Here is a 55642-nt window from a genome sequence, read left to right as displayed (position 1 = left end):
GTACCTTTTTCTTTTCAAGAAAGCTTTTTGTCTCGATTGTCATTAAATTCCTCTTAATCAAAGACAAGTAAAGGACAGGCAGGACTGCTCAGGCAATGGCTTTTTCTTGCCTGCCACTCCAAACGTTTCGTTAAAATTGCATACAAAAAAACCGCTGCTCTCCTGGCAGCGGCGCTTTGCCGTTCAGTGCGATTTGGGCGAGGTGCTGGCGGCCTGTTCCTTGACGTAGTCGATCAGGCCCAGTTGAAAGCCCTCCTGTGTCAAAAGGCGCTGGGCTTCGTAAGTGCTGGCATAATAGGCTTGGACGTGCGGATCGTTCTCCAGCACACGGCAGCAAGCCTCGTCGCTGGCAAGCTCTCTGTACCAATCAGTTGTTTTGATTTGGGCGACCAGCTCGTCATAGGCCGGCTCGGGCTTTTTCCAAGGGTTTAATCTGTGAAAGAGTTCACCGAAAATCGCAACGACGACTAAAATTCCAATGAGAAACATGTGGGTCACCTCTGACGTTGGTTCCTTTCCATGGTAACATTCCCGGGTTGCTTTTCGCTATGGCGAAGTCGTCTCTCGCTTGCAAAAGCGCAAGAAAGCAGGCATGCTAGATACGAAGAGCTGTTCGAGGATATATCAATCAAGTCAGGAAAAGGAAAGGAGGATGCTTCGTGTTTCATCCACTCATCTTTGACAACATCCGGGTGGTGCTGGAAGGAGCGGTGTACGACCGCGATTTTGACGGAGCGATCACCATTACCGGACGATCAGATGTCATGGATATGGCTACTTTCCAGCGGCTGTTCCAGATTGAGTTCAAGCTGGCCGAACAGGCGGCAGGCGAAAAAGCCGTGCGGGCGCAAATGCAGCTGCGCACGAGCCTCGGCGACATCGCCTCGGAACAGCTGGAACAGCCGCTCGTGGAGCATGTCGGCTGCACGATCTGCATTCATTTTCATTTGCAGCTGCCAAATCCGGACGACATCCCGAGCGAAGCGAACAAAATCACCACGCTGCTCAATGAAATCTGGGGTCAGCGCCCCTACATTACGCAAACACTGTCCGCCAAACTGCCGGAGCATCGGATCGAATGGCCGCCAACGGTAGTAACGAACCGCATCACCCTGGATTTTCACCGCAAGATCGACGAAGGCAACATTGACGACCTGCGCGAGCTGATCGAGCACACGATTCAATCGCTTGCGGGTCTGCAACGACATGTCGATCAAACATAGGGGATTTACATTTCTCTTCGTGCGTATTATCATTTTGTTAACCTTATTATACTTTTAGTTAACATTGGAGGATACTACGCATGAGAAACGAACGTTTGAGATGGCTCCTGTTGTCCGCCATTTTTGCTGCTGTCACAGCGGTGCTGTCGCAGGTGACGATTCCTTTGCCGCTCATTCCGATCACGGCACAGACGCTGGCTGTCGGTTTGACGGCGACGATTCTGGGCAGCCGCTACGGCACACTTGCGCTTTTGATTTACGTACTGCTCGGAGCAGTCGGCCTGCCTGTCTTTACGGAAGCGAGCGGTGGCGTGCAAGTATTGGTCGGCAAGACTGGCGGATACATTTTCGGATTCATCGCGACTGCTTTTGTGACGGGATGGTATTTGGAAAAGATGGGCTTCACTCTGAAAAGCGCCGTTATTGCCAACGTCATCGGCATGTTCGTGACACTCGCTTTTGGAACCGTCCAGCTCAAATTCGTTCTGGATATCCCTTGGGACAAAGCGGTTGCGTTCGGCGCTACGCCGTTTTTGGTTGTAGGCGTGATCAAAGCTGTACTCGCCGCCGTGATCGGGATCAAGGTGCGGGAGCGGCTGATCGCTTTTCGTCTGCTGCGTACGGAGCAGCCTGTTACACGCTAATAGCTATACCTGATTTGCCACCTGATTGCTTCGGGTGGCTTTTTTTCGCATAAACTCCTTTTCGTGCCGGATACTATCCATAACCTAGCCAAAGCACATGAGGGGGATTCAGATGGGTGTGACAATCACAGGACCAAGAGGTTTGCCGATTTCCGGGAACTTGCTCGCTTTTCGCAAAAACCCGCTCCAGTTTATCCGTGAAGCAGTCGCCGAGCATGGCGAGGTCGTTCATTTTCGCTTTGGTCCGAAGCGCCATGTTTACTTGCTGACCAATCCCGATCAGATCAAAGAAGTGCTCGTTACCAAGCAAGATCACTTCAAGAAGGGCAAAGGCTTGCAGATCGCCAAAGCTGTAGTGGGCGACGGGATTTTGACCAGTGAAGGCAAAAAGCATTTGCGGCAAAGACGCCTGATGCAGCCGGCTTTTCATCGGGAGCGCATCGCCGGATACGGTCAGGTGATGGTGAGACATGCGGTCGAGCTGATGGACGATTGGAAGATGGGAGAAGTCCGCGACATTCACAACGACATGATGAAAGTAACGTTGGCGATCATTACGGAGACGATGTTTGGCAAAAGCATCAAGGAGGGCGCTGACAAAATTGGCCATGCTATCGACGTCGGACTGAAATATGTGGCGAATAAAGCCGCTTCCTTTATCGACATTCCGCTGTCGGTTCCGACAAGAAGCAATCGACAATTTTTGGAATCGAATGAGACGCTTGACGAAGCGATCTATTCTTTGATCGAATCAAGGCGAAAAAATCCGGAAGCTCAGCAAGACGATTTGTTGGGAATGCTGCTCGCTGCGAGGGACGAGGACGACGGTCAAGGCATGACGGACGAGCAAGTAAGAGACGAGGTCATGACGATTTTCGTGGCAGGTCACGAGACGACTGCCAACACGATGTCGTGGGTGTTTTATTTGCTCGCTACGCATCCGCACGTCGAGCAGAAGCTGCATGAAGAACTGGCAACGGTGCTGGAAGGCAGACTGCCTACGGTGGAGGATTTGCCCAAACTGACCTATACGAGCCTTATCGTTTCGGAAACATTGAGGCTGTATCCAGCCGCCTGGACGATCAATCGGGAAGTTGTCGAAGAAGTGAAGATCGGGGAACACACCTATCAGCCGGGGGAGACGCTGATGATGAGCCAGTTTGTCATGCACCGTCTGGAACGGTATTACGACAAGCCGGATGAGTTTATCCCGGAGCGGTTCGCCAGCGACTTGCTGAAACGCAACCCTGCGTATGCCTACTTTCCGTTTGGGGGCGGGCCAAGGGTTTGTATCGGAAACAACTTCGCCCTGATGGAAGCGGCATTGTTGCTTGCGACGATTGCGCAGCGATATCGCTTGCGGCTTGCGGAGCCTGGACAGGTAGTGGAGCCAGAGCCGCTGGTTACGCTGCGTCCGAAAAACGGACTGCCCATGCGCCTGGAAAAACGGGATTAAGGCAAAAAAAAGAGGCATCTTTTCACTACGGTTTCGCCGTGATGTGTCAGATACCGAACTGGGGGTTATTTATCACTGAAAGCAACATGCTTACAAGAAATACTTTAACAGAGAAATATAAAGAATAAATTAACTGACAATAAATCTAAATAAACTATCCGTGGAAAAAGGGAATGGTGAAGGAGAAGCTGCTTCCTATTCCCTGTTCGCTGTTTACCGTGAGTTCTCCGCCATGGCGGCGCACGATGCTCTGGCAGATCGTCAGTCCGAGCCCTGTGCCGCCGTTGTTGCGGTTGCGGGATTTCTCCGCGCGGTAAAACTTGTTGAAGACTTTCGGCAAATCTTCGGCAGCAATTCCTTCCCCTTTGTCGATCACGGAGAACAGCACGTGACCTTCTCGCTGATCGCATGTAATCAAAATCGAGCCATTCGGTTTGTTGTAGTGAATCGCATTGTTGATCAAGTTTTCCATGACGCGGCGCAGCTTGGTTTCATCGGCCTCGATGTGCAGCTCATTGGAGACGCGCAGTTTCCAGTGAAAAGTCAATCCGGCTTCTTTCACCCGCGCCAGGTAGTCCTCGATAATTCCCTTCAAAAAGCCTTTTACGTGAATGCGGCTAATGTTGAGCCGCACCTCTGTGCTTTGCACGGTAAAGTCTTGCAGCTCGTCCAGCAGCTTTTCCAGATCGCTCGTCTTCACTTCGATCTTGCCCATTTGCTTCTGGATGCGCATCAAATCCGTGACGCGGCCAGAGCCGATATAGGAGGCGTACCCTTTGATCGTAGTCAGCGGAGTGCGGAAATCGTGAGCGATCGAAGCGATCATCTCCGATTGCCGTTCTTCGGAAAAACGCAGCTCATCGACCATGTCGCCAAAGTAGCGAAACAACTGTCCGAACTCGTCATGGGAGCGATACGTAAACGTCACCAGCCGCTTGCCTTCGCGAATTTCCTGCGTGACACGGGCCAGTTCGCTAACCGGACGCAAAATCCAGCGGACGAACAGAGTGAGCAACAGCAAGCCGACCAGCACGAGGCTTCCGTAAATAAACCAGAGCATCATCGAGACTCCGGTTGTGCCCATAATGTCGTAATCGTCCGTGTAGAAATAGATGACAATCTCGCCTTCACGGGGAGGCTCTTGCTGAAAATGGTATTCTGCCACGACTTTCAGGTCGCTTTTCGTGGTGGAAGGGAGGGACAGCTTCAAGGAGTAGGCTTTTGACGGCCTGTGGTAAATCGTGTTGCCGCTCGCGTCCTTCACGACCATCCGGTACATGACGTCTTCTGGCAACTGTTTCTCCAGCTCCTGGCGCTCGATCGGGTCCTTGAAGTTGCTGGAGCGCAGCAGTTGGTTGACCCGGACCTTTTCTGCCGCATCCTTTTCTGCTTGGTACTGGTTGTGACGGTCGTTTTTCAACTGGTCGATGATGATGTCCTGAAAAACGAACTTGAACAGCAGGATGTTGAGCGTAATCAAGGCGATAAAAGAAAGAAACAGTTTTTTGCGGAGGCTCATCTAAAGCTTCTCCCCGATGAATACGTAGCCCGTCCCCCACTGAGTTTTGATGAATTGCCGCTCTGTTTCTAGCTTCTCGCGCAAGTTTTTGATGTGTACCGTCACCGTATTGAGCGAGCCGTAGCCATAGCCCCAGACGCGGTCGTAAATTTGTTCCCGCGTGAAGACGATACCCGCATTTTCAGCGAGAAAAGTCAGCAGTTGAAACTCTTTCGTGGACAACTCGATCTTTTGGTTGTTGACGTAGACGGAATACGTTTCTTTATGGATTTCCAAATCCTTGAACTTCAAGACCGTGATCGGGGAACCGGAGGCGTCTTTTTCCGGCTGCTCCTCGGTATGCTTGCGGATGCGCTCGTAGCGGCGCAGATGGGCGCGTATGCGGGCGAGCAGTTCTTCCGTGTCAAACGGCTTCGTAATGTAATCATCGGCCCCGATTTCAAAACCGACTACTTTGTCTACGGCCTTGCTTTTGGCGCTGAGAAACAAAATAGGCAAGTCCCATTCGCGACGGATTTGCGAGCACAGCTCGTAGCCGCTCATGTTAGGCATCATGATATCGAGCAGAATGAGATTTGGCCGCTCTCCCTGGCCGAGCAGGGCAAGTGCATCCTCGCCATTTTCCGCAGAGGAGACCTGAAAGCCTTCGTTTTCCAAAATATCTTCAAGCAGTTCAATAATCTCCTGATTGTCGTCAACGATTAAAATGTGATCTTTCACCGGAATTACCCCCAGTTACTTCTATTAATAAATGGACAAGTGTCATGGCAAAAAAAGAATCAGCCTTGTCTATCATAACATGCTTTCACAGAATAGGAACAAGTATCCCTTCATTCATGCTTATTTCCTTATAAGTAAGGGCACCTAATTAGACCTGGTACTAAATTTCGTCAGAAAAAGCCAGAGACGATTGTCCCTGGCTCTTATGTTTTTGCCGAACTACTTCTTTTTTGGTTGATTTTCCGGCAACGATGCAGCTTGCACCGCGTTTTCCTTTTTCGGAGTGTCCGCCTTTGCTTCCAGAACAGGCGAGCTGATGCGCTTGGCACCAACAAAACGCTTGCTCCAGTAGTACGGGTCGTTCAACTTGGTGTTGACGACTCCGCGGCCGGATTCCGAATGCACGAATGTGCCGTCCCCGATGTAGATGCCCACGTGAGAGATGCTTCGTCCGTTTGTATTAAAGAACACAAGATCTCCTGGTTGCAAGTCTTTCCGTGCAACTTCTGTACCGTACTCATATTGAGAGGCAGAATTGTGCGGCAGGTCTACACCTAACGCGTCAAATACGTAGCGTGTGAAACCGGAGCAGTCAAAGCCTTTTTTGGATGTGCCTGAAGATTTGTAAGGAACGCCGTACAGATCATCGACAACCTCTTCGAGTGTCGTGTTCTCCGCCGCATGTGCAGCGCCCGCTCCCATAGCAAGCAATCCAGCCATAAATAAAGATAGTACCACCTTGCGCAAAAGAAACTGCTCCTTTCGTGAGCCTACGAAGTTAGCTGAAGGGTTCGGTCGAAAGGACGCCCTAAGTTGCCTAACGCAACTATTCACCCCAAAAAACTGGTTCCCCCGTTTCCGACATGCGGAATTCGGCTATTTTTCGATGTTTTTTTACACGCACTCTACGAAGATTCGCTGCTTGTCCGATTTTTCCTTTTTTTTGACTGCTTGTTCATATTTTTGTCACAAAATCCTGTCTAAAGGTGTAACGTTTTGTTTCGACATTGCAAGAGCGGTTGGAATGGGGCGAAAACAGGCTCGTCCGATTATGGCAGGAAGTGCTCTCCGTCCAAGGACGGAGGGAAAAACCAACCGCACGCCCGTTATGGAAAGCCTATCCGGGGGGCTACAATAAGGGCATAAGTTAGCAAGCACCACATGCACAAGAGAATAGGAGGTAAGCGAGCAATGAGTGAACGGTCTGGAAAGGTTTTGCTCGGGCTGGTTCTCTTGCTAATCGGCGGGTTGGTTCTGCTGGATCAAATCGGAATCGACTTCGGTGACCTGCTCGGGCTTTTGATTCCCGGGGTCATCATGCTGTACGGCGCTCGAAAGATTATGGGACAATCCGGTTCGCGTTTCTGGGGAATCGTGATCTTCCTCTTCGGGTTCCTGATGCTGATTGGCAAGCTCCATCTGCTGTTCCACGGCTTACTGGCCATTGGTGTGATTTATCTGGGGTATCGCTTACTGCGCCCCAGTCATGTCCCCAAAGAAGCGCCACCTGCCTGGGAGCGTCAGTGGGCCCAAAAAGTATTGAAAGAAGACGCGCTGGACGCCTGGGAAAAAGATGTGACCCGTCGCCAGCCATAGAGTTGCTCAAGTCGCGAGAGCTTTTGGATGAAATAACACGATGTGATATGATGAGGAGGAAATAAACATGAGTATTTTTAAACGTTTGCGTGACCTGACAGTAGCTTCGGTGAATGACGCTTTGGATTCGATGGAAGATCCGGTAGTCATGCTGAATCAATACATGCGAGATATGGAAGTGGAAATCGGACAAGTCGAAGTGGCTGTCGCTCGTCAGGTAGCACTGGAAAAGAAATTCCGCCAACAACTGGATGAAGCGAACACACTGATCGACAAACGCGATCGTCAAGTGAAGCTCGCTCTGACAGAAGGGGAAGATGAACTTGCTCGCCGTGCACTTGCAGACAAAAAGCAATACGAAGCGCGTGCAGCAGAGTATGAGACACTGTACTTGGCAGCATCCGAGGCAGCTACGCAAATGCGCGAGAAGCTGGCTGAGCTGAAGGAAGAGTTCTATAAAATGCGTGCGAAAAAATTCACGCTGATGGCTCGGGCACAGGTAGCTCGTACACAAAAGCAAGTGAATCATGCCGTAGTGGGAATCGGAAATCAGTCCGCAGGCCGCGGCTTTGCTCGCATGGAGGAAAAAGTGCTGCGCATGGAAGCCGAAGCGCAAATGAGCGGTCAATGGCGCCAGACAAACCTCGCTTGGGAGAACGCGCTTTCTGAGTTGGAAAAAGACGATCTGGATACAGAACTGGCAAACATCAAGGCATCGCTTCAACAGAAAAAACCAGTGTCCGCCCAGCCGGAACAATCTTGATTGGACAGGAACTGGGGGATTGGTTGTAGAATAGAGTGTGTCAATCAGGCAGCCTGTATAGCAGGCTGCTTTTCCCCTAGGAGGTACGATTCTTGGCAGACTTCATGGTCTTTTTGCGAAGGTTCATCGCTGAGCCTGGGCGTGTCGGCAGCGTGATCCCGAGTTCGCGGTTTTTATGTGAGCGAATGTTGAGCAGCGTCAATTGGGCTTCAACGGATGTTATTCTGGAGCTGGGACCTGGCACAGGAGCTTTTACCCAAACCATTTATCAAAATATCAATCCGGATACCGACTATGTGCTTGTGGAGCGTGACAGCCAGTTTCGATCCATCCTTCAATCACGCTTTCCTGATCTTCCTGTCAGGGAGGAAGCGACGAGACTCGGACAATATTTGGAGGAGATGGAGCTTGGCAAGGCAGATGTCATCATTTCCGGCCTGCCGTTTGCCAATTTCCCACAAGAGTTGCGAGCAGCCATTCTGGATGAAGTACAAAACGTATTAAAACCAGGCGGCCTGTTCATTACATTCCAATATTCGCTACAACTCCAGGCTGAGCTGCAGGCGCGTTTTCCTTGGGTAGAGACAGACTTCACCTTGCTGAATATCCCACCTGCATTCATTTATACGTGTCGAAACAGACAAAGTGAAAAAGATCGGCATGGGGCGTAAGAGAGGAGACTTTTGTGAAACTGTCCCGCTTGCACACAATGTTGGCTGGCGTCCTGATCATTTTGACAGGCATCGGCCTTTTATTAGACAGTTTGCATATCATTTCGTTCGGTCTGTTTGATCTGTGGCCGATGGTGCTCGTCTACTTCGGCGTTCGCCTCTGGGGTCAGAACAAACGGATTGGCGGCGGCATTCTGTTCAGTTTGGGAATCATTATTGCTCTGGACATGTGGTTCGGTATCGGTGTGGATGACTTGTTCCAACTGGCAGTTCCCATCCTGTTGATTTATTTTGGCTTCCGATTGATTCGCGGCAAAACGAGGGGGGGCGGAAACCGAGCTTCTTTTCCCCCGTTTCCGGAACAACGGGAAGAGCCTTCTGGTCCGGCTATGACTAGCGAGGATCAGCCTGTTCATACACACAACGGCATTCGGCATGACGCTGCACAATGGCTGGACAGCTTGAGCAAGTGGAAGCCTTCCCGCAGCAAGCTGCTTGAGAAGGAAGAGGAAACTGGGCGTGAACGAATTTTGCCCAAAGATTCTCGCAGTTCGTTGATTGGCGATTATCATCTGACTTCCGGGCGTTTTGAGTTGAGCACCCTGCATGTGTGGCACGGGATCGGGGATGTGGTGATTGATCTGTCCCGCGCGGTTTTGATGCAGGACGAGGCCGCTCTTATTGTGGAAGGATGGGTAGGGGATGTCACCGTTTATGTCCCTGTCGATCTTCCGGTTTCTGTGAACGCCGAGCTGAGTCTGGGCGACCTGGAAGTATTGAGCCACCGCCAGGGAGGGATCAACCGGAGTGTGATGATTCGTTCCGAGCAATACGAGGAGGCGGCTCAAAAAGTGAATTTGCATATCTCGCTGCTTGTCGGCGATATAAAAGTCAAGTACATCTAGGAGGTACTGGCGGATGCGTCGACAGCGATTAGCGAGTATTCAGTGGCAATATGTGCGCTACGGCGTCCTGCTCGCCGCAAGTGCAGTTACGGTTTCGTTTGTTTGCTTTTTTTGGCTCTATTTTTCCTGGAAAGACATGCCGGAGGTTCATCGCGCATACAGCAGGCTGATCAGTGACCCGAGAGTCGTCTTGTGGATGCAGGATTACTTGGGCTTGGCCTTGCCCACACAGCCTGACGGGTTGGTCCAGCTAGTCGCTTTTGTCATATCGCTTCCTGTCGGTGTGCTGGTTGCCCTGATTATTTCCTATATCTTCGGGAATTTGTTGAAAAAACGGCTTGGCGTGCTGTGGGAAGCAGCCATGAAGCTGGGACGGGGAATGCTGTCCTACCGTGTGCCCGATCTGGGCGTCGACGAGGTCGGCGAACTGGGGTGGCAGTTGAACCGCCTGGCTTCGCAGTGGGAGGAGCAGGTCGCGTCTTTGCAGCGACTTTCCAACCATAATGCTGCTTTGGCGGAGCAAGTCAAACAGGCAGCCGTGACAGAGGAGCGCCAGCGTTTGGCAAGGGAACTGCATGATGCAGTCAGTCAGCAGTTGTTTGCCATCGCGATGACGACAGCGGCGATGAAGCGGCTGGTGGAGAAAAATCCGCAACGGGCAGCCCAGCAAATCGAGCTGGTCGAGGAGATGGCAGCAGCGGCTCAGGCTGAGATGAGGGCGTTACTGTTGCATCTGCGCCCGGCCACGCTGCAAAACAAATCGCTGAAAGAAGCGATGATGGAACTTTTAGAAGAGCTGACTCGTAAAAATACAATGGAACTGACGTGGGAGATTGAAGACGTCGAAGGGCTGCCAAGCGGCATCGAAGACCACTTGTTTCGCATTTTGCAGGAGTCTTTGTCCAATACGCTGCGACACGCCAAGGCCAGCCTGATCGCGGTTAAGCTGTTCACTTTGCAGGAGCAGGTGCGATTGCGGGTGACAGATGATGGTGTCGGTTTTGACCCGGATGGGGAAAAGATGACGTCATACGGACTGCGCAGTATGCAGGAGCGAGTGGCAGAAGTAGGCGGCTCGATGGAGATTTATTCAGCGGTCGGCAAGGGAACGCAAATAGAGGTGCGGATTCCCCTGATGCTACAGCCGGAACGGGAAGGGTGAAAATGCTGTGATTCGCGTATTACTGGTAGATGATCATGAGATGGTACGGATGGGACTGGCGGCTTACCTGTCAACAGAGGATGATATCGAGGTTGTGGCAGAAGCGGGCAGTGGTGAAGAAGGTGTGCGGATGGCTGTCGAGCTGCGGCCGGATGTTGTCCTCATGGATTTGGTCATGGAAGGCATTGGTGGCGTGGAAGCGACCAGACGCATTCGCGAAGCATGTCCGGCCAGCAAGGTCATCGTTCTCACCAGCTTCATTGATGACGAGAAGGTATATCCGGTTATTGAAGCGGGGGCTTTCAGCTACTTGCTGAAAACTTCGCGGGCGGCGGAGATCGCGAAGGCCATCCGTTCGGCAGCGGCCGGAGAACCTGTACTGGAGTCGCGAGTGGCAGGGAAAATCATGGCCCGTTTCCGGCACGGCCAGGAATCGCATCCGCACGAACAGCTGACACCGCGTGAGCTGGAAGTGCTGAAGCTGATCGGTCAGGGCAAGTCGAATCAGGAAATCGCCGATGAGCTGATTATCGGCATCAAAACGGTCAAAACGCACGTCAGCAACATTCTTGCCAAGTTGAATGTAGAGGACCGGACGCAGGCGGCGATTTACGTTCACACGCACGATCTCGGTTGATTTTGTCGTAAAAAAGCTCCTCATGATGAGGGGCTTTTTTGAGTTTTTTTTGCCGTTATGGTAAAGATAGTAAGTAACAGATTGGGAAAGGAGGGAACGCGCTATGAGGCATAAACCTCAGACACGCTCCAAGGTGCTTTCGGCCGACAACGGCGTGGATATCATCGGAGACGTTCACGGCTGTTACGACGAGTTTATGGAGCTGATCCAGCGGCTCGGGTACGAACAAAGCAAAGACGGTGCCTACCGACATCCAAAGGGCCGAAAGCTCCTTTCCCTCGGAGACATAACAAGCCGCGGACCGCATTCGATCAGGATGTTGCAATTTTTCCACCTCCACGTCACGGCTGGGCTGGCAGAGATGGTAGACAGCAATCACGGCTGGAAGATCGCCCGCTGGCTGGATGGCAGGCCGGTTACCTTGGCGCACGGCGACGAAAAAGTGGAAGAGGAGCTGAAGCTTTATCAGCATGAATTTGGGCCGAAAAAAGCTTCTTTGCTGCGGGAGCAAAGTCGGCGGCTGCTTTTTTCCTCGCCGTCGCACATGATGATCCGCCGTCATGACAAGCTGGCTGCTGTAGCTGTTCACGCCGGGATCAGGGATGACTATATTGGCATGGAATCTCCTGCGGTGCATACGTTTTGCCGATACGGCGATGTGGCCGGGACTGGGCCTGATGGCCGCCCTATTCGCAGAGAGTGGGCAAAAGAACGCAGAGTCTCAAGTCCGACGATCGTCTGGGGACACGATCCGCACCCGGAACCGAAACGCAAAAACGGCACAATCAATATCGACCAGGGCTGCGTTTTCGGCGGAATGCTGACCGCCTATCGCTTCCCGGAGGACGATGTATTGAGTGTGCCGGCGAGAAAAAATTATTCAGGTCTGTCGGATACGCCGCTGACGCGTTATACGGCAGATTGAGAATCGTTTTTCTTGTTTTTGCTGTTGCTTACTTGCTCGATCGTGTTTTTGGCGGAAGAGTGAATGCCTACACTGGCCAAGCCCGCTGTTACGCCTTCCATTAGCGCTGTTTTCCAGTCAAATCCGGGATAGTACAGCCATTGATTGGCCATGTACAGCCCGACAATCAAGACAACGGCTACCCAACTGCGCAGCTTTTTCGGGATGCGAAGCACATCGGACAAGGTAGCGGTTCCGGCCAGGGCAAAGGCGATGATTAAACCGAGATCGAAGCCCACGGGGCACTACCTCCAAATCTTATTTTTTCAATTGCTCATACAGGCGCTTCAATATGATGGCCTCGGCCCAAAGCGGCAAAGGCTTGTCAGCTTGATTGCGCCAGTCTTCGTTGGTCAACAAGCCTTGGTCAAACATCCAGTCGATCCCTTCCTGTTTCCAGTCGGGCACTGTTCCTCCACCTCCATCTCCGGGATTGGGGGAAGCGGTAGGCGCAGGCGTCGGGGTGGGAGTAGGCGCAGGTGTGGGCGTGGGCGTCGGTGTTGGCGCGGGAGTAGGTGTAGGAGCTACTGGAGGGCGGTAGGGCAGTTTGGCATATTCGCAAAAAGCGCGGACAACCCCCTCGGCGAGTTTTTTCCAGTCCTTGGCGAGCGTATCTGCGTCCAGTGGATTGTCTGCAAAGCCGTACTCAATAATGACCGTCTCCACGCTTCCTGTTTCCCTGTGCATGTAGTAGTAGTCGCGGTTCGGGTTGTTGGGGAGCGTACGGGTGAAAATCCGGCGGTTCGGCATTCCCTCTGCTTCAAGCTCTTCCTGGATCATGCGGGGAAATACGGCTGACCCATAAATCGAGTAAATGACTTCAGAGCCTCTGCCGCCCCCTGCATTGATATGGTTGGAGATGCAGTAACGGGCGCCGCTGTTTCGCACCAGGGCAGTCCGTGCATCGCTTGAAAGCGTAGTATCGCTGGTCCGCGTCATCGCGACCGGAATGTTCAGTTCCTTGAAGCGGTTGAACTGGTACAAGGAAATTTGCAAGGTCATATTCTTTTCAAGAAACTGCGCATTGTTTCCGCCGCCAGGATCGACTCCCCCGTGCCCGGCGTCCACAATCAGGATAGGAGCCATTTATGCATCACCTCTTGTTCTTAGAATATGCTTGGAAAGGCCGACATGGCTTGGGGCAGTCTCATCATTTTCGCGCGTTGCAATGTACAGAAAGCCCATCTATGGTACAATGAAAGAGTTCTTAATTACGCATAGAGGATGGTAATGTATTGATGGCTTGGTACAACTGGGTAATCCCGATCGTTACATTGTTACTCGGCCTCGTGGGCGGTTTTGCCGGAGGCACTTATTATTTGAAAAAACAGATGTCCAACATGCAGATGGACGACAAACAGCTGCAAGCCATGGCCCGTTCTATGGGAATGAATCTCAACCAAAAACAGCTGAAGCAAATGAGCCGCACGATGAAAAATATGAAAATGCCAAATAAATTCGGGAAGTAGTGCGAAGGGGGTGTCGTTATGGGACCGACCCGTCTACGCTACACGATGATCGGTTTTATTGTGGGTGTATTGATCGTGTATTTGAAAGATCTGCCTATGGGGGAAGGGACCCGATTCGCAGCCCCTTTTTATGGAGCGGGCATAGGTCTTCTCATCGACGGCATCATATTGCGCATGAAGCAACGAAAAGGAAAAGACGAGTAGGGGGAGCTTGGCTTTGGCCAGGCTTTTTATTTTGGCGCTTCGTAAAAAAGACCAGTCGGATCACCTGTGCGATCATCCGGCTGGTCGTCTTTGTTGTTAGGGGGTAAAAATCAGCTCGTAAATCATTTTCGTAATCAAGGTGATCGAGACGATCAAAAACAGCGGGCGGACGTAGCGAACGCCGGTTTTGATGGCGACTTTCGCACCGATGCTGGCACCGAGCAGCATCGCAATCCCCATGACCAGACCTGTCAGGAAAATGACCTTGCCTTCTACTAGGAAAACAAACAGCGCGGAGAGGTTGCTGGCCAAATTCAAGATCCGGCCGTTGCCTGCTGCAATTACGAAGTCATAACCGAACAGAAGTACCATCAAAAACACGAAAAAAGAACCCGTTCCCGGGCCGAAGAAGCCGTCGTAGAAACCGATCAAAAAAGTAAAAGGAATGCCTAGCCCAAGCGTAAACTTGGTCATCCCTTTGTAGTTGGAGTCTTGACCGAACCGTTTATTGAACAAGGTGTAGACGAAAATCAGCGCCATCATGACGATGACCAATACTTTCAACATTTCCTGGGGAACGAACAGCACCGTCTTGGCTCCGAAAAAGGCACCGACGAGCGAGACGGGGAAGAGAATGAGCATCAGCTTCTTGTCGTATTTTCCCGAGCGGATAAAAGTGAATGAGCTGGTTGCCGAGGAAATCGTGCCGGCGAGCTTGTTCGTGCCGAGCGCGAGATAGGGAGGCATGCCCAGACCGAGCAGAGCGGGCAAGGAAATCAATCCGCCGCCGCCAACTGTACTGTCGATGAAGGCTGCGACGAATCCGAAGAAAGCGAGAAACACTACCGTTAATAAGTCCAGTTCCATTCATGATCACCTGATTCTCTAAGTATGTATGCAATAAAACAAGTCTAGCACTCTCTTTTTTGAATGCAAGCTGGAAATCTCTGAAAATGGCTGATAGATTAATATACTTTGCATACTGATTTGTTGTAAAAGTGGTTGTCTTGTAGTATAATAAGCTCGTAGCTTGAACCATACATATTTTTGAGGAGGAATGTTATAATGGCACATCAACTTCCAGCATTGCCTTATGCACATGACGCACTGGAGCCTCATATCGACGCGCAAACCATGGAAATCCACCACGGACGCCACCATGCTACTTACGTTAACAACCTGAATGCAGCTTTGGAAGCTCATGCAGACTTGCAAGAAAAAAGCGTGGAAGAGCTGATCAGCAACCTGGACGCTCTGCCTGAATCCATCCGCACAGCTGTGCGCAACAATGGCGGTGGACATGCTAACCACACTCTTTTCTGGGAAATCCTGAGCCCGAACGGCGGCGGCGCACCAACTGGTGAATTGGCTGACGCAATCAACGCGGCTTTCGGCAGCTTCGACAACTTCAAAGCTGAATTTGCAAAAGCAGCAACTACTCGCTTCGGTTCCGGCTGGGCTTGGCTGACTGCTGAAGGCGGCAAAGTAGCGATCTCTTCCACTCCTAACCAAGACAGCCCGATCATGGAAGGCAAAACACCTATCCTCGGCCTGGACGTATGGGAGCATGCTTACTACCTGCGCTACCAAAACAAACGCCCTGACTACATCGGCGCGTTCTGGAACGTAGTGAACTGGGATGAAGTAAGCAAGCGTTTTGCTGCTGCGAAGTAAGCTTGTTTTTTTGCAATGATAAAAGCTTGTTGCTCGATTGTGGGCGGCAAGCTTTTTATTTTGGGTTCCGTCTCCGGCGAAAAAGGAAAACCGCGTCAAAAGCAGCGAGATCGAAGAAGCGGACGCACGTTGCCGCTTAAAAGCGTGTTTTCCTTTTTCGCCTCCGCCTCGGAAGGAGTCCCAAAGCCCTTTCGCTTGTTTCTCCTGTTTCCTCGGCCGACGGTAAGCTTTGGTCGGATATTGTTTTTTGGAGGTTGCTCAAGGGGGGGAAATCCAGGGCAGGAAGTGAGCAAGCTTTCCCCGAACTGGTGGCATGAAGCAACCGTCTTCAAGGAGAATCTTAATCATTGTTTCTATGTCTTTTTTTGAAACCCTCCATCACCCCTTAACCAGCCTCGCCACGCCTGAAGTACTGATGAAGCAAACTGCAAATCGCTACCCAAGCCAACTTTTATGTATTCAGCCTTTAGCATTTTCTTTAAAACTCGCGCCGACCATACCCAGCCGCTGACGAGGAAAGAGACGAAATCCGCGAAAGCTCTTTGGGATACCGACCGAGGTTCCGAGGAAAAAGCGAAACACGGTTTTAAGCGTCAACGTGAATCTGCATCTGTGAGCGAGCTGCTTTTGACGCGGTTTCGCTTTTTCCCCGGAGCCGTGCAGTCCAGGCCCACAGAGGGTATCCCAAGAAGCTACAGCGATTCGTCACTTTCCTCGCCACGCCTAAAGTATCGATGAAGCAGACTACAAAGCATCACTCCGAGCAAGCTTTTATCATGCAAAGAAAAAGTGTAAGCTGTCCATAACACGAGCCAATTCAAGCCATCTGCCCCGAACGGCTGCAGAATCGCAGAATCAAGGAAACAAGAAAACTTATTTTCCGCAAAGGATAGCCATGAGAACAAATATCAGTTATAATACTTACTAAAAGTAACCTTATTTAAAAACTATAGAGGAGAGTGTTTCTCATGATGCCATCCTTTTTCGTTGCACATGGCGCTCCGCTGCTTGCTATCGAAAACAATTCCTATACACAAGCCATGCATCAGATTTCCAGCCTGCTTCCGCGCCGTCCGCGCGCTATCGTCATGTTTTCTGCGCACTGGGAAGCATTTGACCAGATGGTCGGCACGATGGAGACGTTCCCGACGATCCACGATTTCGGCGGGTTTCCGCAAGAACTGTACGAAATTCAATATCCGGCAAAAGGCGACCAACAGATTGCCGATGAGACGGTTCAATTGCTGCGTGATGCAGGCGTGCCTGTCACGGTAAATACGACACGAGGTCTGGATCATGGGCATTGGGTAGTTTTGCGCCATATTTTCCCGGACGCAGATATCCCGGTAGTTGCCCTGTCCGTCAACCCGAATCTGACTGTTGCGCAGCAATACATGATCGGCAAAGCGCTCAGCCCGCTGCGGGAAAAAGACGTCCTGATTATTGGCTCGGGTGGAACCGTTCATAACTTTTCATACATCGACATGCGTGAAACGCAAGGACGCGCTTTCGAGTGGGCCTTGGAGTTTGAAGAATGGCTGCATCAGTCCTTGAGCGGATGGAAAGTGGACGATTTGGCCCGTTATCGCGAGCTTGCGCCGCACGCGGAAAAAGCGGTTCCTGCCTATGGCAGCGAACATTTTGTGCCGCTCCTTTACGTGATGGGAGCAGCAGATGACGAGCGCACCGCCAAGCGACTGCACATGAGTTTTCGTTACGGCAGCCTGAGCCATACGATTTGGCAGTTTGGTGAAGCCAAATAATGAGCGTGGGGATCGCAGAAGTTTATCTCCAATACAAAGGATTGCTGTTTACCCTCGCCTACCAGATGACAGGCTCTGTCGCGGAGGCCGAGGACATTGTCCAGGAGACGTTTGTTGCGCTTGCGGGCGTTGACATCAACGATATTCAACACGTCAAAAGCTATTTGTGCAAAGCCGTGACAAACCGTTGCCTGGACACGTTGAAATCAGCGCGCTGGAAACGCGAACAGTACGTAGGAGAATGGCTGCCCGAACCGCTGTTTGACGACGGCGGCGAGAATGACCCGTTGCGAACCGTGATCGCGCAGGAGCACGTATCCTACAGCTTGCTTGTCTTGCTCGATCGGCTGTCTCCGGCGGAGCGGGCCGTCTACGTGCTGCGCGCAGCCCTCGACTTTGAGTACCGAACGATCGCTGACCTGCTGGAAAAAACAGAGGCGAGCTGCCGCAAGCTGTACAGCCGCGCACAGCAAAGGCTGAAAGAGCCAGGCCTGCAAGTCACAGCAGTACCCGCCCCAGCCAAAAAGCTGATTGAACAGCTGATGCATGCGATTTCCAAAGCAGACGCGAGTGCATTGGTACAGCTTTTGACACAGGATGCTGTGCTTGTCAGCGACGGGGGTGGAAAAGCCAGGGCTGCGCTGCGCCCGATTTTCACCAATCGCCGCGTGGCCTCGTTCTGGAAAGGTGTCTGGCCGCGCTGGGCGGATCATTCGCACATGGAGATTCGCTCCATCAACGGCCAGGATGGCATCGTCGTCATTTCCGAAGGCCAAGTGAAAATGACGCTTCAAATCAGCCTGAATCAAGCGGAAGACCGGATCGAGCGACTGTTTATGGTCGTCAATCCGGACAAATTGGCGCATTTGCAAAAGTAATTTTTCCAATCGGTCACAAAAACGGAAAGCCACTCGTCTTTGAGGTTGAAAGATCACATTCGAGTGGAGAGGAAAGATGAACATGCAAACAAGATTCAACTATCGCCAGGCGAACCCGCAAGCGTACCAAGCCATGCTGCAACTGGAAAAATTCGTGAACGAAAGCGGCCTCGACAAAAAGCTGATCGAGTTGATCAAAATTCGTGCGTCGCAAATAAACGGATGCGCCTTTTGCATGGATATGCATACGCAAGACGCGCGCAAACTCGGCGAGACAGAGCAACGCATTTATTTGCTCAGCGTTTGGCGCGAGTCCGCTGTTTATACGGATGCCGAGCGTGCGGCTCTCGCCTTGACCGAGGCAGTGACGCTGATTACGAAAGACGGCGTTCCCGACGCCCTTTACCAGCAAGTAAGAGAGCATTTCGACGAGAATCAGTACACGGCGATGATCATGGCGATCAACACGATCAACAGCTGGAACCGCATCGCCATCTCGACAGGCATGTTTGCCCCGTACAACCGCTAAATACGTTGCGGACAGACGAATGAAAACGACACGTTCCCAAGGAAGGGGCGTGTCGTTTTTGTTACACATCCATTTCTACTTTTTTACCCGGATAAAATTGATTTTCTTCCGAGCCTGGATTGCCTTTGGCCGTGAGCGTATCCGGGGTGATGCGAAAAATAGCGGTTACGCTGCCCATGGACGAGCGATACTTCAGCACGTGCTGCAAAGGCAGCGGATCGGAAAAGTAGCCTGGCACGTATTTGTCGATCATCGCTTGCATCGCATCGCGCATTTCAGCCGGCTCCTGCACGCGCTCGATCGTACCCGACAAAAACACGCTCATATAAGCGGTATCAATATGCGCCGGAACAGGCGAAGCGATCGTGCCGTGCTCTTCGCAAACGCTGAAACAGACGCGGTTGTTTTCGTTGATCATCTCGATCTTTCGCCCAGAGTCTGCGCCGTGAAAGTAAATACAGCCGTTCCACCAGGCAAAATTGAGCGGAATGATATACGGCTCGCGCTCGTTGGACATTCCGAGGTGGCCGACTTTTGCTGTGTGCAAAAACGAAGCGATCTGCTCCTGATCAGTAATGGTGCGTTTGGAATAGCGGATAGGTATCATTGGTAATCCCCCAGTCAGACAGTTCTGTTTTTCGATGTAGCCTGATCGTAGTCGGTTTTTGACTTGGGAAAAAGGTGCAGTTTAGGCTTAATCGAGCAGGTCAGATTCAGATATAAAAAAACCGCTCCATTCTCAAGAGCGGTTTTGATTCAGTATTCAGTTGCTGTGCGATGGGCGATTATCCCAGCTGTCGCTTGGAATCGAGTTTCTTGGCAAGCTGCTCTTCCCCGCGGTGAATCCAGCCGACGAAGGAATCGCGGATGTTCAGTTGAGGATCGAGATGGACAACGGCGACGAACATGTAATGGCTTTTTCCTTGGAAGCGGGAGCGATAGCGCAAGTCGATCCATTTGACTTCATAGCCGAAGGGCTGTTCCTTTGTTTCCACGTGGACGTGGTGGGTGAAGGCGAGGAACGATTGCACCTTGGAATCTTGTTTGGCAGCGGCAACGACTTCGCTCTCGGGTTTGATGGCAAATGTGTCCAAAATACTGACATCGCCGGAGTTCACCTCGCCTACATACCAGTGCTGCTCCGTTTTGGCAACAAAAGTCCAAAATGTCCAGGACAGGGTAGGAATGATCGTGTACATGCCCGGCTTGCCGATTCGCGCGCGAACTTGCTCTGTCGTCCGCTTTTGCACCTGGCAGCGCCAATAGTAGTAGCCCGCAATCACCAGGTAAATCAGCAAAAAGGATCGGCCAGGGTGCGCGCCCGCTGCCCAGAGCATGAAGCCGACGAGATGAGCGGCAAAAATGAACGGATCAAAAATGAAAATGGCGTTCAGGGCAACCCACTTATCGCGAAACGGATACAAACCCTTTGTGCCATAGGAATTGAACAAGTCGACAAAAACGTGCAGGCAGACGGCCAAAAAGATCCAGCCCAGCAAATGGAGCCAGGAGGCTTGCGGCATCAGGGCCTGTATGAGAACAAAAATGGCTCCCGACCAGAGAAACAGGGCAGGTACAGAGTGGGAAACGCCTCGATGATTGCGAATGTAGGCCGCAGTGCCGCGAAGGCGAACCAACCCATCCAGATCAGGTGCTTGCGAGCCGATGACCGTACCAATCATCACGGCGGCTGCAAGCGATGGAGAAGAAGCTACGACAGGATCGAGGTAGGCGAGCCCGGCCAATCCGAAGCCCATGGCAAAGTGAGTGGCTGTATCCATGGAATCGTTGTCTTCCTCCTTTTCTTCCAGGCTGTTGTTATGTTTATTATAGCGTGAGAGATGACATAATTCCCCCCTCTGCTGAAAAAAATTGTGAGCTTGTTCCCGCTTTTGCAAAAAGGGTATGATGAATAGATCAAGGAGGGACAAGTCGTATGTTAACTGTCTTTATCGAATACAAGCTGCAACCGGAAAAACGGGAGCAGGCTTTGCGACTGCTTGCATCCATGGCTTCGCGGCTTGCAGCATGGGGAGCACGCGAATATCGCTCCTTCGAGGGGCTTGACCAGCCGGGATTGTTTGTGGAAACTTTTGACGTTTCCACTGTACACGAATATGAACAAATCAAAGCACACCGTTTGGCGGATCAGCAGTTTTGCGACTGTATAACGGGCGGAGCGGCCAAGCTGCACGTCTGGGCGTTTCGCCCCGCCGAGTATCCAAAATAAAAGGAGCAGACAAGAAAGACATGGCAAGAAAAAAAGACAACAGCTTGCAGTACACTCTTCCCGAAGAGTTTCATGTGTTCGGTTTCGCCCAGGATTTGTTGGCCTGGTATGACTCGCAAAAGCGGGATTTGCCGTGGCGGATCAACCGCGACCCGTATCGTGTCTGGGTGTCGGAAATCATGCTTCAGCAGACGCGGGTAGAAACCGTTAAACCTTATTATGCGAATTTCATGGAGAAATTTCCGACGGTGTCGGATTTGGCAAATGCACCAGAAGAAGAAGTGCTCAAAGCGTGGGAAGGACTTGGCTATTACTCCCGCGCTCGCAATTTGCAGGCTGCTGCTCGCGAGGTAACCGTTCGCTATGGCGGCGTCGTGCCTGACACGCCTGAAGAGATCGCCACGCTGAAAGGCGTGGGGCCGTATACAGCGGGTGCGATTTTAAGCATTGCCTACGGAAAGCCGGAGCCGGCTGTCGACGGAAACGTCATGCGCGTCTTTTCCCGCTTGCTGTACCTGTCGGATGATATTGCCAAGCCCGCCACCCGGATCAAGATTGAGCATCTCGTGCGCCAAGTCATTCCGGAGGGGCGCGCAGGTGATTTCACCCAGGCTTTGATGGAGCTGGGCGCGATGGTCTGTGTGCCGCGCTCGCCGCAATGCTTGACCTGTCCTGTGTTCGATTACTGCATGGCCCGCAAGGAAGGGGTACAGGAGGAACTGCCGATCAAAGGGAAGGCAAAACCTCCGCGCCCTGTCGATTTGCAGGTGGCAATCGTGGTTCGCGATGGCAAGGTGCTGATTAACAAACGGCCGGAGCAAGGGCTGCTGGCTGGCCTGTGGGAGTTTCCCATGGTGGAGACGGAGCAGCAAAAAGACAGTGCCAAAGCAGAGGCGCTCGCCAGCGGAATCAGCGAACGATTCGGAATCGATATCGAAGTGCTGGAACCGCTCGGTGCCGTGCAGCACATCTTTTCGCATTTGCAGTGGAATATGCAGGTTTGGTCCTGTGACTGGATTGACGGAGACAAGCTGCCCGCTCATGCCAGGTTTGCGGCCTGGAGTGAGCTGGACACGTACACGTTTCCGATGGCCCATCACAAAATCAGGGAATTGCTCGGACAAAAAAGCAAGTAGGACAGGAAGCCAAAAAGCTGTCGAGATAAACTCGGCAGCTTTTTTCATTCGGACGACCATGCAAGTATGTCATGGCCGTCTCGTTATTTTCATGGACTGTCGTTGTCGATTATCTGTACAGAAATTCCGGAAACTGCATTGCGATCTGATGTTTCCGTTGTTCCCACTCAGCGATTGCTTGTTGTTGCAAATATTGCGCCTCGCGCTGTTCTGGGGTCAATTTCCGCTTCTCGATAATAATCGTGAAGAAAATCATTGGAATGTGCATGAAAATCCACCTCCCATCCCTGATAAATCGTGCAGTTAGTCGCCATCTATCGCTTTGACTCCTGTAAATCTCATCATCTGACGTCTTTGTTTATTTTTCATTGAAATCCCTCCTGGTTTGGAATGCGAAGACGAAATTAGATGCGGCTAACGTGTTGGGCTGCTTCAAAGGCGTGAGCCTCAGCGCGTTCTTCCAAATAACGCGTGCGCGCATAGGCAGCCAGGCGTTGTTCTGGTTGAACGTGATTGCGTTCGATCTTGATGGTGAAAAACAAGAAATTCAGTACCATACCAAATCACCTCCTCTCATTGGTAAAAATTGGATGTTTGTCGCCAAGAAAAAGACCACGGGCTGATGCCTGCGGTCTTTTGGGCGCACGAAGAAAAGGAAAGACCACAAGCTACTACGCCCATGGTCTGGTAATTGACGAAAGAGAATGTTGAAGATACGAATGCATCTACAATTCGTCGGACCAGGAGGCGCTTCTATATGCAGTTTTTGCAACGATAAGACGATCAGCGAAATCATATGCAAAATCCCATACATTCATCATCATGTTGCATCCTCCTTCCTTCGAGTAGTAGTGGTGTAAAACGTAACCTTAGAATATGGCATTTTTTTCTTGCTGTAAAGCACTTTTTACCTAAATTCTAAAGAAAGTTAATTCTGAAAATAATAAAATATAATAAAAAATAAAGTTGCGGGCGATTTTTGGTTTAAAATGCTTGCTATAATGGGTAAGTATATCTGACAACGAGACTATGCGAAAAGGTGTGGAAATGCAGATGAAAATGCCAAGATTGACTGTCAGAGCCAAGCTGATTGCTTCGTTCTCCCTTATTTTGATTATACCTGTACTCGCTCTTGGTCTGCTTTCGTACCAGAGCGCAAAGGATCGTCTTGAAGAGCAACTGCTGACGACAGCATCGGAAAATGTGCGCTTGGTGGACGAGCTGATTGACCGTACAATGGAAGCCCAATCCAGAGACCTGCAATTCATCGTGTCCGATTTGACAAAAGCTGACCTGGTGGATCAGGCGAGAGACGAACTGCATAAGAAGCTGCAAACTTTCCTCAAGCTGCACCCGGATATTGGGGAAGCGTACGTCGGAGATGAAACAGGGAACATGCTGACAGCGACTGGCGCCAAGCTTCCCGACGGCTATGATCCGCGCCAGCGTCCGTGGTATCAAGCAGCGATGAAGACGCCTGACAAATCGATTATTACCGACCCGTATATCGACGCATTTACGGGCAATGTGATCGTGGGTGTAGCCAAAGCTTTGCCTGACCGCTCCGGCGTGCTCGGGATCGATATTCAGCTCACCGCCCTGAACGAAACGGTGAAGCAGGCGAAAATCGGAACGAATGGCTATATGACCATCCTCGATGCCAACCACAAGCTGTTGATCCATCCGACAGGAACACCTGGCTCAGACATGACAGCGCCTTGGATTGGCGATCTGTACGCCAAAGCGGCAGGGACGTTTGACTTCACAGATGAGAACAAGGAAGCCAAAGCAGCTTTTGTCACCAATGATCAATCGGGATGGAAGCTGATGGGCGTCATGTACAGGACGGAAGCAGCGGATGCGGCCAGCCCGATTTTTTACCGGACAATGCTGGTAATTGCGATCACGATTGTGATTGGGGCAGGGCTTGTGTTTGGCATTTTGCGCTCCTTGCTTCGCCCGTTGCAACAACTGACAGCAGCCGCGAAAAAAATGAGCGAGGGAGACGTCACCCAGCAGGTGGAAGTGAAAAGCGACGACGAGTTGGGCGTTTTGGCCAAAACGTTCAACCATATGGCGGAATCGCTTCGCTCTCTCTTATTCTCTGTGAATGATTCCGTTCAGCAGCTCGCAGCCTCCGCAGAGGAGCTGTCGGCAAGCGCTGACCAGACGAGCAAGGCGACAGAGCAGATTGCCACGACGATGCAGGATATGGCGACGGGAACAGAACAGCAAGTATCGCATACACAAAAAAGCACCGATGCAGTCGGGCAGATGTCGCAGCGAATCGCCCAGATTGCCAGCTATACGCATGAGGTGTCCGACACAGCCAAAGAGACAGCAAGCATCGCAGCAGAAGGCAATCGCTCCGTACAGTCGGCGGTTCAGCAAATGAACGCTTCCAACGAGTCGATTCTCAGCCTGGCAAAAGTGGTGGACAGCCTGGGGGTACGCTCGCAGGAAATCGGCAAAATCGTAGATGTCATTACGGCGATTGCCAACCAGACCAATTTGCTCGCGCTGAATGCAGCCATCGAAGCCGCACGCGCCGGAGAGTCTGGTCGCGGATTCGCTGTCGTCGCTGACGAAGTAAGAAAGCTGGCTGAGCAGTCATCTGCTTCGGCGGAGCAAATCAGCCATCTGATCAAAGCGATCCAGCAAGAGACCGACCATGCCGTCGATGTGATGGAGCAGAGCAAACGCGAAGTAACCGAAGGAATCGGCAAAGTGAATGAGGCCGGGAAGTCATTTGAACAAATCCAGTCTGCGGTGGAAGATGTGGCGGACAAAATCGAACAAGTCTCGCAAGCGTCGCACGATATATCCGAACAGACGCAACTGGTGGTCGAATTGATCAATCATATTTCCGATGTCACCATGCAAGCTTCCGATGGGACGCAAAGCGTTTCCGCAGCAGCCGAGGAACAACTGGCTTCGATGGAAGAGATCGCTTCTTCCGCGATGTCGTTGGAGCGACTGGCAGAAGATTTGCAAGATCAGATTGGCAAATTCAAGATATAGGGAAAAAGCCCGGCGCAGGAGTGATTCGCTCTCTTGCCGCCGGGCTTTTTGCTATTGCCCGTTCCTTTTCAAGCATCAAACATCAATCGTAAATAGGTTTGGAGGCGTGATCCCAGGCACCGCTGTCGCCGCCTACTGGCCCGCGTGATTCCAATTCGCGGATGACCTTCACGTGCAGGGAAGCCCCTTCTGCGCTCAAGTATGCGGCGAGCTGGGAAAACGTATCGTGAAAGTACAAAAGCTCGTTGATTTCCCACTGGGAAAGCGGGACCATCGTCAATTGGGACAGGTCGCGTCCTATGTACATCGTTTGATTCCTCCTTGATCTTATGCCTGCCCTCTGTTTTTGCGCGTGCTTAGTATGGCTTTTTCAGCGAGGAATGAGTCAGACGAGATTTTGGCTTCCGGTAGCAAAAGCGGAAGGGGAGTTGTATAATGAAAAATGTGATTTTGATTGATTAGTACCTGCTATTAATAGTTGGTGAGTAGGAGGCATTTCTGATTATGAATACAAAAAAAGTAGCATTGGTTACCGGCGGAACGCGCGGTATCGGAAAAGCAATTGCATTGCAACTGGCTGAGCAAGGGTACGACCTGGTTTTGAACTACTTGCGCAACCGGACTGCTGCGAGAGAAGCGGCAGCCGAGCTGGAAGCAAAAGGAGCGCGCGTGCACCTGGTGAAAGCCAATGTTGGCGACGTGGCAAAAATCAAGGAACTGTTCGCAGAGATTGACCAGGAATTTGGCCGTCTCGATGTGTTTATCAACAATGCAGCTTCCGGGGTTTTGCGCCCGCTGATGGAGCTGGAAGAAAGCCATTGGGACTGGACGATGGAAATTAACAGTAAAGCCTTGTTGTTCTGCGCGCAAGAAGCGGCAAAACTAATGATCAAGGGTGGCAACGGCGGAAAGATCGTCAGCCTGTCCAGCCTCGGCTCGATTCGCGTTTTGGACAACTATACGGCAGTCGGCGTGTCCAAAGCAGCTGTAGAAGCGATTACGCGCTATTTGGCAGTGGAGCTTGCTCCGCATAACATCGTAGTCAACGCAGTATCTGGCGGCGCTGTGGATACAGATGCGCTCAAACACTTCCCGAACCGCGAAGAACTGCTGGGCAGCTCCGCAGAACGCACGCCGGCAGGCCGGATTGTCGAGCCGGAAGATCTGGCGAATGCCGTGATGTTCCTCGTTTCCGACAAGGCTTGGATGGTGCGCGGACAAACCTTGATCGTTGATGGCGGTATCTCTCTTTTGACCTAGTTGATTTTTAGGAGCGGTGACAAGGAGTTGGCGACTTTGACGTCTCACTACACAAGACAAAGTTGTCCATGTGTTGTACAATAGAGGAAGAAGGTTACGAAGGAGGCAACGTATGCTGATTCGTCCGTTTCGACTCGGTGACTATTCGGCTATCACAAGTATCTGGCAACAGACGGGCTTGGACCAATCGGACACGGTGTCGTTGAACGATTTGGCCCAACAGTTGGCATGGGACAGCGATTTGGTTATGGTTGCGGAAAAAGACGGCAAAGTTGTTGGGGTCGTGGTCGGCACGATCGACGGAGCACGAGCCTATTTTTACCGGCTGGCTGTTCTTCCCGAGATGCAAGGTTCCGGTATCGGCCGCGAACTCGTGGCTGCCATCGAAAAGCGCTTCAAACAGCGAGGCGTCAATAACGTCCTGATCATGGTCAATCAGGCAAATCCGGAGATCCTTCCGTTTTACCTTTCGCTTGGCTACGAAGTACAAAAATTTGTTACACTTTCCAAAAAGCTCTCTTCCTAAAGGAGGCTTGTCCCCATTCAAAAGAGAAGAGAAGAAAGGGGAGAGTCATGTCACCAACTCCGGGCTCCAATATCCGCATTGAAAGTTATAAACATGATCATTCGCTGCACCGCATTTGGGACAAATCCACGTTGATTCATACCAGTGATGCGGTGGTGATTGGGGGAAACGATCGGGTCAAGGTGACAGAAGCAGACGGGCGGGAGTGGCGTACGCGTGAACCGGCCATTTGCACATTTGGTCGGGGCCAATGGTTCAATACCATTGCCATGATTCGCGACGACGGCATTTACTATTATTGCAACATTGGTTCGCCCTTCAGCATGAAGGGACAGCTGCTCAGCTACATAGACTATGATCTCGATGTAAAGGTGTTTCCCGACATGACGTATTCGATTCTCGATGAAGAGGAGTTTCTGTTGCACAGCAAACAGATGAACTACCCTCCGTTTGTCGTGGAAAAGGTACAGACTGCGTTGCGAGAGGTACTGGATTGGGTAAGCGCGCGCCGCGGCCCTTTTCAGAACGGCTTCGTGCAACGCTGGTACGAGCGGTATCTTTTAGTGCGAGACGATGAGGAATAATCCCTTTCCCGTTATTCGGGGGAGGGATTTCCTTGTAGTGTCAGAAAGTTGGAAATGGCGAAGAAGATCGTACCAATTTGGCTGTGCCTGAACATATCGGGTACAGCCAAGTTTGCTATGGGAAGGAGGTATGCTGGTTGAGCATACGCCGCTATTTGGCATATGTCATGCCCTATTGGAAACAAATTTTGGGCACTATATTGATAGGTATCATCAAATTTTCCATTCCGCTTGCCTTGCCGCTCCTGATCAAATACGTCATTGACGACCTGCTCCCCAGCTCGATGCCCCGCGAGGATAAGCTGACACAATTGTTTTGGCTGATGCTTGGGACGTTCTTGATGTTTACGGTCGTACGGGCGCCTGTCGAGTATATCCGCCAATATTTCGCGCAGTGGGTGTCCAGCCGCATTTTGTTTGATATCCGCAACCAGCTGTACGCCCATTTGCAGCGGTTGTCGATGCGTTACTACAACAACACGAAGACGGGCGAGGTCATTTCCCGGGTTATTAACGACGTGGAATCGACGAAAAGCTTCGTGGAAACAGGCTTGATGAACTTGTGGCTCGATCTGATTACGATCGTACTGACGCTTTTGATCATGTTTTCCATGGATGCGGAGCTGACATTTGTAGCGATCGTCGTTTTTCCGCTGTATAGTCTCTCTGTCAAATTTTTTTACAAAAAACTGAGACAGCTGACGCGGGAACGCTCTGCCGCTTTGGCGCGACTCCAGGGGTATTTGTATGAACGAGTGAACGGGATGGCGCTGATCCGAAGTTTTGCTCTGGAAAGTCACGAAAGCAAAGGCTTCGCAAAGGAAAACAACCAGTTTTTGGACAAAGCGCTGGAGCATACCCGCTGGAATGCCCGGACGGTTTCTGTCGTCAATACCGTCACGGATATCGCGCCGTTGCTCGTGATCGCCTATGCAGGCTACCAGGTGATCGGCGGAAGCATGAGCGTAGGGACACTGGTGGCTTTTTACGCTTATTTGGAACGCTTGTATACCCCGTTGCGGCGCTTGGTCAACTCCAGCACGGTGCTGACGCAAGCGATTGCTTCGATGGACAGAATGTTCGAGTTCATGGATGAATCGTACGATATTGAGGACAGTCCAAACGCTCGCGAGCTGCCTGTTGATCCGGCGACGGGACGTATTCGCGGAGAAATTCGCTTTGAGCATGTATCGTTTCGTTACCGGGAAGAAGGGCCGCTTGTTTTGCGCGACGTCAATCTGACGATTCAACCTGGCGAGACGGTCGCCATCGTCGGAATGTCCGGTGGCGGGAAATCGTCTTTGATCAGCCTTTTGCCGCGCTTCTGGGACGTGACGGAAGGGCGGATTACCATCGATGGAGTCGATGTCCGCGACTTGAAGCAGCAAAATTTGCGCTATCATATCGGACTGGTGCAGCAAGACAACATTTTGTTTAGCGAATCGGCAAAAGCCAATATTTTGATGGGGAATCCGGAAGCGGATGAACATATGGTTCAGGAAGCTGCCCGCGCCGCCAATGCCCACGATTTTATCAGCGAGCTGCCAGAAGGATACGATACAGAGCTGGGCGAGCGGGGCGTGAAGCTGTCGGGGGGACAAAAGCAGCGGGTCGCTATCGCCCGGGTGTTTTTGCGCGATCCGGGAATATTGATTTTGGATGAAGCGACCTCTGCTCTCGATCTGGAGTCGGAGCATATGATCCAGGAATCGTTGAATCGCCTGACCAGAGGGCGCACGACGCTCATTGTGGCGCATCGCCTGTCCACGATCACCCATGCAGACAAAATCATCGTCATGCGCGAGGGACAAATTGTGGAACAGGGCAAGCATGAGGAGTTGCTGGAACAAAAAGGCGTGTACTATGGCCTGTGGAGCGTCCAGGATTTGGGGATTGATCGAGGGGGAATGGAGGGAATCTGATGGAAATATGGCGCCGCAATCTATACGTGTTATGCGGATCGCTGTTTGTCGTCATGGTGGCGATGAGTATGATCATGCCTTTTTTGCCGCTGTACATTCAGCAAGATTTCGGAATTGACGATCCGCATCAGGTGACAGCATGGGCGGGAATTATTTTCGGGGCCAATTTTTTGACCGCCGGACTCGTTTCTCCCATTTGGGGGAACTTGGCTGACAAGCACGGACGCAAGATCATGATTTTGCGATCCGGCTACTTCATGTCGATCACGGTAGCGTTGACAGGCTTTGCAGGCAGTTTGTGGCAACTGTTGGCGCTGCGGCTGATCAACGGACTGGTGGGAGGAATCATCCCGGCCAGTACGGCGCTGGTTGCCTCTTCCGTTCCGAAAGAGCGCATCGGCTGGGCGCAAGGGCTTTTGCAATCGTTTATCACGGCAGGGACGATTATGGGACCGCTTTTTGGCGGAGTGCTGGCGAATCAAATCGGCTTTCGCATGATCTTCCTGATTACAGGCAGTCTGCTGTTGCTGGCGACTTTGGTCATTACGTTTACGGTAAAAGAGAGCTTCGTTCCACCTGAAAAAAAGGACCGGTCCAGCCTGAAGGAAGATTTTCAAATGATCTTTTCGTCCAAAGAGCTGCCGGCGCTCTTTTTTGTAACCGTGATGATCCAGTTTGCCTTGTTCAGCATCGTGCCTGTATTGCCGATCTACATATCGCAGTTGGTCCAATCAGAAGGAGCAAAAGTCGCGCTGTGGGCCGGAATCGTCCAGGCGGCGATGGGGATTGCCAATGTGTTTGCTTCTCCGCAGCTCGGGCGCTTGGGTGATCGCTTTGGCTCGCAAAAGGTGCTGCTGTTCGCCTTGCTTGGAGCAGCGATCCTGTTTATTCCGCAGGGGCTTGTCTGGACCGTGTGGCAACTGGTCGTGCTAAGGTTTTTGCTCGGTTTGTCGCTGGGAGGCTTGCTCCCGTCAGTCAATGCGCTTTTGCGGCGGGCCACGCCATCTCATATGGTCAGTCGCGTCTACGGTTACAACAACAGCTTCGTCAGCATCGGAAGCATGCTCGGGCCGATGATCGGCGGTTTTATGGCTGGCTACGTAAGCATCAACGGCGTGTTTTTTATGACGAGTGCTTTTTTGTTCATCAATGCAGGCTGGGTGTACTACAGCTTTTTCCGCAACAAAACTGTACAATCTACAGATTCTGGAATAGACTAAAACATATTGGATGAAAAGAGGTGCACCTCCATTGTGATGATCGGTCGGCAGGAATAATCGCATATTCCGTCAGGGCGATGGAAATATGTCCTGAACCGACAGGAGGTTGTGCATCGTGTGGCATAGACGTTTTCTATTCCTCTGGGCGGGTCAGACATTGGCCAATCTGGGGGATGTTTTTTATATTGTGGCGTTCATTTCGGTCATTTACGCCGTATCCGGTTCTGTCATGTACACGGCGTTTGTTCCGGTGGTCATTTTGTCGGCGCAATCGGTCAGCGGCTTGACAGCGCCGTTGCTTTTTCGCAGACTGTCGCTTCCGTCCATGCTGGTGCTGTCGCAAGCGCTGAAGACGTGCTTGCTTGCGGCAGCGGCTGTGCTTGTCGACAGGACAGCAGGCACCAACGGTCAGGCGATCTGGCTGCTGTTCGGATTGGGCGGGCTGATTGCCTTTATGGATGGCTGGGCCAATCCCGCACGCAATGCGTTGGTGCCGCAGCTTGTGGAACGCGAGCAGCTGATCAGGGCGAACGGCTTGCTTGCGACTTCCGATCAGACGGTTCATTTTGCCGGCTGGGCAGCGGGTGGACTGCTCATGGCGTTCCTCGGAGCAAGTGCGGTTTTGTGGGGAACGGTAGCGGCTTATGTGTTGGCATCTTTGGCAATGCTCGCGGTCAAGCCGGAAAAAGCTGATCCAGACATGACGGTTGTCGAGCCGCCGCAGGAAAATTGGCTGACAGGCTGGAAAGCGATTCGCGATGTGCCGCTCTTGCGGCAGCTCGTCGCACTGGATGTCGTCATGGGCGTCTCGGGAGCGGTCTGGATTGCGGCTATTTTGTTGCCGTACGCGCTGGAAGCGTTGGGCCGAGGAGAAGAGTGGTGGGGCTACATCAATGCAGGCTACCTGCTCGGCTCCATTTTGGGGGGCACGCTGCTGCTGAAGTACGCCGACAAGATGAATCGCCAGCTGTATCGCTGGCTGCTGGCAGGTGTTGGCGGGGCTGCTGCGATGACCTTGCTGTTTGGCAGTACGACGTATCCGCTGGCTGCCTTGCTCTTTTCCTTTGCGCTGGGGCCGTTTTTGGAGATAGCCCTGGTGAGCAAGCAGACAATTTTGCAGCAGGAGACAGAGACGCCGATGCTGCCGTACGTTCTGTCAGCAAAAGGGACCATCGATGCGCTGGTGTTTGGACTTTCCTCGCTGTTGATGGGGGCGCTGGCGCAGTCGCTTGGCCCGAGAGCGGTTTATTTGCTCTCCGCAGTGCTTTTGGCAGGCGCAGCCTTTTTCGTTTGGCGTTTGCGGCAAAAGCAACTCGCAAGTGCGCGCAAGCAAACTGTCTAAAACATGCAACCCTCTGGCGATTGCCGGAGGGTTTTTTGATACAATGACAGGTAAGAAAACTAGGAGTGGAGTGAGCCGCATGAACATTCTCGTTTTGCATGGTAGCTCAAGAGAGGGTGGCAATACCGAGCAGCTGACGAATATCGCGCTGGAAGGAATCCCGCACACAAGCATTCACCTGCGGGAGAAAAACATTTTGCCGATCCACGATCAGCGGCATGTGGAAGGTGGCTTCACGGCGGTAGCAGATGATTACGACGAAGTGACGGAAGCCGTTTTGGCCCACGATTTTTTGATCTTTTCCACCCCGATCTACTGGTACGGCATGTCCGGCTACATGAAAAATTACGTGGATCGCTGGTCGCAAAGCCTGCGGGACAAACGTTACGCCTTCAAGGAATCGCTCGGGCGCAAACAGGCTTATGTCATCACGACGGGCGGCGACCAGCCGAGGATCAAAGGGCTGCCGCTGATCCAGCAGTTTCAGTACGTCTTTTCTTTTGTGGGAATGCCGTATGCGGGCTACATCATTGGCGAGGGCAACAAGCCGGGGGATATTCTCGCGGATGTGCAGGCTGTGGCTTCGGCTAAGCAGCTCAATGCGTGGCTGAAATCGCAGCAATAAGGCAGAAAAAAAGACCGGAAATCCGGTCCCAGATTGTCGAGAAACCCCACACATGGTGAGGTTTCTTTTGCTTTTTAAAAAGCTATTTGCTGGTCGGAGTCGCGCCCTTCAGATGGCGCAAAATCGCCATCAAATCGAGTTCGCCCAACCCTTCCTCCAGGGCGTGGCGATAGGTGGCCTGCGCGGATTCCGCCAAAGGAGTAGCTACGCCAGCCTCGCGGGCAAGCCGCAAATCTTTTGCCATATGCTTCAAGGCAAAAGCGGCAGGGAAGTCGTCTGCGAGAATCGAGGCAGCTTTGCCGCGAATCAGCGGGGTTTCTACTGCGCTTTGCGAGATAATCTCCAGCATTTGCTCGGTGTCGATGCCAAGCGAGCGGGCGAACAGCAACGTTTCCGCTACTCCTTGTACCGTGATGCCGAGCAGCAGGTTGATCGCCAGCTTGGCAGACGTTCCCGCTCCATGCGACCCGAGGTAAACAGCTGCTTTGCCGAGCTTGTCCAGCATCGGCTTCGCTACGTCATAATCCGCTTTCTCGCCGCCGACCATGATGACCAGTTGCGCTTCCTTCGCCGGACCGACACTGCCAGAGACGGGAGCGTCGAGAAAACGCAGTCCGGCTTTTTTGCTTTGCTCCGCCAAAAAGCGGGAAGTCTCTGGTGCAATCGTGCTCATGTCGATCGCGAGCTTGCCGGAAACGCGGGCAGATAGCAAGCCGTCTGTTCCTGTATAAATGGCTTTCACAGCCTCGTCATCACTTACCATGGTGAACAACACATCGCATTCATCGACCAGTTGCGCGAGTGATTCGGTTTGCTTCGCGCCGAGCGCAACGAGCGGAGCCGCTTTTTCGGGTGAGCGGTTCCAGACGCGGACAGCGTAGCCTGTGGACAGCAAGTTGCTTGCCATCGGTACGCCCATGTTGCCCAAGCCAATCCAACCTATGATCATGTCTGATTACTCCTTTTCATCCATTTGTTTTCCGACCTGCTTTTGCACAAGCTCTTTCAAGGCAGCGTGTTTCGATTCGGTCATGGCAAACAGCTCGTCGAAGCCGCCCGGCAATGTTTTGGCGAGCACGCGCAGCCCTTCTTCGGTGATTCCGCCTTTTGTCGCAACGCGCTCGATTAGCTGGTCGAAGCCAAGCTGTTCGTTTTTCAAAAGCAAAGCGGTGCCGAGCATCGTTTCCACGAGAATGGTTCTGGCTGTCGCAATATCAAGCTCCGGCGTCTTGCGGACCGCTGCTTGTGCAAACGAATCGAGTATCCCGGCTATCAGTCCGGGTGCGCTGCTGCTCAAAATTGTGGCTGTTTCGATATTCGTCTCTGTCACTTCCTGCACTTCGCCGATTGCGGACAGCAGGGTGAACAAGCGGCTTCGTTCCTCTGAACTCACCCTGTCGCTTGCCGTATACAACGAAACGCCGTGCAGCTCGGATGACGTCACGGTAGGAATCACTTTGCTGACTGGCCCGGCATGAACGCTCTCCAGGTCGGAGATGCTGACTCCGGCAGCGACAGAGACGATGTGCTTCTCGCGAGGAATCGTCAGCTTTTCCAGAACAGGCAGGATGTCCAGCGGCTTCGTACAGATGAAAATCAGGCTGGCCTGCTCGCAAATCGCTTGGGCGCTATCCGCGACAGCTACTCCAAAACGGGCTTGCAGCGCGTCCGCTTTTGCCCGCGTGCGGTTGAAAACGACGATGTGTTCAGGGGAAATCACTGCGCTTTTGCAAAAAGACTTCACCAGCATTTGCCCCATACTTCCTAATCCGATAATCCCGATGCGCATGTGCAAAACCTCCCGTCCCATTGTATCGTAAGTCTACGCAAAAAGGTACAGTCTCCCGGTAGGGAAGAGACTGTACCTTGTACTAAGCTTGTATTGGTTTTGGCTTTGTCAAAAGCGATGCGATTAGTCGTCCGAGCTTCGGAAGATCATGATGTACTTCGCGAGTTCGAGTACAGAGATCAGAGCGGCGGCGACGTAAGTGAGGGCGGCAGCACCGAGCACTCTGCTTGCCCCGCGTTCTTCTTCGTTGCGGATAAAGCCCATTCGCACCATCAGCTCTTTGGCACGGCTGCTGGCGTTGAACTCGACTGGCAACGTGATGAGCTGGAAGGCAACGGCACCGGAGAAGAAAATGATCCCCAGGAGCAAAAGACCGGACATATGGAAGAAGAAACCGGCGAGCAACAAAAGCGGCGCAACACCCGATACGAGATTGACAACCGGGAAAATGCGGTGGCGCGCTACGAGCATCGGATAAGAAACTTTATGCTGGATCGCATGGCCGACTTCGTGACAAGCAACAGACAGCGAAGCGATGGAGTTGCCAAAGTATACAGGATCGGACAGGCGAACCACACGGGACATCGGATCGTAGTGGTCAGTCAGCGTACCTGGAATATGTTCGACGGGAACGTTGGTCAAACCGTTTGCATCGAGCATCCGTCTCGCCGCTTCAGCCCCGGTCAAACCGGAAGAAGTAGGGACCTCGGCATAGCGGTTGAAGGTGCCTTTTACTCGGAATTGAGCCCAGAGAGACAGTCCGAATGCAATGAGTATCAGAAAATCCATCGGGTGAAAAAACATTGAACAATCACTCCTTTTTATCTGCATGAAGAAACACAATAGCAGTTCCTTACACATTTTGTCCCATATCCATGTATACGAATAAGTGTCAGGGCAGTTTCATTAATTTTATTGTACAATCTCTGACCATTCTTGACAATATCACCACCTGCTTATATGTGCAGATTGACTCTTGCTACATGTGAAGCCAGCTTTTCCTCACATAAAAAAACAGACACATCCGTGAAGAATGTGTCTGTCTTTTCGCCGTTTACCGATCGTGGTTTTGCGTTTTGTGATGCTCGGTTTTGCGCGGGTTTTGGAAGCCGACGACCTCCAGCATTTTGCTGCTCTCTTTGGAATCCAGCGTCTTTTCCGGAGCTTGCGGGTACGTTTTTTCGCCTTTTGACACCTAGATCTCCTCCTCGCGATGATACTCACTGCAATCGTTAGTATCTCCAAAAGGCAGGAAACCGGGCTTGGCAATGCTTGTCTCGGCGTCAGGCTCACGTACGCAGCTAAGCTACGCTACGCGTTCAATTGTGCGAAGGCGCGGTCGACAGCCGAGATTGTTTGCCGGATGTCATCTTCCGTGTGCGCGGTGGTGATGAACCACGCCTCGTACTTGGAAGGAGCGAGGCAAATGCCTTCATCCAGCAAAAGGCGGAACATGCGGGCGAACAGCTCGCCGTCTGCTTTTTGCGCTGCATCGTAATCGCGAACAGGCTCGTCTGTAAAGTACACAGCCATGGCCCCTTTGACGCGGTTGAGCTGGATGGTGACGTCGTGCTTGCTCGCTGCATCGCGGATGCCTTTTTCCAGCAGCGCGCCGAGTCGCTCAAATTCATCGTACACGCCAGGCTGTTTCAGCACTTCCAGGCATGCGATTCCGGCACGGATCGATGCGGGATTGCCCGCCATTGTGCCCGCTTGGTAGGCAGGACCGAGCGGCGCGACTTGCTCCATAATCTCGCGGCGTCCGCCATATGCTCCGATTGGCAAGCCGCCACCGATGATTTTTCCGAGCGCGGTCAGGTCAGGCGTTACGCCCAGCAAGTTTTGCGCACCGCCGTAGCAGAAGCGGAATGCGGTGATGACCTCGTCGTACACAACGAGCGCGCCTGCCTCGTGCGTGATGCGGTTCACTTCCTCCAAAAAGCCTGGCTCCGGCGTGACGATACCGAAGTTGCCGACGATTGGTTCGACCAGGACGCAAGCCGTTTCGTTGCCCCATTTGTTCATCGCTTCGGCGAACGCTGCAACGTCATTGAATGGAACCGTGATCACTTCGCTGGCGATGCTTTGCGGAATACCCGCACTGTCAGGGATGCCGAGTGTGGAAGGGCCGGAGCCTGCCGCAACCAGCACGAGATCGGAGTGACCGTGGTAGCAGCCCGCAAATTTGATGATTTTCACGCGTCCGGTGTAGGCGCGTGCCACGCGAATGCACGTCATGACAGATTCCGTACCGGAGTTGTTGAAGCGGATGCGCTCCATGGATGGAATCGCTTCGCGGATCATGTTCGCAAAAGTGACTTCCCAAGGAGTTGGCGTACCGTACAACGTTCCGTTGGCCGCCGCTTCCGTAATGGCTTTTGTGACGTGCGGGTGAGCATGTCCGGTAATAATCGGGCCATACGCCGCCAAGTAGTCAATATATCGATTGCCGTCCACGTCCCAGAAATACGCGCCCTGGGCACGCTCCATCGTAACGGGCGCTCCCCCGCCTACGGCCTTGAAAGAACGGGAAGGGCTGTTTACCCCGCCGAGAATAACATCCATGGCTTGTTCGTGCAGTTGCGCGGATCGTTCACGTTTCATGCGATTTTCCCTCTTTTCTTTTCAAAAAAGTCCTTCATTATCTTAACACAGCAAAAGTCACCTGGATATGGATGGGGAGCTATAGCTGGGGAAAAGGAAAAATGATACAATTTTCAAGCAAATCACTTCACGTAAAAGGCGGTAATCCACCATGAAACTTGAGTGCATCTCCATCAAAGGAACCGGCAATACCAATGAGGACGCCTATGTGATCTCGCAAGCCGATCAGGTGTACGCGGTGATCGACGGCGTCTCGTCGCTCGTTCCGTACGAAAACCGATTCGGGCAGACAGGAGGAGCGATTGCAGCCGAGCTGGTGAAAAGGAAGCTGGAAATCATGCCGCCTGACGCTGTGCTGTCCGATTACCTGACGTTTGTCAACGAAAAGCTGCGGGAAGTGATGCGCGAGAGCGAGATTGACTGGAAGCAAAAAGAAGCATTGTGGGGAGCGGCATGTGCAGTCGTTCGGGTGAAAGAGCAGCACATCGAGTATGCCCAGACTGGCGATTGCATGATTTTTGCGGTCTATGAAGACGATACGGTGCGGCCTTTGACGTTTCCGCAAGTTTCGCTGCTGGAGCAAAACGCCATTGCCCGGTGGGAAGACGGGATTCGCGAGGGGCTGTCTACCCGAGCCGAGCTGCACGAGCGATGTAAGGACATCCTGATTCATAACCGCTATCAGGCGAACGAATCAGGAGGATATGGCGTTTTGAACGGAGATGCGGCTTGTGCGGATTTCATAGAGTATGGACGGATCAATCGGATCGGATTGAAGGCGCTTGTTTTGGCGACAGACGGTCTGTTCATGCCACGACCAACAGGCGGAAAAGGACCGGGGTGGGAAGAAACGGTATTGCCAATCGTCCACAAAGGGCTGCAACGTTACACGGATGAGCTGATCGCACTGGAAAACAACGATCCCGAATGCATCCGCTACGCCCGCTTCAAAAAGTCGGACGACAAGACGGGCATTGTCGTGAATTTGCGCTGACAGTTTGTTACAGTTTGCCTTTTGCACAATTTCATGCGCTCATATACACTAACAGTTGTTCATGACCGTTTTGCCAGCCGCAAGCGGTCACATCTCTTTGCATGAAAAACGTCAAGGCGTTTTTCCACTAAAAAAAGGATGGTTATCCATGATTCAAGTGAAGAACCTGCAAAAGGAGTTTCGCATCCACCAGGCCAGAGCGGGTCTCGGGGGTGCTTTTCGTGATTTGTTTAGTCGCGAGTATAAGACCGTCAAGGCAGTGAATGACCTTTCTTTTACCGTGGAAGAAGGGGAAATGTTCGCCTTGATTGGGGAAAATGGCGCCGGGAAATCGACGACGATCAAAATGCTGACGGGCATTTTGACGCCAAGCGAGGGCGAGATCGTCATCAACGGCTACGTTCCGTTCAAACAGCGCGAGGAATACGTGCGCTCCATCGGTGTCGTATTCGGACAGCGTTCGCAGCTCTGGTGGGATTTGTCGCCGATGGAGTCGTTCCGGTTGCTGAAAAGCGTCTACAAAGTCGACGGGCCAGAGGGAGATAAGTGGCTAGACCGCTTGATCGAGGAGCTGGAAATCAACCCGTTTGTCAGCCAGCCAGTGCGCAAGCTGAGCCTGGGTCAACGGATGCGCTGCGAGGTAGCGGCGTCATTGATTCACAAGCCGCGCCTGTTGTTCCTCGATGAGCCGACAGTCGGGCTGGACGTCTTGGTGAAGCAAAAAATTCGCGAGTTTTTGCGCAATCTGAACGAAACGGAAAACATGACCATCCTGCTCACGACCCACGACGTTTCCGATATTGAAGCGCTCTGTAAGCGGGTGCTGGTCATGGACAAAGGCAAGCTGATTTTTGACGGCCTGCTCAGTGACCTGAAGGAAAAGTGGGGCAATGGCACAGAGGTGTCTTTCCAGATGAAAAAGCGCACACCCGCCGACGAGCTGCGCAAGACGCTTGGCGAGATGCCGTGCGAAATTTCCCAGGTAAACGAATATACAATCAGTGTGAAAGTGCCGCAGAGCCAGGAAATGCTGCCGTTTGTCCTGTCAACGGTCATGTCGACGTTCGAGGTCAGCGACGTAAAAATCATGGAGACGAGCACAGAAGATATTGTCCGCAACATTTACCAGGTGGATACAGGGGTGCGGGGCCATGCATAAGCTCTACATGGAACTGATCCGCATGCGCTTTTTGACCATGCTCGCTTACCGGGTGAATTACTACAGCGGGATCATTATTTACGCGATCAACATCGGAGCGTACTACTTTTTGTGGGGCGCAATCTACGGCGGCCAGCAGCAGCTTGGCGGCCTGTCGGTCGAGCAAATGACTTCCTACGTCGCGATTGCCTGGATGTCGCGCGCCTTTTACTTCAACAACATCGATACGGAAATTGCCCAGGACGTACGGGAGGGTAAAGTCGCGATCGAGATGATCCGCCCTTACAATTACTTGTCGGTCAAGACAGCGCAAGCATTTGGGGAAGGGATATTCCGCTTCCTGTTTTTCGCAGGGCCAGGAATTTTTCTCATCAGCCTGATTATCCCGTTTCATTTTCCCGCGACAGCGACTGGCTGGGGATTGTATTTGATCAGTCTCATGTTTGCCTTTTTGATCAACACGCAAATCAACCTGCTGACGGGGCTGTTCACCTTTTTCCTGTTCCGCAACGACGGGATGATGCGGGCGAAGCGTGTCGTCGTTGATTTGATGTCGGGCCTGGTGCTGCCGATCAGCTTTTTCCCGGGCTGGGCGCAAACGGTTATGGGCTTTTTGCCATTCCAGGCCGTCAACTACTATCCGAGCCTGATTTTTACAGGAGCGATTACTCCGGGGCGTTCCTGGGAGTTGATCGGCTTCCAGGCGATCTGGATGGTTGTTATTCTGGTTCCGATTCTGATTTTGTGGCGCATGGCCCGAAATCGGCTGGTCGTGCAAGGGGGGTAGCATATGCAAAACGTCAAACACATTTTCGGTATTTTCGCCGACTACCTGGGCCAGTATTTCAAGACGAGACTTGCCTATCGGGCTGACTTTCTCGGGGATTTTGTGTCCAACTTGATTTCCGAGCTGATCAATCTGGTGTTCATCATCGTCGTCTTCACGCATGTGCCGTTGATGAAGGAATGGACGCGGGACGAAATCATTTTCATTTACGGTTTCTTTTTGGTGCCGTATGCCTTATTCTCGATGTTTTTCGGGTTTTGGGACTTCAACGAACGCTATATTATCCGGGGCGAAATGGACCGCATCTTGACCAGGCCGATCCACAATCTGGCACAGGTCTGTCTGGAGTCGATCGCACCGGACCGGATTTTCGGCGTCATCACAGGGCTGATCATCATGGGCTATGCTGCTTTTCAGCTCGATTTGACGTTTTACTGGTACGACCTGTTCATCTTCATCGGGCTTGTGATCAGCGGCGCCCTGATTTACGGCGGGGTGTACACGGCGATTGCCGCTGTCAGCTTTTTCTCCGATTCCCGGACAGGAATTGCCCCGATGATTTACAACATCCAGCAGTACGGGCGTTACCCCGTGGATGTGTACAACAAGGCGATTCGCTTCGTGCTGACTTACGTGTTGCCGTTTGCTTTTGTCGGGATTTACCCGGCGGCTTACTTTTTGCGAAAAGAAGTGTGGTATACGTACGCAGCACTTACTCCGGTAGTCGCGGTCATCTTCTTTGGCATCGGCTTGCTCGTCTGGAACTGGGGCGTCACCAAGTATCGGGGAGCGGGGTCGTAGTGGCAGAAGCTACTTTTGGTGCGATTTGGTAGGCAGGAGCAGGTAATATTAGAGGTAACGAGCTTGAAAGAAAAAAAGACCGTCCGGCGGCTACCGGAACGGTCTGGTCTGTACAAACGAGGCTTCCCTCAAAGGGGACGGCTCAAAATTTGGTGAAGAATAGACCGCCGAGGAGCAGTCAACTCAAGGGCGGTCTATTTCTTTTTGGTCCAGGTAACTACCTATAGCACGTGGCGACTTTAGGCTGAGAAGCCCCATTTTTTTTAAAATATATCCAACTAAATCAATTGGAAAATAACAATAAAATGTCGATTTAACAGTTTCGTCTATTGTCAAATCGAAAAAGCGCAGTATAATATGCTGTATACAACTACACAATTCCTTCAGGGCAGGGTGAAATTCCCGACCGGCGGTGATGGTGCAATCAGCACGTCAAGCCCGCGAGCCTCCCGAGCTGTTGACAGCGACGGAGTGCAGGATCTGGTGAGATTCCAGAGCCGACAGTACAGTCTGGATGGGAGAAGGATGACGACAGTACGTTTACCACACACGTGCTTGTTTGCCTGTGCTGGCAGGACAGATGCGATGAGGCATGCATGATGAGCCGCCTCGTTGTTTCTTGAACCTGGATTTATTGCACATGCTTTGTCATACGCCTGTAAGCTGCCCTGAGAATTATTCTCAGGGTATTTTTGTGTTTGCAAAAGCGTAGACATTTTGGCACGTGTGGGCAAGACCGCTGTTGCCATTCCTCAGAAGGAGAAAAAACGAGGAGATGGTACACATGAAAGAAACAGCCCTGCACACATCGCGCAGAGCAACCCAGCGGATCGTGACGATTCCGATGCTGGCAGCCGTTGCTTTTATCTTGCAGTATTTGGAGGTTCCCGTTCCGCTGATGCCGAGCTTTTTGAAGCTTGATTTCAGTACGTTGCCAGCGCTGATCGGCGGACTCATGTACGGCCCTGTAGCCGGCATCATCATCGAAGTTTTGAAAAATACATTGCACATGCTCTTTAAAAATACAGACGGATTGTTGATCGGAGAGCTTGCCAACGTCGTGGCGGGCGCCAGCTTTATTTTGCCAGCTGTCCTTCTGCAACGCAGCGGTCAAGGGAAAAAAGGCTTTTTATCGGGCCTCGCGCTTGGAACGTTGCTGATGACGATTGTCATGGCTGTTGCCAATGCGTACGTCCTGCTCCCGGCATACGCCGCTCTTTATCAGATGCCGATGGCAGAGCTGCTGGCCATGTTCAACGCAACCAGCGTCTGGTCCCTGGTCATGGTCGGTATCGTTCCGTTCAACCTGTTCAAAGGGGTCGTGCTCGCGCTGGTCGCGTATCCGGTCTACGCCAAGCTTGGTGCGCGCATTGCCCTCAGAACCACAAATTGACAACGGCTGCGCGACTTGCTAAGATATTCCCTAACAAAAAGCAGTTTAGCGAAAAGGCTATGAAAGGACCCGCAGCTATATCCTGGTTCCAGAGAGTCGGCCCTAGTCTGGAAGGCTGATACGAGGCGTACCTGCACCCCATCCTGAAGCCGCCAGCGACGAGCTGGTCCGGTTGCCCGCCGTTATCGGGTTGTTGAGTGGACTTATGGCTTGTGCCATGGTCAATCAGGGTGGTACCGCGGAAGTGAATCCTCCGTCCCTTTTTTGGGATGGGGGATTTTTTGCATTTTCATGTAAGAAAAAAGGAGCGTAGAAGGATGAAAGAGGACAAAGCGTTCGTAAAAGAAATGACACCGCAGTCGGAAGATTTCTCGCGCTGGTACATCGACGCGATCAAAAAAGCGGATTTGATGGATTACACGCCAGTGCGCGGCTGTATCGTCTTCAAACCGGATGGCTTCGAGCTGTGGGAGCGCATCCAGGAGGCGATGGACAAAAGGTTCAAAGAGACGGGACACCGCAACGCCTACTTCCCAATGCTGATTCCCGAGTCCTTTTTCCAAAAAGAAAAAGAGCACATCGAGGGCTTCAACCCAGAGCTGCCTTGGGTGACGGAAGCGGGAGGAGAGCAGCTGGAGGAAAAGCTTGCCCTGCGCCCGACTTCGGAGACGATCATCGGACATATGTACGCGCAGTGGATTCAGAGCTACCGCGACTTGCCGATTCTGATTAACCAGTGGGCAAACGTGTTCCGTTGGGAAAAGCGCACCATGCCATTCTTGCGTACTTCAGAATTTTTGTGGCAGGAAGGCCATACCGCCCATGCGAACGAGGAAGAAGCGCGCCAGGAGACCATGCAAATGCTGGAGATTTATCGCGAGGTTGTGGAGCAGGAGCTGGCGATTCCGGTATGGAAAGGGCAAAAAACGCCAAGCGAGCGCTTTGCAGGAGCAGTCGACACGTACTCCATCGAGGCGATGATGAAGGATGGCAAAGCGGTGCAGGCCGGAACCTCCCACTACTTGGGCGACAAGTTTGCGCGCGGCTTTGAGATCAAGTTCCTGGATCGCGACAATCAGTTCAAATACGTGCATACGACTTCGTGGGGCAGCTCTACCCGCTTGATCGGCTCGATGATCATGGTGCACGGCGACGACCGCGGTCTGGCTTTGCCGCCGCGGATGGCACCGACTCAGGTCATCATGATCCCAGTCGGACCGATGAAGCTGCGCGATCAGGTCATGGTTGCATTCGATCCGCTGTTTGACGAGATCAAAGCGGCAGGCGTTCGCGTCCGGGCAGACTTGCGCGAGGAAACTCCGGGCTGGAAGTTCAACGAATGGGAGATGCGCGGTGTGCCGCTGCGTCTGGAGCTTGGACCGCGCGACGTGGAAAACGGCCAGGCGATTCTCGCCCGCCGCGATACCGGAGAGAAAATAACCGTGCCACTGGAAGGCATTGCGCAGACGATTGCCCAATTGCTCGAAGACATCCAGCAAAACATGTTCCAAAAAGCGCTGGCCTTCCGGGAAGCCCATTCGCATCTCGGAATCGATACGCTCGCGCAGCTGTCCGCGCACATCGAAAAATGTGAGAACGAAAACACGCTAAGCGGCTGGGTGCTCGCAGGCTGGTGCGGAGACGACGCATGTGAGTCCAAGGTCAAGGAAGAGACGAAGTTCACGTCCCGCAACATTCCGTTTGAACCGCCTGCACAAAAATCGGTCTGCATTTGCTGCGGCAAAGAGGCGAAGCATACAGTTTGGTTTGGCCGCTCGTACTAAGGTTTCATTTAATAAACAAAACAAAAAAGGGAGTGCTCCCCGTACGTAACGGAGCACTCCTTTTTGTATCCACAGAAGTCAGCGTGTGCGGGCAAGTTGTAAAGTATTTCCATTAACGCAATTTATCATTCGAGTAAAAAGTATATACATAAAAGTGAATATTTTGTATTTTTATTGATGGTTATAGAAACGACTCCACGAAGTATGTAATGTACATGGACCCATGGGATGGTCAACATTTTACTATGACCTATGACTCTTTCTTGGATAGCTCAAGACAAGAATGGATTGGCTCATTGTATGGTTTTGAGTCAGAATAATTTAAGGAGGGCAGTTGTATGAAGAGATATGTTTGGACATTGTTCGGTGCAGTTATAGTTGCTGGAATATCATTGGCTACTTGGGCTGGTGCATCCAATCAAGGGAACAAGGAAGCACTAAATGCATACAAGAAAATGGAACAAGCCCGGAATCAAGAGAACAAATTTTTGAACGAATCGAGCAATAATTTTACGCTGTCAGACTTCTCAATTCCAGGAGCTTTATTGTCAGAAGCGGATAAAATCAGCAAATACAAAGGTTCAAACGTTCATGAGTTATTGACTGCGCATGATGAGAAGCTTTCGTTTATTATGGAAGGTGATGAAGTAAAAGGTATCGCTATAGCAACAGATACGGAGCCAATCATGGCAGGTGGTGAAAAAACCGGCCCTGAATTGTTTGACCTTCATGAAAAAATAAAAAACGATCTTGGTGACAATGTCAACATTATGTACTTTAGTTATGCAGGCGGATTTGTTTTTGTTGCTACTGATAACAAAGGGGAGGAAAGCTTGTGGCTCGATCAACGCGCTGCTCGGTTTCTGGAGCTTTCTCCTCACGTTCAACTCGATTCCGAAGAAGTTTTGCAACAAATCCGAAACAATATAAATCAATAAAATGACAAGGGGGCGTCTCTTCGTCGAGCAATCGACTTTTGAGGCAGCCCCTTCGTATTATGCGGTCAAAATCCGTATATGAAAAAATCTCAGCCATGCAAGACTGTCTATTAACGAAGTAATAGCAGGTTAGGCAACCCGAATCAATCAGCGGCCAAGCACCCAGTCAACAAACGCCTGCGCGTCAGAAAAGCGATAGTCCGGCTCAGGATCGAAGCTCCCGGCCTTCTGGGTGACAAGCAGCCAGTCAACGCCGACCGTAGTCAGCCCTGCGGCGCGTCCCGCGATGATGTCTGCGTCGCTGTCGCCCACAAAAATCGCATTCTCGGCTGTAGCTCCCAGCTGTTTCAGCGCTGTGAAAATGCCTTCCGGATGCGGCTTCGGCTCGGTCACCTCATCGCCTGTGATCACGACAGAAAAATACTTTTCCAATCCCCACTCGCGCAGCGATATATCTGCACTTCTGCGCCCTTTTCCCGTCACGACTCCCATCTGAATGCCCGCAGAATGCAACTGTTCAAGCATCTTTGCAAGCTGCGGAGGATTTTGCACCTGAGCGTGCTCAAGCGTGTACACATGGAAAAAATGATCGAGAGCGGCTTCGTGTTCATGGGCGGGCAGCTTGTTTTGCAAAATGCCAGTTTCGGTTGGACCAAACATCGCGACGATTTGCGCATCGGAGTAGTGCTCTTGCAAAAAGCGCTGAAAAGTAGAGCGAAAGGCCGTGAAAATGAGTGGGAGCGTATCGGCGACTGTACCGTCAAAATCAAACAAAATCGTGCGCATGGCTGCCCCTCCTTTGGAATAAAAAAAGAAAAACCATCTCTCCTGATGGTTTTCCTGGTGTTGGTCGATTTCCTTTTTACAGCTTTACAGCGGCTTGTTCTGGTCGTCTTGCTCCTCAAACTGCTCTTCCGAATCGTCTGTCGGCTCAGCAGGCGTCAGCGGAAACAAGACATCGAAAAACTTGAACTTGCGGCGGCCTTGCTCGTTTTTGAAGCCTTTGTACTTTTGCAACAGGTCGCTGATGTCGTCCACCAACTGATTGCGTTCTTCCTGGCTCAAATAAAATTCAGTCAGGTTGAAAGCGAAAGTATTCTGGTATTCCTTGCGAACATCCTGATCGCTTGCAACGAAACGATTGAGTGTCCTCATGAGATCCTTTTCTGTGGTGCGAAACGGAGTGAACATGACGTCACTCAATTGCTGTGCATTTTCTTCAATCATAAGCTGAAGCTTAACCTGAATCACCTTGGCGACTGGCTCGTAGTATTTCTCCACGATGGAACCTTTGACGCGGGTATCTACCTGTTCGAGCAAACCAACACGCACAAGTTCCTTCACGTGGTAGTGAAGACGTGCAGCATTTTCGCCTAGTTCCGTAGCGATTTGTTTGGCCGTACGCGGCTCCAAATCCTCGAAGAGTTCTAGAATCTTAACCCGTTCTGCTATGGCAAGGGATTTAAGCGCTTCTGGATCCGTTACTTCAAAAAACTCTTTCATGCCAATTCTCACCATCCAACTGACTAGGCCATTTTTTTATTTTTCTTAATTAATTCTATCGTTTTCTGCTAGAAAGCGCAACGTATATGCGGATGAAGTACCTGTAAGCTTGTGGTAAAATGAAACCAGTGATTTTTACGGGGGGATGAGCATGATCGAAACCGGACAAGCCGCGCCTTTATTTACTTTGCAGGCAAACAATGAACAGACGATTTCGCTTTCGCAATACCGCGGAAAAAATGTCGTGCTTTATTTTTATCCAAAAGACATGACGCCGGGCTGCACGACCGAAGCGTGCGATTTTAGAGACTATCACCCGATGTTCGCGGAGCTGGACACTGTCGTGCTCGGAATCAGCCCGGATTCCGTGAAGTCGCACGACAAGTTTATTGCGAAGCACGAGCTTCCGTTTGTGCTTTTGGCCGATCCGGAGCATGAAGTTGCGGAGGCGTACGGCGTTTGGGTGCTGAAAAAAATGTACGGCCGCGAGTACATGGGAATTGAGCGGAGCACTTTTGTGATCGACAAGGAAGGCAACATCGCCAAGGTGTGGCCGAAAGTGAAAGTAAAAGGGCACGTACAGGAAGTGCTTCAGTTTATCAAGGAAGAGCTGCAAAGCTAAAATCGGCGTTTGATACATAGTCATAGTACATAAAAGGAGGATTTTCTCATGGGTGTGTCTACCGAGTATGTCGTTCAAGCTTTTTGCCAATTGGCGAATATCCCGAGTCCGTCTGGCAACACAGAAAAAGTAATGGCGTGGGTCGCCGGGGAACTGGAGCAGCTTGGCGTGGAGTACAAACGGACGAACAAGGGAGCGATTGTCGCTACCGTGCCGGGAGCGCGTGATGACAAGGCGCGTTTGCTGACGGCGCACGTTGATACGCTGGGAGCCATGGTCAAAGAAATCAAAAGCAACGGACGCCTCAAGCTGACGTTGATCGGCGGTTTTGAGTTCAATGCTGTGGAAGGCGAGCACTGCACAGTGGAAACAGCGAGTGGCCGCCTGGTGACCGGGACGATTTTGTCTACGAAAGCATCTGTTCACGTCTATGGCCGCGAAGCAGGCAAGGCAGAAAGAACCGACTCCAACATGGAAGTTCGTCTGGACGAGAAAGTGACAAACCGCGAGCAAGTACAGGCGTTGGGCATTTCGGTTGGCGATTTTGTTTCGTTCGATCCGCGCGTGACGATAACAGACAGCGGCTTTATCAAATCGCGTCACATCGACGACAAGGCGAGCGTTGCCGTTCTGTTGGGCGTGTTGAAAGCGCTTCGCGAGACGGGCCAACAACTGCCGTATACAACCCACTTTTTCATCAGCAACAACGAAGAAATCGGTTATGGCGGCAATTCCAGCATTCCGGCCAACGTCGTCGAGTATTTGGCGGTTGACATGGGCGCGATCGGCGACGGACAGACGACCGATGAATATTGCGTCTCGATTTGCGCGAAGGATTCCTCCGGGCCGTACCATTACGGATTGCGCAGCCACTTGACACGTCTGGCGCAGCAAAATGGACTGAATTACGCGGTAGACATTTATCCGTTCTACGGATCAGACGCGAGCGCGGCGCTCAGGGCCGGATACGACATTGTTCACGGCTTGATCGGTCCTGGCGTGGACGCCTCCCACTCCCATGAGCGCACGCATACAGAAGCGCTCGACAATACAGCGAAGCTCGTCATGGCTTACCTGGCTTCCGAGGACATGCAAGCATAGGAGGGCGGCATGAGCAATATGTATCAATGGGCTGATTACTATGACCTGATGCAGCGCGGACTTGCTGGCGATGTTGAATTTTATCTGGAAGAAGCGAAGCAAGCTGGCGGAAAAGTGCTCGATCTGGCCTGCGGGACGGGAAGGATTGCAATTCCGCTGGCTCAGGCCGGAATCGAGGTTACGGGGATCGACCTGTCGCAGGAGATGCTGGCAAAAGCGCAGGAAAAAGCAGATGCGCAAGGCGTCAGCGCCGGATTGAAGCTGTTGCAGGGAGATATGCGCAACTTCGAGCTGGGGGAAACCTTTTCGCTGATCATGATCCCGTTTCGCTCGTTTTTACATCTCTTGCACGTTCAGGAACAAATGAAGGCGCTTGCCTGTATTCGCAAGCATTTGGCGCCAGGCGGCAAGCTCGTCATGAACGTCTTTGTACCGAAAATCAATCATTTTTACGAAGAAAACGAAAAGATGTCCCTGCGCGGCACACAGATGTTGCCTTCGGGAGAAGAACTGTCGATGTGGGACTACACCCGCTACGATCACTTCCAACAGTTGTGCGAAGTGACCCGCATCTACGAGCGCACAGATGCAAACGGAGTGGTAACCGAGCGGCTGAAGGGACGTTTTGCCTTGCGCTACATTTATCCGTCCGAATTTCATCACTTGTTGCGGTTGAACGGACTGAAAGTGACCAAACGGTACGGAACGTTTGCCAGAGCGCCTTTTGATGCGAGCAGTACGGAGCTGATTGTCGTTTGTGAGTCTGTGTAGCTTACTTGTTCCAGACAAAAACCAATGAAGGCGGGATCGGAATGAAGATTTATACGAAATCGGGAGACAAAGGCGAAACTTCATTGGTAGCGGGAGTGCGCGTGCCCAAGTTTGCAGATCGCGTCGAGGCGTATGGAACGTGCGACGAGGCCAACTCCCAGATCGGGCTTGCCTTGTCCTTGTTGCCTGCGTCCGATGCGTGGCAAGAGCTGCAGGATGTTTTCCACATCATTCAAACCAAGCTGTTCCACGTAGGGGCAGAACTTGCCACGCCGGAAGGGAAAAAGGTCGGCTGGCCGATTGCAGAGGAAGATGTTACGTTCCTGGAGGGGCAGATTGACCAGTTGGATGCCAGTCTGCCGCCGCTCACGAACTTTATTTTGCCGGGAGGACATCCCGCTGCTGCTGCCTTCCATGTCGCCCGCACGATGGTGAGACGCGCAGAGCGAAAAGCCGTCCACGTTGCCCAGCAGGAACAGGTGAATCCGTCGGTGGTCAAATATCTCAACCGCCTGTCTGACTATCTGTTCGTCGTCGCCCGTCACGTGAACAAAGAGACGGGTTCTGTGGAGAAAACACTGCATGAATAAACAAAAGTCCCTGATTTTTCAGGGGCTTTTTCTTTTTGGCGGATCGTTATGAAAGATAGGTGGAGATTCCCGGGCGAAAGGCGATTTTTTCTGTGGAAAACGTGTCGTACAGCCGTTCGGCGTCCCGGCAGGCATTGCCTTCGAGCAGCATCGTCAGCTGGGTGTTGGTTATCGGAAAAAAGGAGAAGCCCTCCATTGCGTTGATGACTGGTTTCATGAAGGCGAGCGGGATGTGGATTTTGCGCACTTTTTGCTTGCCGAGCACCTCGCCGATCGTATCGAGAATTTGTTCATAGGAGACGGGAGCAGGCCCGCCTGTTTCGTACGTCTGATTGGTTGCCTCGCGATGGTTCAAGGCTTGGACAAAGACGTCCGCTACTGTTTTTCGCGCTACAGGCTGCAACAGGTAAGAGCCGTTTCCGAGCACAGGAGTGACTGGCATGCGAACAAGATCGGCCAGCATGTTTACAAACTCGTCGCCAGGCCCGAAAATGACCGATGGCTGAAAAATGACGTAAGGGATGCCGCTTGCTTTGACAAGTTGCTCCGCTTTGTATTTCGTAAGATGGTACTGGCTCGTCGCGTTTTCTCTTGAACCGAGTGCGCTCATGTGGACGAAGCGTTTTACGCCATGCAGTTTGGCTGCTTCCAGTACGTTGCGCGTGCCGTCGACGTGAATCCGCGAAAAAGTGATTCCTTTTCCCGGCTGCTCGCGAATAATTCCGACCAGGTGAATGACGGCGTCGCAGCCTGCCATGGCTGTTTTCAGCGATTCAGCGTCCAGTATATCCCCAGCCACTTCCGTCACGCTTCCAGGACCAGTCACCTCAGGGAGCAGTTTGCCTTTTGAATCTGCCCGACCTGGCCGGGACAAGCAAACGGTATCGTAGCCTTCTGCAATCAGACGATCCAGCACGCCTTTGCCGACAAAGCCGGTAGCTCCTGTCAGGAAAACTTTCATTCATATCGCCCCCTGTTAAATGATTCCAAGCTTATTGTACATCAGGTCACGAACTGCTTTCCATGGCTTGCGACGATTGCCGAGCTGTTCAAGATCGGTATAATGTAGGAAAAAGGGGGGATATATTTATGGCACAACGCAAAGTACCCGTTGCAGACATTCTGGACACACTTCAGCAGATGTACCCGGATGCACACTGCGAGTTGAATTATACAACCCCGTTTGAGCTTTTGATCGCCACGATTCTTTCGGCGCAGTGCACGGATAAGCGGGTGAATGAAATTACAGAACCGATGTTCAAACAGCTGAACCAGCCGGAACACTATTTGCATCTGACGCAGGAAGAAATGGAAGAGCATATAAGAGGGCTGGGCTTGTACAAGAATAAGAGTAAAAACATTTTGGAGACCTGTAGAATCTTGTACGAAAAGTACAATGGAGAGGTGCCGCGAACGCACGCCGAGCTGGAGGCGTTGCCGGGAGTAGGTAGAAAAACGGCCAACGTCGTACTCTCCAATGCGTACGGTGTTCCGGCGATTGCGGTCGATACCCATGTGTTTCGTGTCGGGAATCGCCTGGGCCTTGCCAAGAGCGACAATGTGGACGAAGTAGAGCGCCAGCTGATGAAGAAGATTCCGCGCGAAAAATGGTCGGATGCGCATCATTGGCTGATTTGGCACGGGAGAAGAGTGTGCACGGCGCGCAATCCGAAATGCGATCAATGCCAATTGCAATCCATGTGCAAATACGCTTTGACCGAAGCGAAAAAGGCAGCAAAAGCTTGATTTCCATTTCTTTCTCCGCAATCCGGCGGAATGGATATTGACAGTTTTCGCCGAATAGACGTACACTTATTTAAAGTAATTCTAATCAATGACAAACAGAGTTGATTGATCTTTTGTCTTGCGAAGACTGTGGGGTGTGACAATATGGCACAGCGTGTAGAAAAAGCTGTAGAAATCCTCAAAAACACCGGGGTTCGGATGACACCTCAACGCCATGCAATCTTAACCTATTTGCTGGAGACGATGACTCACCCGACGGCTGACGAAATATACAAAGCTCTCGAAGGCAAATTCCCCAATATGAGCGTCGCGACGATTTACAACAACCTCAGGGTTTTTAAAGATGCGGGTTTGGTAATTGAGCTGACCTACGGGGATGCTTCCAGCCGCTTCGATGCCAATGTGGAAGAAGACCATTACCACGCGATCTGCTCTAGCTGTGGGGCGATCCGGGACTTCCATTTCCCGTACTTGCGGGAGGCGGAAGAGGCTGCGGCGAGAGATATCGGGTTCAAAGTCACCGGCCATCGGATGGAAGTATATGGCGTCTGCGAGTCCTGTCAAAAGAGTACCCTAAATTGAGTTATGTGGATGAACACCTTTTGCCTCAACGAATGTCGAAGAGTTGAGGCAGAAGGTGTTTTTCTGTTGAAATGTGTAACGTTTTGGCTGTTTCAAACGTCTTTTTTTGGAGGGAGAACGGCTCGTCCTGCGTTTTCCAGTATACAAAAGGTTGTGAATCGTTTGAACCAAGGCTATGATCGAAATATTGCAGGAATGATACAGATGATCGGAACCGTGGCGAAAGCCCGTTGGTTGGGAGGAGGGTATAACCGTGAGCATGCAGCTTAATACAGTACCTCGTCCCAGACGCAGAAGGGGAAGAGCGCTGCGCAGACTTTTCATGCTGATGTTTTTCTTGCTCGCCATCTTTGGGAGCATTTACTGGTTTTTCGTGCTGCGGGCATCAACGGAACATGTGCAGCCGTACGACGGCGCCAAAGATGTCATCGTCTTTGAAGGAAAGCGCATGGATGCCACTTACTTGCTCGACGGGGAGCAAATCTTGCTTCCTTTTGATTTCATTAAAGAGAAAATCGACCCGGCGATCTTTTGGGATGAGCCTACCCGTTCTGTAATCGTGACGACGAAGGACAAAGTTTTGCGGATGGAGAGCGGGGAAGTCGTAGCTCATCTGAACAAGCAGCCAGTCAATTTGCAGGTGCCCGTGAAGGAAGTGGAAGGAAAGCGCTATGTGCCGCTTGATCCGCTCACCAAGCTGTATCCGTTTGCCTTCGAGCGAAAAGCCGATACAGGCGTGCTCCTTGTAGAGCAGGAAGGGTACGAGATCGAGCAGGCGCATGTGATCGGTGGAGAGGAAAAGCAGCTCGTCCGTGTTGGAGCCTCTCACCGGACACCGATCGTAAGCGAGCTATCCTCCGGGGATACAGTTGATGTTCTCGGAGAACAGGAAGGCTATTACCGCGTGTTGACAGCATCCGGGATTGCAGGCTTTCTTCCGGAGAAAAGCGTTGAGATGTCCGGAAAGCGAAAGGTCAGCTTGCAGCATGCCGGGTCTTCTGGCGAGCAAGTCGCATGGAAGCCTGATGGGCAAAAGGTGAACATGGTTTGGGAGCACGTCGTCAGCAAAAATCCGAATGTCGCCCAGATCGAGACGCTGCCTGGCGTCAATGTGATCGCACCTACCTGGTTTGAATTGAAAGATGCAGAAGGAACGCTTATAAACCGAGCGGACTCGGCGTATGTAAAATGGGCGCATAAGCGCGGCTACCAAGTGTGGGGGCTGGTCACGAACGGCTTCAACCCGGACTGGACCCAATCCGTTCTCGGCAGCTACGACAAGCGAGACAAGCTGATTGTCCAGTTGATCCACTATGCCCACTTGTATGATTTGGACGGCATCAACATCGACTTTGAAAACGTGTATTATGAGGACAAGGAGCGGCTCGTCCAGTTTGTCCGCGAGCTGACGCCTTACTTGCATCAGCAAGGACTAACCGTTTCCATCGATGTGACAATCAAGTCCAACGCCAAGACGTGGTCGATGTTTCTGGATCGCAAAGCATTGGCCGAAGTCGTCGACTACATGGCTGTCATGACCTACGATGAGCATTGGGCGGCAAGCCCGAAAGCAGGCTCGGTGGCGTCATTGCCATGGGTCGAAGCAGGCTTGCAAGGAGTATTGGAAGAAGTGCCGAACGAAAAGCTGCTTTTGGGTGTTCCTTTTTACACAAGATTGTGGACAGAAGCCAAGCAGGCTGACGGAACAGTCAAGGTAAGCTCCAAGGCGCTGTCCATGCCGAGAGCGCAGGAGTGGATAGCGGAGCGAAAGCTGACTCCGGTCCTGGATAAAGCATCTGGTCAGCAGTATGTGGAATACCGCGATCCCAAAGACGGGAATGTCTACAAGATGTGGTTGGAGGACGTCTCGTCCATGGCAAAGCGGATGGAGTTAGTGAAGAAATACGATTTGGCTGGAGTCGCCTCGTGGCGGCGAGGCTTCGAAGTGCCGGAGATTTGGCCGACCATCGAGGAAGGCTTGAAAAACGCTATAACCGCTCAGTAAAAAAGAAGCCACCTGCTGCCCGAATGGGAAAGTGCAGGTGGCTTATTGCATCTCGAACGAATGAGAAATCGATCATGTCTGGTTTTGCTGGGGCTGCCCGTCTTCCAGACGCAAAGGCTGTCCGCAAAACATACAGGCATCTTCTTTCCCAAGCATTTTCGTTACTTTTTGGCACGAAGGACATTCTACTTGAGGAGCAGAGGTAGATACCATGCCGGAGATCATAAACAAGACGGTGCTGCCCATCGTCAAAATAAAGCCGATGATCAAAAGCAGCGTCATGAAGATGTGAGAGCCTTTTAACAGGTTGCCAAGGAAAGGTATAAAGTCCAGATATCCTCCGAAAAAAGCGTACCCTGTATACATCAGCAAAATGCCGATCACCATGCTCCAGTTACCCCATGTGCGCATGCGTTTGATTTTGCTCAGGCGTTCAGTTTTTTTCATCATCATTCCTCCTACTATACAGTATAGCATACAAAGGATTTGTCTGTTGACAAGCAGGAAACGGACAAATCGTGTAGAATCCATAAGTTCAACCCAGGGGCAGGGAGGAACACTGACATGGCAATGAAGCGAGAGGAGAGTCAGCAAACGTATCTGAATAAGCTGCGGCAGCGCCCGGATGTACAAGCTGTGCTGGTTTTGCCTGTTTCGGATCTGCTGGTTCCGTTTCGCGATGGCGCCTTTTATCTTGTCGTGGTCAACCAGCCGCAAGCAGAGGGAAAAATCCGCCGTCTGCACATTCAGGGACGAGTGGTCATGGAGCAACAGATTAGTACCTGGCAGCTTGAAAAAGGGGCGGTTAGCGGTCTGGATGAACGTCTGGCTGCGTTGCTTTGGAGAGCGGATATTGTCTGGGACAAAGACGGTTATATGAAGCAGATGAAGATTCGGCTGAGTCGTCTGCCTGTTGCGCTGCAAAAAAAGTTTATCTGTAGGGAGTATTCCCAACTCCTCCGTTTTTTCCACGAGACAAAAGAGTTTCTTCAGCAAGGACTGATCTTGGATGCCCATCATGCGCTCATCCAATCGCTGCATTCGTGGGCGAGGCTGATCGTGTACGAAGCGGGGGAACATCCGCAGGCTGCGCTGTGGTCCCAGGTAAAACAGATGGACTCATCGGTATTCAAGCTGTATGAGGAGTTGTCCATTAATGGAGAAGCGTTGGAAAAGCGCATCGAGCTGCTTGTTCTCGCGATCGAGTTTTGGATTACGTCCAAAGTAAAAGAGTCCGTCACTTTCTTGATGGAGGTTATGGAATCAAAGGCAGGTCCGTGGCGCCTGGAGGAGCTTGTGAACCATCCGGCCATTGTAGATGCACAAATTGATGTCCCTCTTCTTATTGATAAAATGCTGCAAAGGCAATTGATTCAAGAAGTCGTTTTCACAGAGGGGGCAAATGGCGACAGAGAGTCAGGAGTAATATTGCTCAGGTAAAAGTTTTTAAATACTATTGACTTCTGGTTTTGCTACATGCTATATTAACAAACGTCGCTGCTGCGCAAGGAAATGCTGACAGCGAAAAAAGTGAAAAAAACACTTGATTTAATAAGTGGATCTGTGGTAAATTAAAAAAGTCGTCTCTGGGCGACAACGAAAAATGCTCTTTGAAAACTGAACAGCGAAAGCGTTGATGAGTCTATCATTAAATGATTGCCAGCTTTGAACCAGTAACAAACTTTATTGGAGAGTTTGATCCTGGCTCAGGACGAACGCTGGCGGCGTGCCTAATACATGCAAGTCGAGCGAGGGTTTTCGGACCCTAGCGGCGGACGGGTGAGTAACACGTAGGCAACCTGCCTCTCAGACCGGGATAACATAGGGAAA

Annotated in this window: 62 protein-coding genes, 1 rRNA gene and 2 riboswitches; of the genes, 42 read left to right on the top strand and 21 right to left on the bottom strand. The window is 51.8% G+C overall.

The features are described from left to right. Positions 1–183: 183 nt before the first annotated feature. On the bottom strand, positions 184–489 hold the full coding sequence (locus tag EDM60_RS23865) for a hypothetical protein (RefSeq protein ID WP_122966168.1): 306 nt from the start codon (positions 487–489) through the stop codon (positions 184–186). Between the two features lie 170 nt (positions 490–659). Between EDM60_RS23865 and EDM60_RS23860 the strand changes: the two genes are divergently transcribed. From EDM60_RS23860 to EDM60_RS23850, 3 genes are all read left to right on the top strand, one after another. Beyond that, complete coding sequence (locus EDM60_RS23860; protein ID WP_122966167.1) at positions 660–1223, top strand: hypothetical protein; 564 nt, start codon at positions 660–662, stop codon at positions 1221–1223. A gap of 80 nt (positions 1224–1303) precedes the next feature. Further along, entirely contained in the window at positions 1304–1867 is a 564-nt protein-coding gene (locus EDM60_RS23855) for a biotin transporter BioY (RefSeq protein WP_122966166.1), read from the top strand. Between the two features lie 112 nt (positions 1868–1979). Further along, complete coding sequence (locus EDM60_RS23850) at positions 1980–3323, top strand: cytochrome P450 (protein WP_122966165.1); 1344 nt, start codon at positions 1980–1982, stop codon at positions 3321–3323. Positions 3324–3477: 154 nt separating this feature from the next. Here the strand turns inward: EDM60_RS23850 and EDM60_RS23845 are convergent, their stop codons facing one another. From EDM60_RS23845 to EDM60_RS23835, 3 genes are all read right to left on the bottom strand, one after another. Beyond that, positions 3478–4842 (bottom strand): sensor histidine kinase, encoded by a 1365-nt coding sequence (locus EDM60_RS23845; RefSeq protein ID WP_122966164.1) that lies wholly within the window; start codon positions 4840–4842, stop codon positions 3478–3480. Further along, positions 4843–5562 carry a response regulator transcription factor gene (locus tag EDM60_RS23840; protein WP_122966163.1) on the bottom strand — a complete coding sequence of 240 codons (720 nt, stop codon included), beginning with the start codon at positions 5560–5562 and terminating at the stop codon, positions 4843–4845. 219 nt (positions 5563–5781) lie between these two features. Continuing rightward, positions 5782–6309 carry a C40 family peptidase gene (locus tag EDM60_RS23835; RefSeq protein ID WP_122966162.1) on the bottom strand — a complete coding sequence of 176 codons (528 nt, stop codon included), beginning with the start codon at positions 6307–6309 and terminating at the stop codon, positions 5782–5784. A gap of 4 nt (positions 6310–6313) precedes the next feature. Then, a riboswitch (cyclic di-AMP (ydaO/yuaA leader) is annotated at positions 6314–6450 on the bottom strand. 303 nt (positions 6451–6753) lie between these two features. Between EDM60_RS23835 and EDM60_RS23830 the strand changes: the two genes are divergently transcribed. The 7 genes from EDM60_RS23830 to prpE all read left to right on the top strand — a co-directional run bounded on the left by EDM60_RS23830 (position 6754) and on the right by prpE (position 12221). Continuing rightward, on the top strand, positions 6754–7158 hold the full coding sequence (locus tag EDM60_RS23830; RefSeq protein ID WP_122966161.1) for a LiaF transmembrane domain-containing protein: 405 nt from the start codon (positions 6754–6756) through the stop codon (positions 7156–7158). 67 nt (positions 7159–7225) lie between these two features. Then, on the top strand, positions 7226–7921 hold the full coding sequence (locus EDM60_RS23825; protein ID WP_063228773.1) for a PspA/IM30 family protein: 696 nt from the start codon (positions 7226–7228) through the stop codon (positions 7919–7921). Positions 7922–8013: 92 nt separating this feature from the next. Further along, on the top strand, positions 8014–8592 hold the full coding sequence (locus EDM60_RS23820; RefSeq protein ID WP_122966160.1) for a class I SAM-dependent methyltransferase: 579 nt from the start codon (positions 8014–8016) through the stop codon (positions 8590–8592). A gap of 14 nt (positions 8593–8606) precedes the next feature. Then, positions 8607–9497, top strand: a complete 891-nt coding sequence (gene liaF, locus EDM60_RS23815; RefSeq protein WP_122966159.1) for a cell wall-active antibiotics response protein LiaF — start codon at positions 8607–8609, stop codon at positions 9495–9497. Between the two features lie 13 nt (positions 9498–9510). After that, positions 9511–10659, top strand: a complete 1149-nt coding sequence (locus EDM60_RS23810; RefSeq protein ID WP_122966158.1) for a HAMP domain-containing sensor histidine kinase — start codon at positions 9511–9513, stop codon at positions 10657–10659. A 7-nt stretch (positions 10660–10666) separates the two neighbouring features. Next, the gene (locus EDM60_RS23805) at positions 10667–11296 is read left to right on the top strand and encodes a response regulator (RefSeq protein WP_063228769.1); all 630 of its coding nucleotides are present in this window, start codon (positions 10667–10669) and stop codon (positions 11294–11296) included. Between the two features lie 103 nt (positions 11297–11399). After that, entirely contained in the window at positions 11400–12221 is an 822-nt protein-coding gene (prpE, locus tag EDM60_RS23800; protein WP_122966157.1) for a bis(5'-nucleosyl)-tetraphosphatase PrpE, read from the top strand. Here the strand turns inward: prpE and EDM60_RS23795 are convergent. Continuing rightward, the gene (locus tag EDM60_RS23795; protein WP_122966156.1) at positions 12206–12499 is read right to left on the bottom strand and encodes a hypothetical protein; all 294 of its coding nucleotides are present in this window, start codon (positions 12497–12499) and stop codon (positions 12206–12208) included. The genes prpE and EDM60_RS23795 overlap by 16 nt on opposite strands. 19 nt (positions 12500–12518) lie before the next feature. After that, a complete protein-coding gene (locus EDM60_RS23790; protein ID WP_122966155.1) occupies positions 12519–13346 on the bottom strand; it encodes an N-acetylmuramoyl-L-alanine amidase family protein in 828 nt (275 codons plus the stop codon). A 152-nt stretch (positions 13347–13498) separates the two neighbouring features. Between EDM60_RS23790 and EDM60_RS23785 the strand changes: the two genes are divergently transcribed. Together EDM60_RS23785 and EDM60_RS23780 are read left to right on the top strand one after the other, a co-directional pair. Beyond that, complete coding sequence (locus EDM60_RS23785; protein WP_063228765.1) at positions 13499–13729, top strand: YneF family protein; 231 nt, start codon at positions 13499–13501, stop codon at positions 13727–13729. Between the two features lie 18 nt (positions 13730–13747). Continuing rightward, positions 13748–13933: a hypothetical protein gene (locus tag EDM60_RS23780; RefSeq protein ID WP_122966154.1), complete on the top strand. Its 186-nt coding sequence runs from the start codon at positions 13748–13750 to the stop codon at positions 13931–13933. Between the two features lie 96 nt (positions 13934–14029). Here the strand turns inward: EDM60_RS23780 and EDM60_RS23775 are convergent, their stop codons facing one another. Beyond that, positions 14030–14800: a TSUP family transporter gene (locus EDM60_RS23775; RefSeq protein ID WP_122966153.1), complete on the bottom strand. Its 771-nt coding sequence runs from the start codon at positions 14798–14800 to the stop codon at positions 14030–14032. 198 nt (positions 14801–14998) lie between these two features. Here EDM60_RS23775 and EDM60_RS23770 point away from each other — a divergent pair, with 198 nt between their 5' ends. The 4 genes from EDM60_RS23770 to EDM60_RS23750 all read left to right on the top strand — a co-directional run bounded on the left by EDM60_RS23770 (position 14999) and on the right by EDM60_RS23750 (position 18777). After that, positions 14999–15607: a superoxide dismutase gene (locus EDM60_RS23770; RefSeq protein ID WP_063228762.1), complete on the top strand. Its 609-nt coding sequence runs from the start codon at positions 14999–15001 to the stop codon at positions 15605–15607. Between the two features lie 968 nt (positions 15608–16575). Then, positions 16576–17370: a dioxygenase family protein gene (locus EDM60_RS23760; protein WP_122966151.1), complete on the top strand. Its 795-nt coding sequence runs from the start codon at positions 16576–16578 to the stop codon at positions 17368–17370. After that, a complete protein-coding gene (locus tag EDM60_RS23755; RefSeq protein WP_122966150.1) occupies positions 17370–18248 on the top strand; it encodes an RNA polymerase sigma-70 factor in 879 nt (292 codons plus the stop codon). The genes EDM60_RS23760 and EDM60_RS23755 overlap by 1 nt, the downstream gene beginning before the upstream one ends. A gap of 82 nt (positions 18249–18330) precedes the next feature. Beyond that, entirely contained in the window at positions 18331–18777 is a 447-nt protein-coding gene (locus tag EDM60_RS23750; RefSeq protein WP_167470378.1) for a carboxymuconolactone decarboxylase family protein, read from the top strand. Between the two features lie 61 nt (positions 18778–18838). Here EDM60_RS23750 and EDM60_RS23745 read toward each other — a convergent pair whose 3' ends face one another. Continuing rightward, positions 18839–19384, bottom strand: coding sequence for a pyridoxamine 5'-phosphate oxidase family protein (locus EDM60_RS23745; RefSeq protein ID WP_122966148.1), 546 nt, complete (start codon positions 19382–19384; stop codon positions 18839–18841). A gap of 178 nt (positions 19385–19562) precedes the next feature. After that, positions 19563–20558 carry a metal-dependent hydrolase gene (locus EDM60_RS23740; protein ID WP_122966147.1) on the bottom strand — a complete coding sequence of 332 codons (996 nt, stop codon included), beginning with the start codon at positions 20556–20558 and terminating at the stop codon, positions 19563–19565. A 155-nt stretch (positions 20559–20713) separates the two neighbouring features. On the opposite strand from EDM60_RS23740, the gene EDM60_RS23735 reads away from it, so the two are divergent. Then, positions 20714–21007, top strand: a complete 294-nt coding sequence (locus tag EDM60_RS23735; RefSeq protein WP_122966146.1) for a hypothetical protein — start codon at positions 20714–20716, stop codon at positions 21005–21007. Positions 21008–21027: 20 nt separating this feature from the next. Further along, entirely contained in the window at positions 21028–22143 is a 1116-nt protein-coding gene (mutY, locus tag EDM60_RS23730) for an A/G-specific adenine glycosylase (RefSeq protein WP_122966145.1), read from the top strand. Between the two features lie 109 nt (positions 22144–22252). Here the strand turns inward: mutY and EDM60_RS23725 are convergent, their stop codons facing one another. Together EDM60_RS23725 and EDM60_RS28835 are read right to left on the bottom strand one after the other, a co-directional pair. Further along, complete coding sequence (locus tag EDM60_RS23725; protein ID WP_122966144.1) at positions 22253–22411, bottom strand: YrzI family small protein; 159 nt, start codon at positions 22409–22411, stop codon at positions 22253–22255. Positions 22412–22547: 136 nt separating this feature from the next. Beyond that, entirely contained in the window at positions 22548–22700 is a 153-nt protein-coding gene (locus EDM60_RS28835; protein ID WP_167470372.1) for a hypothetical protein, read from the bottom strand. Positions 22701–23196: 496 nt separating this feature from the next. On the opposite strand from EDM60_RS28835, the gene EDM60_RS23720 reads away from it, so the two are divergent. Beyond that, positions 23197–25164 carry a methyl-accepting chemotaxis protein gene (locus tag EDM60_RS23720; RefSeq protein ID WP_122966143.1) on the top strand — a complete coding sequence of 656 codons (1968 nt, stop codon included), beginning with the start codon at positions 23197–23199 and terminating at the stop codon, positions 25162–25164. Between the two features lie 82 nt (positions 25165–25246). On the opposite strand, the gene EDM60_RS23715 is transcribed toward EDM60_RS23720, so the two are convergent. Continuing rightward, entirely contained in the window at positions 25247–25471 is a 225-nt protein-coding gene (locus EDM60_RS23715) for a hypothetical protein (RefSeq protein WP_122966142.1), read from the bottom strand. A 197-nt stretch (positions 25472–25668) separates the two neighbouring features. Here EDM60_RS23715 and fabL point away from each other — a divergent pair, with 197 nt between their 5' ends. The 7 genes from fabL (at position 25669) to EDM60_RS23680 (ending at position 32643) form a co-directional block, all read left to right on the top strand. Next, the gene (fabL, locus tag EDM60_RS23710) at positions 25669–26424 is read left to right on the top strand and encodes an enoyl-[acyl-carrier-protein] reductase FabL (RefSeq protein WP_063228751.1); all 756 of its coding nucleotides are present in this window, start codon (positions 25669–25671) and stop codon (positions 26422–26424) included. Between the two features lie 112 nt (positions 26425–26536). Further along, positions 26537–26950, top strand: a complete 414-nt coding sequence (locus tag EDM60_RS23705) for a GNAT family N-acetyltransferase (protein ID WP_063228750.1) — start codon at positions 26537–26539, stop codon at positions 26948–26950. Positions 26951–26997: 47 nt separating this feature from the next. Next, positions 26998–27534, top strand: coding sequence for a DUF402 domain-containing protein (locus EDM60_RS23700; protein ID WP_005827695.1), 537 nt, complete (start codon positions 26998–27000; stop codon positions 27532–27534). 137 nt (positions 27535–27671) lie between these two features. Continuing rightward, positions 27672–29456, top strand: coding sequence for an ABC transporter ATP-binding protein (locus EDM60_RS23695; RefSeq protein WP_122966141.1), 1785 nt, complete (start codon positions 27672–27674; stop codon positions 29454–29456). Beyond that, on the top strand, positions 29456–30676 hold the full coding sequence (locus EDM60_RS23690; RefSeq protein ID WP_122966140.1) for an MFS transporter: 1221 nt from the start codon (positions 29456–29458) through the stop codon (positions 30674–30676). The genes EDM60_RS23695 and EDM60_RS23690 overlap by 1 nt, the downstream gene beginning before the upstream one ends. 115 nt (positions 30677–30791) lie before the next feature. After that, on the top strand, positions 30792–32018 hold the full coding sequence (locus EDM60_RS23685) for an MFS transporter (protein WP_122966139.1): 1227 nt from the start codon (positions 30792–30794) through the stop codon (positions 32016–32018). A 79-nt stretch (positions 32019–32097) separates the two neighbouring features. Then, the gene (locus EDM60_RS23680) at positions 32098–32643 is read left to right on the top strand and encodes a flavodoxin family protein (protein ID WP_122966138.1); all 546 of its coding nucleotides are present in this window, start codon (positions 32098–32100) and stop codon (positions 32641–32643) included. An 82-nt stretch (positions 32644–32725) separates the two neighbouring features. Here the strand turns inward: EDM60_RS23680 and EDM60_RS23675 are convergent, their stop codons facing one another. The 5 genes from EDM60_RS23675 to EDM60_RS23660 all read right to left on the bottom strand — a co-directional run bounded on the left by EDM60_RS23675 (position 32726) and on the right by EDM60_RS23660 (position 37036). Continuing rightward, complete coding sequence (locus tag EDM60_RS23675) at positions 32726–33592, bottom strand: NAD(P)-dependent oxidoreductase (protein WP_122966137.1); 867 nt, start codon at positions 33590–33592, stop codon at positions 32726–32728. A 6-nt stretch (positions 33593–33598) separates the two neighbouring features. Then, entirely contained in the window at positions 33599–34432 is an 834-nt protein-coding gene (locus EDM60_RS23670) for a pyrroline-5-carboxylate reductase dimerization domain-containing protein (protein ID WP_122966136.1), read from the bottom strand. Between the two features lie 123 nt (positions 34433–34555). Beyond that, a complete protein-coding gene (locus tag EDM60_RS23665) occupies positions 34556–35236 on the bottom strand; it encodes a zinc metallopeptidase (protein WP_063228744.1) in 681 nt (226 codons plus the stop codon). A 250-nt stretch (positions 35237–35486) separates the two neighbouring features. Then, positions 35487–35627, bottom strand: coding sequence for a hypothetical protein (locus EDM60_RS28830; protein WP_167470371.1), 141 nt, complete (start codon positions 35625–35627; stop codon positions 35487–35489). A 116-nt stretch (positions 35628–35743) separates the two neighbouring features. Then, the gene (locus tag EDM60_RS23660) at positions 35744–37036 is read right to left on the bottom strand and encodes a glutamate-1-semialdehyde 2,1-aminomutase (RefSeq protein WP_122966135.1); all 1293 of its coding nucleotides are present in this window, start codon (positions 37034–37036) and stop codon (positions 35744–35746) included. A 151-nt stretch (positions 37037–37187) separates the two neighbouring features. Here EDM60_RS23660 and EDM60_RS23655 point away from each other — a divergent pair, with 151 nt between their 5' ends. The 7 genes from EDM60_RS23655 (at position 37188) to EDM60_RS23625 (ending at position 44892) form a co-directional block, all read left to right on the top strand. Beyond that, entirely contained in the window at positions 37188–38030 is an 843-nt protein-coding gene (locus tag EDM60_RS23655; RefSeq protein WP_122966134.1) for a protein phosphatase 2C domain-containing protein, read from the top strand. 148 nt (positions 38031–38178) lie between these two features. Continuing rightward, complete coding sequence (locus tag EDM60_RS23650) at positions 38179–39189, top strand: ABC transporter ATP-binding protein (RefSeq protein WP_122966133.1); 1011 nt, start codon at positions 38179–38181, stop codon at positions 39187–39189. Further along, entirely contained in the window at positions 39182–39976 is a 795-nt protein-coding gene (locus EDM60_RS23645; RefSeq protein ID WP_063228740.1) for an ABC transporter permease, read from the top strand. Before EDM60_RS23650 ends, EDM60_RS23645 begins: the two co-directional genes overlap by 8 nt. 3 nt (positions 39977–39979) lie before the next feature. Next, positions 39980–40777, top strand: coding sequence for an ABC transporter permease (locus EDM60_RS23640; RefSeq protein ID WP_122966132.1), 798 nt, complete (start codon positions 39980–39982; stop codon positions 40775–40777). 375 nt (positions 40778–41152) lie between these two features. Beyond that, positions 41153–41307: riboswitch (FMN riboswitch) on the top strand. Positions 41308–41561: 254 nt separating this feature from the next. Next, positions 41562–42170, top strand: coding sequence for an ECF transporter S component (locus EDM60_RS23635; RefSeq protein WP_122966131.1), 609 nt, complete (start codon positions 41562–41564; stop codon positions 42168–42170). Positions 42171–42487: 317 nt separating this feature from the next. After that, the gene (proS, locus tag EDM60_RS23630; protein ID WP_122966130.1) at positions 42488–43954 is read left to right on the top strand and encodes a proline--tRNA ligase; all 1467 of its coding nucleotides are present in this window, start codon (positions 42488–42490) and stop codon (positions 43952–43954) included. Positions 43955–44292: 338 nt separating this feature from the next. Then, positions 44293–44892 (top strand): hypothetical protein, encoded by a 600-nt coding sequence (locus EDM60_RS23625; RefSeq protein ID WP_122966129.1) that lies wholly within the window; start codon positions 44293–44295, stop codon positions 44890–44892. A 147-nt stretch (positions 44893–45039) separates the two neighbouring features. Here the strand turns inward: EDM60_RS23625 and EDM60_RS23620 are convergent, their stop codons facing one another. Both EDM60_RS23620 and EDM60_RS23615 read right to left on the bottom strand, forming a co-directional pair. Continuing rightward, positions 45040–45678 (bottom strand): HAD family hydrolase, encoded by a 639-nt coding sequence (locus tag EDM60_RS23620; protein ID WP_122966128.1) that lies wholly within the window; start codon positions 45676–45678, stop codon positions 45040–45042. An 84-nt stretch (positions 45679–45762) separates the two neighbouring features. Continuing rightward, the gene (locus EDM60_RS23615) at positions 45763–46395 is read right to left on the bottom strand and encodes an ArsR/SmtB family transcription factor (RefSeq protein WP_063228734.1); all 633 of its coding nucleotides are present in this window, start codon (positions 46393–46395) and stop codon (positions 45763–45765) included. 151 nt (positions 46396–46546) lie between these two features. Here EDM60_RS23615 and bcp point away from each other — a divergent pair, with 151 nt between their 5' ends. Genes bcp through EDM60_RS23595 form a run of 4 tightly spaced genes read left to right on the top strand, consistent with a single transcriptional unit; the run spans position 46547 to position 49479 of the window. Then, positions 46547–47017: a thioredoxin-dependent thiol peroxidase gene (bcp, locus tag EDM60_RS23610; RefSeq protein WP_122966127.1), complete on the top strand. Its 471-nt coding sequence runs from the start codon at positions 46547–46549 to the stop codon at positions 47015–47017. A gap of 48 nt (positions 47018–47065) precedes the next feature. Then, complete coding sequence (locus EDM60_RS23605) at positions 47066–48118, top strand: M42 family metallopeptidase (RefSeq protein ID WP_122966126.1); 1053 nt, start codon at positions 47066–47068, stop codon at positions 48116–48118. Between the two features lie 9 nt (positions 48119–48127). Beyond that, on the top strand, positions 48128–48889 hold the full coding sequence (locus tag EDM60_RS23600; RefSeq protein ID WP_122966125.1) for a class I SAM-dependent methyltransferase: 762 nt from the start codon (positions 48128–48130) through the stop codon (positions 48887–48889). 41 nt (positions 48890–48930) lie between these two features. Further along, a complete protein-coding gene (locus EDM60_RS23595; protein WP_122966124.1) occupies positions 48931–49479 on the top strand; it encodes a cob(I)yrinic acid a,c-diamide adenosyltransferase in 549 nt (182 codons plus the stop codon). A gap of 46 nt (positions 49480–49525) precedes the next feature. On the opposite strand, the gene EDM60_RS23590 is transcribed toward EDM60_RS23595, so the two are convergent. Continuing rightward, positions 49526–50440, bottom strand: a complete 915-nt coding sequence (locus tag EDM60_RS23590; RefSeq protein WP_122966123.1) for a complex I NDUFA9 subunit family protein — start codon at positions 50438–50440, stop codon at positions 49526–49528. 128 nt (positions 50441–50568) lie between these two features. Between EDM60_RS23590 and nth the strand changes: the two genes are divergently transcribed. The 3 genes from nth (at position 50569) to EDM60_RS23575 (ending at position 53812) form a co-directional block, all read left to right on the top strand. Continuing rightward, positions 50569–51225 carry an endonuclease III gene (nth, locus tag EDM60_RS23585; RefSeq protein ID WP_122966122.1) on the top strand — a complete coding sequence of 219 codons (657 nt, stop codon included), beginning with the start codon at positions 50569–50571 and terminating at the stop codon, positions 51223–51225. 144 nt (positions 51226–51369) lie between these two features. After that, positions 51370–51807, top strand: a complete 438-nt coding sequence (gene perR / locus EDM60_RS23580; protein ID WP_063228727.1) for a peroxide-responsive transcriptional repressor PerR — start codon at positions 51370–51372, stop codon at positions 51805–51807. Positions 51808–52066: 259 nt separating this feature from the next. Next, positions 52067–53812 (top strand): glycosyl hydrolase family 18 protein, encoded by a 1746-nt coding sequence (locus tag EDM60_RS23575; RefSeq protein WP_122966362.1) that lies wholly within the window; start codon positions 52067–52069, stop codon positions 53810–53812. Positions 53813–53884: 72 nt separating this feature from the next. On the opposite strand, the gene EDM60_RS23570 is transcribed toward EDM60_RS23575, so the two are convergent. After that, positions 53885–54259, bottom strand: a complete 375-nt coding sequence (locus EDM60_RS23570; RefSeq protein WP_005827746.1) for a YgzB family protein — start codon at positions 54257–54259, stop codon at positions 53885–53887. A 117-nt stretch (positions 54260–54376) separates the two neighbouring features. On the opposite strand from EDM60_RS23570, the gene EDM60_RS23565 reads away from it, so the two are divergent. Both EDM60_RS23565 and EDM60_RS23560 read left to right on the top strand, forming a co-directional pair. Continuing rightward, entirely contained in the window at positions 54377–55252 is an 876-nt protein-coding gene (locus tag EDM60_RS23565; protein ID WP_122966121.1) for a hypothetical protein, read from the top strand. A 243-nt stretch (positions 55253–55495) separates the two neighbouring features. After that, positions 55496–55642: ribosomal RNA gene (locus EDM60_RS23560) — 16S ribosomal RNA — on the top strand; the annotation flags it as partial.

Origin of the sequence: Brevibacillus parabrevis, from assembly GCF_003710905.1 — a bacterium.
In the GTDB taxonomy this organism is placed as follows: Bacteria; Bacillota; Bacilli; order Brevibacillales; family Brevibacillaceae; genus Brevibacillus; species Brevibacillus parabrevis.
Note: the sequence above shows the minus strand (reverse complement) of the source record. Positions and strands in the feature narration are given on the sequence as shown.

What these genes read in the sequence shown, in the direction of transcription:
- EDM60_RS23780 (WP_122966154.1), top strand. Translation starts at nt 13,748, where the DNA reads ATGGGACCGACCCGTCTACGCTACACGATGATCGGTTTTATTGTGGGT.
- EDM60_RS23575 (WP_122966362.1), top strand. Translation starts at nt 52,067, where the DNA reads ATGCAGCTTAATACAGTACCTCGTCCCAGACGCAGAAGGGGAAGAGCG.
- EDM60_RS23825 (WP_063228773.1), top strand. Translation starts at nt 7,226, where the DNA reads ATGAGTATTTTTAAACGTTTGCGTGACCTGACAGTAGCTTCGGTGAAT.
- EDM60_RS23600 (WP_122966125.1), top strand. Translation starts at nt 48,128, where the DNA reads ATGAGCAATATGTATCAATGGGCTGATTACTATGACCTGATGCAGCGC.
- EDM60_RS23620 (WP_122966128.1), bottom strand. Translation starts at nt 45,678, where the DNA reads ATGCGCACGATTTTGTTTGATTTTGACGGTACAGTCGCCGATACGCTC.
- EDM60_RS23675 (WP_122966137.1), bottom strand. Translation starts at nt 33,592, where the DNA reads ATGATCATAGGTTGGATTGGCTTGGGCAACATGGGCGTACCGATGGCA.
- EDM60_RS23855 (WP_122966166.1), top strand. Translation starts at nt 1,304, where the DNA reads ATGAGAAACGAACGTTTGAGATGGCTCCTGTTGTCCGCCATTTTTGCT.
- mutY (WP_122966145.1), top strand. Translation starts at nt 21,028, where the DNA reads ATGGCAAGAAAAAAAGACAACAGCTTGCAGTACACTCTTCCCGAAGAG.
- EDM60_RS23740 (WP_122966147.1), bottom strand. Translation starts at nt 20,558, where the DNA reads ATGGATACAGCCACTCACTTTGCCATGGGCTTCGGATTGGCCGGGCTC.
- nth (WP_122966122.1), top strand. Translation starts at nt 50,569, where the DNA reads ATGGCACAACGCAAAGTACCCGTTGCAGACATTCTGGACACACTTCAG.
- EDM60_RS23635 (WP_122966131.1), top strand. Translation starts at nt 41,562, where the DNA reads ATGAAAGAAACAGCCCTGCACACATCGCGCAGAGCAACCCAGCGGATC.
- EDM60_RS23565 (WP_122966121.1), top strand. Translation starts at nt 54,377, where the DNA reads ATGGCAATGAAGCGAGAGGAGAGTCAGCAAACGTATCTGAATAAGCTG.
- EDM60_RS23595 (WP_122966124.1), top strand. Translation starts at nt 48,931, where the DNA reads ATGAAGATTTATACGAAATCGGGAGACAAAGGCGAAACTTCATTGGTA.
- EDM60_RS23785 (WP_063228765.1), top strand. Translation starts at nt 13,499, where the DNA reads ATGGCTTGGTACAACTGGGTAATCCCGATCGTTACATTGTTACTCGGC.
- EDM60_RS23775 (WP_122966153.1), bottom strand. Translation starts at nt 14,800, where the DNA reads ATGGAACTGGACTTATTAACGGTAGTGTTTCTCGCTTTCTTCGGATTC.
- prpE (WP_122966157.1), top strand. Translation starts at nt 11,400, where the DNA reads ATGAGGCATAAACCTCAGACACGCTCCAAGGTGCTTTCGGCCGACAAC.
- EDM60_RS23865 (WP_122966168.1), bottom strand. Translation starts at nt 489, where the DNA reads ATGTTTCTCATTGGAATTTTAGTCGTCGTTGCGATTTTCGGTGAACTC.
- EDM60_RS23660 (WP_122966135.1), bottom strand. Translation starts at nt 37,036, where the DNA reads ATGAAACGTGAACGATCCGCGCAACTGCACGAACAAGCCATGGATGTT.
- EDM60_RS23705 (WP_063228750.1), top strand. Translation starts at nt 26,537, where the DNA reads ATGCTGATTCGTCCGTTTCGACTCGGTGACTATTCGGCTATCACAAGT.
- EDM60_RS23690 (WP_122966140.1), top strand. Translation starts at nt 29,456, where the DNA reads ATGGAAATATGGCGCCGCAATCTATACGTGTTATGCGGATCGCTGTTT.
- EDM60_RS23760 (WP_122966151.1), top strand. Translation starts at nt 16,576, where the DNA reads ATGATGCCATCCTTTTTCGTTGCACATGGCGCTCCGCTGCTTGCTATC.
- perR (WP_063228727.1), top strand. Translation starts at nt 51,370, where the DNA reads ATGGCACAGCGTGTAGAAAAAGCTGTAGAAATCCTCAAAAACACCGGG.
- fabL (WP_063228751.1), top strand. Translation starts at nt 25,669, where the DNA reads ATGAATACAAAAAAAGTAGCATTGGTTACCGGCGGAACGCGCGGTATC.
- EDM60_RS23830 (WP_122966161.1), top strand. Translation starts at nt 6,754, where the DNA reads ATGAGTGAACGGTCTGGAAAGGTTTTGCTCGGGCTGGTTCTCTTGCTA.
- EDM60_RS23605 (WP_122966126.1), top strand. Translation starts at nt 47,066, where the DNA reads ATGGGTGTGTCTACCGAGTATGTCGTTCAAGCTTTTTGCCAATTGGCG.
- bcp (WP_122966127.1), top strand. Translation starts at nt 46,547, where the DNA reads ATGATCGAAACCGGACAAGCCGCGCCTTTATTTACTTTGCAGGCAAAC.
- EDM60_RS23750 (WP_167470378.1), top strand. Translation starts at nt 18,331, where the DNA reads ATGCAAACAAGATTCAACTATCGCCAGGCGAACCCGCAAGCGTACCAA.
- proS (WP_122966130.1), top strand. Translation starts at nt 42,488, where the DNA reads ATGAAAGAGGACAAAGCGTTCGTAAAAGAAATGACACCGCAGTCGGAA.
- EDM60_RS23845 (WP_122966164.1), bottom strand. Translation starts at nt 4,842, where the DNA reads ATGAGCCTCCGCAAAAAACTGTTTCTTTCTTTTATCGCCTTGATTACG.
- EDM60_RS23700 (WP_005827695.1), top strand. Translation starts at nt 26,998, where the DNA reads ATGTCACCAACTCCGGGCTCCAATATCCGCATTGAAAGTTATAAACAT.
- EDM60_RS23715 (WP_122966142.1), bottom strand. Translation starts at nt 25,471, where the DNA reads ATGTACATAGGACGCGACCTGTCCCAATTGACGATGGTCCCGCTTTCC.
- EDM60_RS23655 (WP_122966134.1), top strand. Translation starts at nt 37,188, where the DNA reads ATGAAACTTGAGTGCATCTCCATCAAAGGAACCGGCAATACCAATGAG.
- EDM60_RS23625 (WP_122966129.1), top strand. Translation starts at nt 44,293, where the DNA reads ATGAAGAGATATGTTTGGACATTGTTCGGTGCAGTTATAGTTGCTGGA.
- EDM60_RS23770 (WP_063228762.1), top strand. Translation starts at nt 14,999, where the DNA reads ATGGCACATCAACTTCCAGCATTGCCTTATGCACATGACGCACTGGAG.
- EDM60_RS23850 (WP_122966165.1), top strand. Translation starts at nt 1,980, where the DNA reads ATGGGTGTGACAATCACAGGACCAAGAGGTTTGCCGATTTCCGGGAAC.
- EDM60_RS23725 (WP_122966144.1), bottom strand. Translation starts at nt 22,411, where the DNA reads ATGCACATTCCAATGATTTTCTTCACGATTATTATCGAGAAGCGGAAA.
- EDM60_RS23755 (WP_122966150.1), top strand. Translation starts at nt 17,370, where the DNA reads ATGAGCGTGGGGATCGCAGAAGTTTATCTCCAATACAAAGGATTGCTG.
- EDM60_RS23670 (WP_122966136.1), bottom strand. Translation starts at nt 34,432, where the DNA reads ATGCGCATCGGGATTATCGGATTAGGAAGTATGGGGCAAATGCTGGTG.
- EDM60_RS23790 (WP_122966155.1), bottom strand. Translation starts at nt 13,346, where the DNA reads ATGGCTCCTATCCTGATTGTGGACGCCGGGCACGGGGGAGTCGATCCT.
- EDM60_RS23615 (WP_063228734.1), bottom strand. Translation starts at nt 46,395, where the DNA reads ATGAAAGAGTTTTTTGAAGTAACGGATCCAGAAGCGCTTAAATCCCTT.
- EDM60_RS23665 (WP_063228744.1), bottom strand. Translation starts at nt 35,236, where the DNA reads ATGTTTTTTCACCCGATGGATTTTCTGATACTCATTGCATTCGGACTG.
- EDM60_RS23745 (WP_122966148.1), bottom strand. Translation starts at nt 19,384, where the DNA reads ATGATACCTATCCGCTATTCCAAACGCACCATTACTGATCAGGAGCAG.
- EDM60_RS23720 (WP_122966143.1), top strand. Translation starts at nt 23,197, where the DNA reads ATGAAAATGCCAAGATTGACTGTCAGAGCCAAGCTGATTGCTTCGTTC.
- EDM60_RS23735 (WP_122966146.1), top strand. Translation starts at nt 20,714, where the DNA reads ATGTTAACTGTCTTTATCGAATACAAGCTGCAACCGGAAAAACGGGAG.
- EDM60_RS28835 (WP_167470372.1), bottom strand. Translation starts at nt 22,700, where the DNA reads ATGGTACTGAATTTCTTGTTTTTCACCATCAAGATCGAACGCAATCAC.
- EDM60_RS23680 (WP_122966138.1), top strand. Translation starts at nt 32,098, where the DNA reads ATGAACATTCTCGTTTTGCATGGTAGCTCAAGAGAGGGTGGCAATACC.
- EDM60_RS23590 (WP_122966123.1), bottom strand. Translation starts at nt 50,440, where the DNA reads ATGAAAGTTTTCCTGACAGGAGCTACCGGCTTTGTCGGCAAAGGCGTG.
- EDM60_RS23810 (WP_122966158.1), top strand. Translation starts at nt 9,511, where the DNA reads ATGCGTCGACAGCGATTAGCGAGTATTCAGTGGCAATATGTGCGCTAC.
- EDM60_RS23570 (WP_005827746.1), bottom strand. Translation starts at nt 54,259, where the DNA reads ATGAAAAAAACTGAACGCCTGAGCAAAATCAAACGCATGCGCACATGG.
- EDM60_RS23640 (WP_122966132.1), top strand. Translation starts at nt 39,980, where the DNA reads ATGCAAAACGTCAAACACATTTTCGGTATTTTCGCCGACTACCTGGGC.
- EDM60_RS23645 (WP_063228740.1), top strand. Translation starts at nt 39,182, where the DNA reads ATGCATAAGCTCTACATGGAACTGATCCGCATGCGCTTTTTGACCATG.
- EDM60_RS23650 (WP_122966133.1), top strand. Translation starts at nt 38,179, where the DNA reads ATGATTCAAGTGAAGAACCTGCAAAAGGAGTTTCGCATCCACCAGGCC.